The organism is Bradyrhizobium sp. MI1.4, assembly GCF_055811315.1.
On the sequence record NZ_JBVVPP010000062.1, the window covers coordinates 1 to 41,582 of the forward strand.

Sequence of the window (41,582 nt, forward strand, 5' to 3'; positions counted from 1 at the left end):
CCTTAAAGCTAGACTTAAGGTCACACGCTTCGCGAATTACCAACCCTCACGCAAGACGGCCCCCATCGGAGGCGTACGGAAGAAGGCCCGCTGCAATGATTGCGGCAGACGTTCAAGCTCAGGCGATAGCCGCACGAGTGGTGCTGATTGTCGGCACCGATCGGTTCGATCGGCTCTTCGGGGCCCGTCCACAAAAAAGCAGCGATCCCGACGCGAGATCGAGGGCAGATCAGACGAGCAGCAAAATTTAAATCAGGCTGCCCTGGCGCATCAGAGGTCACCGCTTTTTGCGGCAACCGCGTGTACGGATAGTAGACCGCGGGGCACGACAACAGCGATGGAATTAGGATTCAACCTGTGTTGCGCTGGAAGCTATGAGCGAATATCGAGGAATAGAGGACTGCCGGACGATTGCGTGAACCCATAGTCGGGACCCAAACTCGGGCCGCGGTCCATTTCACGAATAATCGTGATTAGACCTTTGAAGACGACTTCGCATCTTGCGGTATCAGGAAATTTGTAGACGGCCGATAGGTCGACGACCGCCTCCTTTGCTTCGCTCGGTTTTATCCAAATCGTGTTCTTTAGTTCCTCTTCGCCTTTCTCTTTCGCGATCGAACTGCCGCGCTCCTCTGAACCTGCACGTAGGGGTCCTTGAAAAGGTAAGACTTCCTCTCGATCATCCACGAAACACCGTATGGTGAACATCCTGGAGCCAATGCTTTCTGATAATGGAGTGTTCCGAGGCAAAATTCTGACGATGTCATTCCCGACATTCGTCAGCACGAAACGAACCTTAATGGACCGCGAGGTTATCGGTCCAACTGCTTCGAGGCGATGCTGTAAATGCGCTTCCTCGGACATCCCGTCTGTCACTGCAATAAAGCAACCTACTACCAACATCGCTGCGGTAGCGATGCGTCTCCGGCCGACCAAAACCAACGGCTGAACCCGTTTATCTCGCGGCAATTTTCGCTGGAGCGATGTGATCCATCGCTCGTTACGTCTACAAGACCTACATCGGCAAGTTCGGGCTGTTCTCGGCAAAATATTCATGACTATCGGCATTCTCGACGGCCGCCTCTGGACGACTTGATGCAAGAGCTCGAGCTTGCTCCTGTCCGTACACGACGTCGTCGGTACCTGCCACTATATCAAAGTGGCTCATCTCGTGCACCAACGTCCCTGCCCGGGAGTCTGTTCCGTCTAGAGCTGCGTTCCAGAAAGCCTGGCAAACATAGATCTTATACGGCTGCGTTGGAAAGACATACGCAAACACACTACCCCTGCATTGCGAACCATTGCACGCCATTTCGACAGGCTTGGTACTGAGCGCCTCTTCAATTTTTTGAAAGTTGGTCACGATTTTCGTATACCGCTCCCCGGAGTGCGCACCGAACCAGGTTCTATAGCGTGCCGCCATGCTGCGTCGATCAGCCGCTGTTTCGTTTAAGAGTTTTGCCGCGCCGGAAGCTAGGTCCTTCGCCGCGGGGACGGCTTCCTGGATTTGAGATACTTGATTGGCCGAGCAATTATCGAAGGTGAGGCCCGACCCTGCACGCGCCACAGCTGCGACTTTAGGGACCGGCTGCCGCGCTTCAACAACCGAAATAGTCAACGAGTTTGACTGAACTGCTACCTTGCGCAGCGGAGCGGATTGCGGTGATGCTGATACACGAGGAGTCATTGGGATCGGGTTGTTCGGGAGCGAGGGGCGGTAGGTAATGCTGTAATCATTCTGCTGATAAATGGCATAGTACTCCGCAAGGTTTACCGTCTCCGTGCGAGATTCGCCCGGAGCTAACGTGATGAAGTCGTCTTCCTGCGGTTCTCCGCGCTTGATCAAAGGTCCAATGTATCCGACAAATCCACTCACCTGGCCGGCCCTGCCCGCTGCTACAGCAAAGATGTCATCACTCACTCCCAAAAAAGGAGTGCGCCACGCGAGCACTCTTACAGGTGAAGCGGATGGATTTGTGAGCACAAAGTCGACTGTAATCGACTCACTTGCTTTGAATGCGGAGGTTTTCCCTTTTGGAATCTGTAATGTAACTTCCAATTGCTGCCCTCCAATCGCTTCAAGTTGCGCGAAGCTATGTCGCGGCAGGAGAACGATAAAAGCAGCGATGAATAGTCGTTGGATGATCGACATGGACCTAGTCCTTCTGAGACTTTCTGCTTGATCGCAATCCGCGAAGATGCCTAGAGCACGTGTATCGGTGAGCGGGCAGCCGAGGCGACGTCCCACCGCCTTTCCACTGCGCCGGCAAAGGCCTTAGGCTGCAAATATAGCAAAACGCACCCTCCCGCGTGGTCGGAGGTTCTACCGCTTCAACCGCGCCAGAAACGGGGAGACAACTGGATACTGGCCAAGTCACTGCGGCAACGAGCTGGCAAGAATCCCCGGTTGCTAGTGCATTTGGCCATTGAGCCGTTGGACCACTAATCTCCCTGTGCTGGTTCAGCTACAACGATCGGCCCACCCGCAGCTGGTGATGAGAAGATCGCTGCTTTCCTCCGCGAACGGCCGCCTCAATTAGGAACGCTCTCGAACGGGACGTCTATTCGATCGTAGTCGACCGTAAAATATCCGTTCGACGCACGATTTACAGCGTGAGGAAAAATAGCCTGCACATCCTGGGCCAAGGAGCCTCTCCATCGCGTCGAATAGCCGCGATAAGAAAATTCATAGATTCCAATGCCGCTCGGAGAATGTCCGACGAGCTTGATGTTCTCTTTAAGCCGTTGGTCCGAGAACACTCCGATCGTTGCGATCAGCACGGCACCGGCAGCTAACGTATCAGCTGGGTCTCCTTTCTTTTTGGCGCTTTGAGCCGTCAATTCAGCTAGGGATTCGGGCGTAACATTCACTCCCTCTTTCGCCAGCTGAGCAATCGTTGCTGCTTGTACTGCTGCACCAACTCTCTGTTGAACCCCCGGATCGTTGAGCTTCTGAACAACTAACCGGATATCCAGTCCAATTGCTTTTGGTTCGCTGGAGGTTGGCGACTGTTGAGCAAGCATTGAGGATACGCCCGCCGATAAGAGACCAACGGTCAGCGCAGCTGTCCTAATGAAGGTATTCATTCCGAAAGCCTCCCCTTTAAATGCCGATTTAAGTAACGATTAATAGCGTAGCACTATTCTGACCAAGTGCAAGTTATCTAACAAACATCATCTGGTTGCATTGCGAAGAAACAACTAGGCCGTGCTTCTTGGAACAGTTGATTCTCGACGCGGCCGAAAATGCAAGCGCACTCGGCGTCCTTCACGGGCTAGTCTGCCACTGAAAACTTTTACATCTCGTCTGCTTCCGCCTGCATCGGTTTGATTACAACGAGCTCAGTGCTATAAAGCGCATCGTAGAGTTTATTTAATTTATCTAGGCGTGTCGGAATGAAGTGCGCCCGGTCCCATTTGCTCCTGACGCGACGACAAGCGAGCACCGCCTTGGGTGCTCTCATATTAGAAGGCTTTGTCGCGCGCTCCGTGGCGCAGACTCTCCAGCCATATCGCTTAGAGGAGAAGAAGCGCGCCAATGCTCGTGGACGGTATGAGAATCCATCATCGAAGAGCAAAAAGAAGGACGCCGGGATCGATGCGGTCGTCAGTAAGGTTGACAGCACCCGGCTGGTCGAAACGCTGTCGACCCTCACGTCATTCACCACGCGCTGGTCTCGTTCGCCCGAGCTGGTCCAAGCCCGCGATTGGCTCAAACAACGATTTATTGAGCTTGGGGTCGATAGTAGCCGCGTGCAGTTAGTTGAGCTGCAGTTGCCGGACGGGACGGTGGCCCACAATGTGATTTGTAGGCCCGCTCGGCTCGACCAGGGGTTCGTTTTAATTGGTGCTCACTACGACACTATCTCGGAGAATCCGGGTGTTGCGGCCCCAGGCGCGGACGATGACGCAAGCGGAATTGCTGTATTGCTCGAGGCCGCTCGTATCTTTGCGCAAGTCGAGCTAAAACGGGGTGTCATGTTCGCGGCATTCGCGGGCGAAGAGCAAGGTCTCTTTGGTAGTCAGGCGGTTGCTAGTCTCGCCGCGAAAGAGAAATGGGCAGTGGATGTCATGGTTAATCTTGACATGGTCGGTCACGTTGATCGGGAAAGGCCAACCAGTATCATCGTGGAATATGATATGGGCAATTCTAATCCACGAAACGATGCTGCTTCCAAGGCTTTCGGATTGCAAATGGCACAACTCGCCACGGACTATACCAGCCTGACGGTTGAGCATACCGATATCTGGAGCAGCGATTACATGCCGTTTGAGAGTAAAGGATTTCCCTGCATTGGTCTTTTTGATGGTGCAGCCGATGCAGCATTTTATCACACGGCGCAGGACAAGATTAACCAAGTGGATCCGGCGCGTCTAATCGAGATCACCCGTCTCGTCTGTGCCTTCATTGCGAACACAGCAGAACTAAAATCTCCCTGAGGCAAGGAGACAAATGTCGATCAGGGAAGCGGAGAACATCCGAAGCTAGTGATATTAGATACCCGCGGCTGCATCGCTATTAGTTGCGATCGAAGTGCTGCAAGCTCGCGCCGGAGTCGAGACGATAGGCAAATGGATTGCAAATGTCACAAACCAAGTGGTTATTCGCTGTAGTGCTCTCGTTCGCAATGATCGATCATGGGTTTCCAGATGCTCTGCCTGGAGGCAACCCCGACATCATCATAGTCGATCCGAATAATCCGAGCATTTCTGAATATCCTCTTCGATTACAGTTATCGAAGACATTATCTTTAGGGCTGCCGAACACAGCAGGTACGGGATTTATATGGACCGCTGAAGTAGACAATCAACGTATCGCAACGCTTTCTAAGACGAGGCCCATTTCTGTTAACAAGGGGAACGAACCCGTCGTCGGATATCGCACACTCGACGTTTTCATCATTGTTCCGAGCGCCCTCGGGTCGACTGGGATCGGATTCAAGTTAGAGCGTCCGGACGGTAGGCAGATGTCCAGCTTCAATATTACAGTAATCGTAGATCCATAAAGGAGGGAACGATGCAACGACGAACGTTAATTGTCATGAGCGCATTGCTCAGCATCCAGACCACCTCGCTGTCAGCTCAATCGCTCCCTGCGAGGACGCCGGCCCCCGCCTTCGCGCCTCAAGAACCGTCGTACACCACTGGGGCATACCCACCTAACTATTCCCCAGCAGCGCTAAACGCGACGGTCATTCCCGCGGATTTTGCGGTGACGGCGAGAGTACAAGCGGCAGTCGCCGAAAAACTCCAAACGAATCCCGCGGCATCAGGCGTGGGCGCAAGTGTGACCTATCGAGAAGGTTGCAATCCGAAGGCTTCATCTTTCGACTATCGAGACACTGGTGCGATCCAGCCGCCAAAAGATCAAAATCCATGTGGCTCGTGTTTCATATTCGCTGCAGTAGCAGCATACGAAGCCAGCTGGTATCTGCAGAATAGAGAGCGCATCAGGATTTCGGAACAACATCTCTTAGATTGTGCCAAGGCTGGAGACTGCTCAGGGGGATTTCACACCGGAGTCTTCGACTTCGCTAAACAAGTAGGCTTTGTAAAGGAAGCCGATTACCGATCGTATAGTGCTAAGGCGGGAAGCTGTGATGTTCCTACTGGTTCATACAGCGCTGCCAGTTGGAGTACAGTATACGGCAAGTACGGTACTCCGAGGGGATCGGCCATAAAGGAGGCCCTTTGTGTTCACGGACCGATAGTTGCTGCGATGTTTTCGACCGATGCATTTGTCCGATATAAAAGCGGTGTCTTCAACGAATTCCCAGAATTAAGCGGGGACAGCGATGTCAATCACGATGTGCTGATAATCGGCTGGGATGACAGCAAGCAAGCGTGGCTGATTCAAAACAGTTGGGGGACAGACTGGTGGGGAGATAAAGGGTTTGGCTGGATACGTTATCAAACAAACAACATTGGATTCGGAGCTGCGTGGATCGATGCCATAAAATTGAAGAGTCCTCATTCAACCCCTAAAGAAATTGATGATGTCTCAAGCGAGGCTAAAGCCCTGAATAACAGAGCAATTGACCAGATTGCTGCTGAATTTTCGGGCGGTCCAAACTCAGTTATTAACAATCCCGGCCAGATACGCGGGGGTCCGAACTCTGTGATCAATAACCCGAGCCAGATCCTGGGAGGCCCAAACTCCGCAATAAGAAAAATACTGAAAGTTCCTTTTTGAAGATACTGATTTGTGGTTGCTGATCCATTTGGTCATCCAGACAGCGTTGAGACCGAGTAGAGTCTCGGCTGGGACCTTGCGTCGCACGATGGACTTGGCTTGCGTTACGAATGCGATGTCGACAACCGAAGGAGAGGCCGGAGGTCGGAATCTTGCAAAACGCCCGGATTTCATTTCCGCCTTTTGCGAGTTGGCGCTTGACGACGTCGACGGACCCGATGCGCCTAGCGCACCTCGCACGGCCGACTATGGAGCGCGCCGCTACTGCCGGTCAGGAGGCGCAAGAAGCGGGCCATTGGGCAATGGGATCAAACCACAAATAAAATTTGTAACGAATCCGCACCATCTATGCTGGGGGAGAGCGCCGCCGACGCACGCTAGCTGGCGCGCTCTCACCCCGAGCACAAGCCGCGTATGTCCCCCACGGCCCCGTCCTAATCAACACCTAGTTCCGTTCATATTCCTCGGTCGCAATGGTGAACTCGCTGCGACTTCCGACTGGAACCCGCTATAACGAAGCTGGCGGGCTTTCTTCCTTTCGAAACCAGTCCGTTTAATTCATCAAAACATTCCGCGGATGAAGAAAAACGACAATTGCAAAGAATGGACCGATGCAGAGGTGCAACTCTTGCTCGCGCTGTCGCGCGAAGGCGCTGGCGCGGTTCGTAGGGTGACGATTACGACGATAATCACGGTAACTTGGGGCAGCTCTTACTCGTCGAGAGTTAACAAGGCGGCGCCGGGGGCATGACCTCCCGGTGCACCTGAGGACCCGCATCTTCCGACGAGCTTTGGCTTTTCGCGATGCAGCTCGTTCCGTTATGGCGCTCAATGCCCCAGTCTACCGAGCACATGTTTGAGTGGCGCCGGGGCATTCAGAAATGCTTGGAAACCCTTTTCCCATATCGCTGCTGACCCGTCATTGGCCAATATCCAGCCGTTTCCTAGATCAGTCGCATCTTGAGAATTTGTGATGTGAATATCGAGCGCATGGAACATCTCAATCTCTTTGCGTCCCACCCCCGACGTCGTGCTCCAAAATCCATGCTGCCACCAGTCTACGAACAGGATCGGCGGCTGAGGACGTCGCGATCGGGCCTCCTTGAGCCATGTGTTGAAATGGAGATCCGCTAGGCCGGACCCGATAACGAAGATCACATCCGTGCGCATAAGATCATCTGCAAGAGCCGAATAGAAGTGCGATAGCGGCCTCTGCTGTAACCTCGAAAGCTTATCAAGCCCCGTGATCACGGCTGTCCGTGAGAACTCGGTTCCGTCCATTTGACGGACTCCGCTGCCGCTAAAGCTTGAGTGCTTCAACGCTTGCTGGCGGTCATCAAACCATGAAAGTTCGCCTAGGTCAGAGGCTGGTCCGGGAAGCGCGAACCCCATGTGTACAGAACCGTGAAGATAAAGAGCAACGTGCCGATCGCGAGAGTAGTTGAAGCTGTCAAGCTCGAAGCGCTTGGGTGCTGAGCTTGGGCTATCGTCGAAGCCTGTGTACAAGTCGGGCGCCGCCTGCAGGAGAAAATCGTCATAATTGGTCGTATAAATGCGCGTGACGTATTTCGCTCGCAAGTTGGATATGAAGTCGGTCAGCGGACGGAGGCTCAGTGGGTTGTTAGCGCAAGCGGCGGAGACTTCAGCGTAGATCGCCTCGACCATCTTATCGACGAGTGCGCGAAGCGCAGCCACAGAGATACCTGTATTGTTGGCCATAAACGGATAAAGCAGGGGACGAAACTCATCAGCAGCACCGGGCATCGGCGAATCCATGGACAAAAGCTCGTGCGCGCAGTGATAAATCTGCTCGAAATTGGGTGCTTCGTTCAGGTATCCTTGCAAACCGTTTTTGATCGTGGCGAAAGCGCCGTCCGCCGCGGTGTGCTTCGTCCATTTATCTGCCATTAGGGCGCGCTCTATGGTTTGCGTGAGCCCAGCTGTTGAGGGGGCTTCATATTCAATCGACGCGCCAGCACCTAGTAAAACTACGACTCGTTTTTCAGGAATAGTTAGGTCGGATGTGCTGGGCATAGTTCGATCTCTCCTCAATGGCTCTCGTAACAATCGTAAACAACAAAACGACCTAGTCATCGCGGTTATCGCGGTAACGCTCTCGCTACTGATCAGAACGGTAAAATGTAGGAAGGTTTTTCACTGTGTGTGTGAGTACCTGAATACGAGACCCAATTTCTTCAAACACCATATGTAAACTCGTTTAGGCCACTGCTCGCGCATCGGGCTCCCCCCGATCACGCGCTACAGATCACTTGCGCATCCACACCGACGGTTTGCTTGAGGAAGGCCAAACCCGCACCGAGAACCAGCCTTTGATCGTCAGACACGCGCGAGCGGCTGACACCTGGTTGCACGATGACGATCTCGAACGATATCGGTTTGCTCCTGGCGGATTTGGCAATATCTCCCAGAGTCGTCAGGTTACCGACGATGAAGCGACTGCGCCCCGCAGCCCCAGCCCCTTTGACTTTTTGCCGGACCAAGAGGTGCCGATAGAGACGATCGAAATTGCCGCGCCAGACGGCGCTTCTAACGGCCTGGGAAGTCACCTCCACAACGTCCTTCACCCGACTACCTTCCGTTGCTGCTCCTGAAAATTTGCAGTGAGCCAGCAGCAGCCTTATGCGGTCAGTTTCCTCCTTGAGACAGACGAGGTCGGCGGCCTCTCCCGCATCGTCATCGTTGAAAATCACGTCGAAGGCTTCGTCCTGGTAGTAAGCTGCCACGTATGATTGAACGGAATTCGGGCGCTCAACGCCCTTTTTCCATGTCGACTCCAGGGTGATGTCCACTTTAGACTTGGGCCACTGCCATGGGAGAAGGCTGCGCTCATCGAGCTTAATCGCCGTCGGATTGTTCTGTTCGTAAAGAAGGTCACCTTCCAGCTCCTTCAGGCTGACATAGCGGACGAGCAATGGGTAATCGTATAGATAAGTCGACAGCGGCATTTCTAACCGCCCCGACTTGATCCTCAAGCCGTCCGCGCCGTCGAACATGTAGCCCCGTCGGGCGTCCAACCGGAGAGCGATCTGCTCGTCCAGGTTGCCGGTCGAAGAAATCAGGCGAAAGCACAACCCGGTTGGACTGGACTTTTCCTCATCGACTGACCACTCGCAGAAGGCTGTGGCGATCTCCTGGTCTTCCTTCAAGATGAGCACGCGCTCGTCGGATGTTTTGAGCAACTCAGGAGGCCATTCTACGGAGAGTATCTGTTCATCCGGGAATCGATCCTTGACCTCAACGGGGATGAGCACGTTGTCGAGGATCCTGCTGGCATCGATGGTCTCGTCGATCAACTTCAGCCCAACCGGCTTGCACCATCGCACCAAATGGGGAATGGAGCCCTGTGCCTTCGACCAGACCCGCCCTTTCGCGGAACAACCGGGATGAACGACTCCGCCGCCCTCCCATCCTCTGCCGTCGAGATTGGATTTGGTCGCGTCACCGGTCTCCGTGGCCGTAAGGGCCTGCTTTACGTCTGCGCCGGTGTACATCGCGAAGCTCATATTACGCCGGCCGTGTTTCCGTACGCCGATGTTATTGAAAATGAGCCTGTTGATGCCACCAAGGGAACGGAAGACTGTCTCTCCCTGGATCCGACTCTGGGCGCCCACTGCCGTGGCTAGTTCATCATGCATCGACTCTTTGTCCGACGAGTTCAGATGCAGGAGTCCGTTTTCGGCGTCGTGATAGAGAACGAACAGGTGCCATTCCCGGTCCGCGATGACCTTGCCTTTCGTCCAGCGGACGGCGTCTTCTCTGCGGGAAACGAAGAACAGCAGATTGGCGCCCGGGTTGAACCAGGCATTGTGAACGACGACTTTGTCGGGCAGCCCTTTTTGAAAGCTCTTGGGACTGAAATTCGCACATTTGAAGACGATCGTGCTGAACTTGGGCCGCAGAAGATTTTTCGAGATCCTGATGTCGTCGATTCCCGAGTCGTCGATCAGCGTGTCGGAATTTCTGAGGAATTCCACCAGTTCGGCGTGCTCTTTGGCGGCTTCTGAACTCCGTTCGCTGAGAAGAAGGTTCCAATCAGCGCTTTCGCTGTAGAGCCTTTCGAGCTTTTGCGAGACCTTCGGATCGGCGATGTTCGCAACGACCGTGGCATCTCCGATCCCAACAGCTGAGGTGCGCGTGAAGCGTCCAGCGAATTGTAGCAAAATAGGCAAACTTTTGTGCAAGTCGTGTAAGGCGGCGATCTTGAGTTCGGGGAGGTCAAAGCCTTCTCCGAGCATATTGACGCAAACGATGATCCGGCTCTCGCCTGCGCGAACACTGTTCAGCGCCTTTGCGATCTCGGCCTCGGTCATTTCAGAATCAACGACGAGAGCATTGAATTCTGGCGCCAAGCGATCATAGATCGCCTTTACTGTCGTTCCACGAGCAATGCGCTTGCATCTCGCCATGAGTAAATGACGTAGACCCGCTTTTCTATCTTCGCGCAGAACACGCAAAGCCTCTCGCGCGATCACCTCGTCCGCCTCTTCCGGATCCATCTCGAAAACGGGAAGAAACGTGATCTTTTTGAAGTATTGATCGCGCTGGGCAGCGGCGAGCGGGTAGTTGAAGATGACACGTCCGTCGACGAGTTTCGTGTCCAGCCTGAACGGTGTGGCCGTGAACTGCACGATCCGGTGCGCGATGAAATGTGAGCGGAATTCGCTCCAAGTGTCGGACGGGATGTGGTGGGCTTCGTCGACGAAAAGAGAATCGAAAACGGCTGCGATTGCCCGGCGGAACGGGGCGACTTCCGGAGCGCCAAGAGACGCCATCACGGCGATCACAACGTTGCATCCGCGGAAGATCTTGAGATCTTCTTCGCAGTTCGGCTCTTTGGTGATGACGCCGACGATCGGATTGGGGATTGCAGGATCGACCAGACCCAGGTCGCGCAGAAGCCCTAAACTTCTAAATTTCTTAAGGGTCTGCCACCGCAAGGCGCGCGACGGTACAAGCACCAGGGTCGGACCGTGGCGATAATTCACCACCGTGCAAAGCATCGTCTCAGTCTTGCCCGTTCCCGTCGGCATGACGACCGTGGCCAAGTCATGCGGGAAAATGCTCCAGTGGGCGCCGATCGCGTGCAGCGCACCTATCTGCGGCGGTCGTAGCCCTTCGCTCCCAGGCAGCACAGTCCCGGTGGCGTCCGATTCCTCCATCCGGAAACGAAAATTGTCCTTCCACGCTGTCTCGATCTCGGCCGCGACGGCGTCGGCGTCAGCTGCCACTCGTGAAGCGAAGCCGTCCAACGCGGCATGCCATTGCCAGCGGTACCCCTGTTCCGCGGCCTCCAGAACGCCAGTTATGCCTTTGGGCACGGTGCGGAGCCTACGGTCAACGATCATAATGCGGTCGCCCGTCACAAGCTCCCACACGTCAAAAGATGTGCGGCCGTAAGCGAGTTCACGGACGACCCTGAGAACCTCGATCGTCTGGCTCGACCGCAGCAAGCTAACGTGTCGGCCTAGCCGAAATTTTTTTATGAATTCGATTTCGGGGAAAACGACTGACCCGAGTGAGGGCACGGCCACTCCGCCCTCTGGTTCTTTCAACTTCGCGTCCATTACAGCGCAAGCTCCGCCGGCCGTGGAAGATTGCTAGTTGTACCACATCACCTTCTGCAACCTAACCGGAATATCGGATCGAATCAGGCCCAAGTCACTATCTAGTTGCATGGGATCCGTCAGATCCCCCGGAAAGCCTTGGGGCTATCGAGTAATCCCAGCGCCCCTTCCCGCCGCTCAGCATGGGCGTCACGCTCCAGCGCCTGCCGCAAGGCCTCCCCGCGCCCGCCATTGCGGTCAGGTCGGTGGCCGGTGATCGCGGCGTAGACCAGCGACTGTTCCAGCATACCTTCAAAAGCGCAGTGCGTTGCGGCTAGGGGGCACCCGACGACCAGGCGCCTTCCAACTTTATCGTTCACCAACGCGAAGATCCAACGCTCCAAATCGAGCGACTTCTTTATCGCCGTCATGTCGCCCTTGGTATTTATTTTGGACTGCATGTCAGTCCTCAAACCCCGTCGATTCCGACTTGAACTTGAGTTGCCTGGCGTTGTCCCTTACCACGCTGACGTCGTTATCAGAGAAGCCTTCATCAGCCACCGCCTCGATTTCCAGCGTCAGCTTCACCTTGGCTCCCTGCGTTCGCTGAAGCTCCATGACCACGGCATTTAGGATCGCGTCAAAGGCCTTCACCGGACGCACCATATCGAGATCGACCGATCCGTAGAATCGACGGGTCTTAGGGGGCTGCGCTGGTGCCGATCTATCGTCGGTAAGGCTTGGCGGGGCACCCGGCACTACAGCCAATCCAGCGGGCGCAGCAGTCCCTGCAGTGGCGTTCTCAGCGAGCTGCCGCTTGGCCGCGGCATCGCTGACCAGCACCGCACTTGCGGGGAACGGCTGAGGCGGATCCTTTGCCCAGATCAGGCCACGATATTTCCCGCTCGCCTCGTCATAACTGTCAGCGTAGCCGAACTGAGGATCGAGCTTTGCGACGGCATCCCTGATAGAGGTCTCCATAACGACGCGATCCCGCAGCTTCGGCAGATAGACATAGGCCGAGAACCAGTCAGTAAGTTCCGATATAGGCAGGTGCTCCCTGTCCTCTGGCCAGATTGGCTTCAAAGCGTGCCAAAGGCGTTCCGTGCCCAGCTTATCCAGCACGATCCCGTCCGCCCTAGCCTTATCGTAGACCATTGATGGAATGGCAGGGCGGTCGCGCGATGAAATCAAGCTATGCTCTAGTTCGAATGGCTTGCCCGCGGCATCGCTCTTAACCCCGTAGAGAATGTGGCTCCACGCGCTACGAACAGCCTTCTGGGCTGAATCGCGATTTGTCCTCGCCTTGTCTTCTGCGTCCGCAATCTGCGCCGTCGTCATAGCATCGTGTAGACGCTTGTCGTCGACGATTTGCTTCCATGCCATTGCTTTGCGCATGACATCTCGGGCCGTCCCCAGACCCGCCTCGTCAGCGGCCACGAAGACGAGGGTATTACGGAAGCGCCGCTGAGTAGCACGACAGCGCGTCAAGGCATCGCTCGCTGCATCCGTTGCGGCAGATTTCACGATCCCCTTGCCGACATGCGGCGTACCGGGACCAAGTATGACAAGAGACAATGCCTGAGCCTCGTCAATCGTCACCGGGTCATCGGGTGCCGCATAGACGCGATCAAATCCGCCCTTGATCGCCGCGTCCTTGCGGAGGACATCGGCAATCGCGTCGTCAACATCGTGGTCGGCCAGTGCCTTAGCTCGATCATCCGCGAGTCGATTGAGCGTAGGTTGCGTCGAGAACCAATAGCGACCCGCTTCTTCATAGAGGTAGGTGGCACGCTCCGTCAGCTCTCGAAGAGCCTCACCAAAGATCGCAAGCTGGTCCCCCGGCTCGGCACAAGCAAGCCGGAGACCTTGACCGGTTAGCCCCGCATTTGGCTGACCGACCAGCGGCGCTGAGCACAGGAAAACTGCACGGGCAGAGCGTGTCGCGGCTCGTAACTGCGATATCCTCCGTGACGGATTCGCCTCCATCCGACTGGGCAACGAACCCTCACCGTCGACTTCCTTGTCAACTACGGAACCGAATTGGGGGTCGAGCGGATACAACACGCTCGCACGAACACGTTCGTGGGCAACAGGGACGCGAGCTGGCGTGATCAATGGATCGTGCGTTTGCGAATGCCAGAGCACGCCGACGACGTTCGCCATTAGTCGGAGCACACCTCTCGTTCTCTGGAACTTTTCGAGGCTTGCCCAGTCCTTTGACAACCGATCAAATAGCTCGGGATGGATCGGGTAAGAAAGCCGCAACAGCTCCAGGTATCTCTGCTCCTTTGCCTCAGGCGGAAACTCCGCCGCGTTCTTCTTGTACAGATCGTGGAAGGCCTTGACGGTCTCTTCCCGCGCCTTCTCTCCATCAGAGTCGAGCGCCTGAAAGAGACGGCGGCGAATGATTTCGTAAGTCTCATCCCCTGATGCTGGCAGCCAGGGGGACTGCACGCGACCAAAAACCTTCTCAAGTCTCCGCAGCGCCGCTTTTCCTCGTTCGCCTCCAGCTTCTGCATCGCTCTCTGGCAAAGAGCCGATAATCAGGATCCCGGGCACCATTTTTGACGCTTCGGTCAGCGACTGAACGAACGACAAGAACGCTTCGAACCGATCATCATCAAGCTGTCGCGCAAACATCGTGAGTTCGTCGAGAAGGATAACACTTGGTCCGGCCAGCTTGAATACCTCGACCATAACGCGCGAGCCCGGGCTGGTCCGGGCAGCCTCGGCCTCGGCAACCAGCGCGAGCCCTTTCTCTCCCGCAAGTCGCCACGCAATGTATCCCCAGACAGTGTGAACCTTGGGGCCTTTGTCGATTTTGAGGCTCACATCGGGTCCGTCAGCGGAGCCAACGAACACTGCAATTTTTGGCTTTGGCAGCTTGCGCGCACCGGTCTTCTCAACGATCTCTGCGACACCCGGCAGCCCGTTTGCGTCCCCACCTTCACTGAGATGGCGTGCCAGATGATAGATCGCAAGCATAGTGTGGGTCTTGCCCCCACCGAATGAGGTTTGAAGACCGATCACTGGATCGCCGCCTGTGTCAGTCAGACGCTGCACCGCCGAGGTAAGCACCCTCCGCAGTCCTTCAGTAAGGAACGTGATGCCGAAAAAATTGGTAGGCGTCGCGTAGGCGTCGCTTGCATGGCCTGTGTCGACCGCAAAAAGGTCGGCCGCGAACTCAGCCTCCTTGAAACGGTTCGCGATCACGTCTGGATGAGGTAAGGCGACCTCAATCCAGGGCTTGAGTGCCTTACCGGTCCGCTCATCAACTGCGGGTGACTGCGGCAAAGTCAACGTGGCTTGAACCGACTTTGGCGGAGAGGGCGTTGCGACCATCTCAGATGCAGGCGATCTAGCCAACCCCGACTGGCGTTGCGCGTCATATAGCTTCTTTAGCTCGGCAACTTCGGCGGCCGGCGCTTTCACCAGCTTGAGAAGCTGATGCATCGCATCGAGGTATCGCAACGCCTCGTCATCTTGGAGACCAATAGCAAGATGAGAAATAGCATTTCGCGCTTCGAGTGCCATTGAAGCAAAATTGCGTGCCTTGTGCTTGTCGTTGCGACCAAACGCATCGTCAAAAGTCTCGCGCCAGCGATCAATCATCGTCTTCACTAGACCGTATGCGTCGAGTGGCGCATTTGGCGTTCCCCCAGAAGCTCGGCTTGCATAGTTTAGCCAGTTGGCGCCGTGTGCCAACCTCATGCGCGCTTCTACGAATGGTGTCAGGCCTCTCTGAAGATGATAGAGTCCCCCTTGAACTCGTTGCAGCGTCTCTTTTTCAGCCGACATCAGACCCTCCCAACTGACTAAAAGAGTTCCGCTTGCGATGTCGCGACTTGATCTCTGGCCTCAACTGTCGAAGGCAGATCCTCAAGTCGCGGCCATTCTTGCGCAAGCTCGTTATAGATCAGCGCCTCTGCGGACCAGCCCTTCTGCGTGGCTATTTCAAATAGGCGATAAGCTAGTGCTCGGGCTTCCGCTGCCTTTGCCCCCATTTCGGCGACAAGACGACCAGCCGCCGCAGCACCCCCATCTTCGGCATTGAGCACACGAGCAGTGTGTTGAACGCATTTCCAAACGTTGAGCGACTTGTCTGCTCTAGGTGTCCACCCCTTCGAAAGGTCATCGCGAGACGCCAATGCGGCCTTACCTTTAAGATCTTTGAAGACGCCGGATTCGAAGAGGGCGTTTGATGCAATGTTCTTGGCATTGGCCAGGGTGATCAACTCACCTGAAGCGCGTGCATCGAAGCCATAAGTTGCGAACCAAGCAAGCGCGACCTGAGTTTCCGGATCGAAGTTACTTTCAAGTTCATTCTCGATTTCCTCCCAGACCCGGTTGATGAGCGAGAGCGCTATCTTGACCGGCATGGCGCTATCGTCGTCTTCCAGCACCTTAGCGTAACGAGAAAATATACCCATTCCGGGACCAATGACCGACTGCTGCATATCCACTGGGCCAACACCCGCCTTGCGAATATCGTCGATGGCATCTGGCAGCTCGCGCCGTAATGCTCTGACAAATTCCCCGCGGGTGACTACGTCGGCCCTCGAGTCGCGCTCACGACAGACAAGAACGATCGAAGAAGCCAACGCATTAGCACCTTGAGCTATAGAACGACTTGGGTTCTCTGTCCGAATGGGCCATGTTCCGTCGATTCCGAAACCTGCATCCACAATCGCCTGAAGAAATCCCGCCCAACCCGCCGAAGTAACACCTATCTGACTCTGTTCTTGCTGCTTGAATGCGTAATAAATTGCCATTGGATAGGCACTCTTGGCTGTTCTCATTTGCAATAGAGTGCTGCGCATCCCCTCCATGAAAAAAGATTCAGCTTCGTTGGCTCCGCCATGCCTGTATGGAGTTGCCACCAACTCAGAATCTTTGGGGGTGCTAAGACGACGAAATAGATCCGGGTAGAGGCCGCCGATCGTGGGCTTTAGCCAGCAATAGAAGAAGTCGGATAAGTCGGCATACCCTACGTTGTCGTAATAGGGTGGGTCCGTCGATATTAGGGCCCCAGTTTGGTAGACTATTTTCCGTGCGTCTTGATTGGATATCTCAGCTTTGGCGCTCTGTCTAAGTTCAATGATGCAGTCGGCGACCGCCTTTGTGCATGTAGCTATGGACGCGCTCGACTTACCGAACGGATTGCCTTCAGCGAAATCCCAGCTCATTGCCAAAGCTTGCTGGGGCATGGTCTTTCCCATCGCATTGTCTTTTGCGAGCCATCCGCAGAGAGACGATCCATAAAACGCCATTCGGTCGATTACCATCGCAAGATAGGTTGCCACCGCATCAGCGTAAGCGACCGTGCCGCAACCACCCTTTTCGAGCGAAGTGCTGTCTCCCGACGATCCAGAATCACCTGCATCCAGAATTACTTGCTTTCGCGCCTCCTGCACGAGGTCAGATAGGGTTGTTAATCCTAGGAGCTGTCGCGGTGTAAAGATCGAGGCGAATGTGGACATGCCATAGTTTGGGGTCTTAAAATCGCGGGGATTATCCGGCAACTGACCTTCCGGCTCCCATTGTGGCCTTGCCTGCAACGCCAATTTCTCCTGTTCGGTAGACGGCGACAGGTACACTCGACCGCTGGGCCCATCTGCGACAATTGCCATGAGCCGAACTCCTAAACCGGCTGTTTGGCCTTCATTGCGAACGTACGTGAAGGGCATCGATGCACCCGAGAGGAGACAGATCCCGCCGGTGCTTCGTCCTATTGTACCGACGCGAAGCCGCGCCTCATCCGCCTTCGAAATTGCCCCCGCCTTAACCTCAAACTTGTATCCATCAAGTGATTTGGAATCGATTGTCGGTTCGACCCAAACCTTTCTTCCATCCTTGTTAGAGAGAATAAAAGAAGAGACGAGTGGAACCATCGCACCCTTTGCCGAGGGATCAGGTGATCGGACCGTGCGGGCCCACAGCCAGGCCACGACTGTACCTTTTTGACCGTTAGGCAACGCTACTTCGGGATACAATGAACCGATGCGTCGGTGAGCCTCATCGCAGAGCCATTGGCCATAGTATCGGACATCTTCAGCGAGGCCTTCAGCGCCACGACTATTCCACTCCCCCCCTTGCTTCAGTTTCATTTGCGATACGGGATTCACTGGGGCGTTTCCATGGAAGCGCGGCGGTATCTCGACAAGAGATTTTCCGATCAGAACCGCGATAGGATTCAGATCAGACCCGTACGTACGCAACCCAAGCCGTTGAGCTTCAAGGGGGATCGACCCGCCGCCAGAAAAGGGATCGAAAACAGGGGGACCTTTAGCTAACAGATATTCCGAGATAGCTCTCGCGCTGCCCTTCGTCGGCGGCTCTTCGTTCAGGCCCCACGCGATTGAACGTGCGATCTCCCATCGTGCTTCGGTAAGGATCGCCTCATCGTTCGAGGCTTCCCAAAGCACCAAGCGCTCCATGAGCTTGTGCAACCGTTTGCGCTCGTCGTCCTGTTCTTTCTCGGTTTTGAATCGATCAGGCCATCCAGACGGATCATCGACCAGTTGGGCAAATAGAACGGCCCTACACGCTGCCACTGGACGTTGAGCCCAATACTTGTGTATGGCAGTTGGGTAGCCCTTAGGCGCCTTTTGCTTGCGGCGAGAGGATTCGGCATTGATCGCTTCAAGCGGAATCGAGACTTCGATCAATTTCTTGCGGGGAAACGGTGGAGCGATGTCAGCCATTAGTTTCTTTCGATATTTCGTAGCAGAAGGCACCGGTTCTGATGAGACGAATCACATCACCTTCTCCGACACCAGCGGCAGCGAAAAATTCGCCGACCGCGCTGCGCTCGCAGGTTTCGCTTTGTGCGATCGATATCAGTTTCAATTGTCTGACCGGGCCTGAAAGTAACGCAGAGGGTCCGCGCGGCTGATTCGAACTTGTTGTTGCCACCGATGGCTTCCTGAGGAAAGAAATCGAGTGGCATATAGATGTGATTATTGCGGATATTTCCGCCAGTGACGGTCACCCTTCTGACCTCGTCAGACAAGTCACTTCTCCAAGTGTCGCCTCTCTTGAAAACGCGACGAGGGAAAGTTTCATTCGATGAGATCGTGTTCGACCCTATTGAGCCGGAGCGCGAAGAGGAAAGCTGCACGCTTTCCCGTGTGGCTTTTACCAGGCCAGGTTCTGATTTTTGTTGAATCTGAGCCGTTATCTTGGTGGCCACATCCTCATCAAGGCTAACCCAAATTACCGCTCCGGAAGGATACTTGTAAGGAACTGGAGAGGCCAGGCGACGTCCCCTGGTCACTATCCATGGGGTCCGCCAACCATCGGAAAACGCCTGCGGCTGCACGCTTGGGGGAACGCGGTGCATTGCCTCGGTTTCAGCGCATCCCTCAAGCGATTCGATAGTTGGAAGCGTATCGGCGATCTCGGCTGTTCCTACAACCGTGCCGCTTCCCTTGCTGATTAGGGCGACTGGACCTCGATAGCGGCAGGCAGCCTTCCGCATTTCCCAAGTCTTCTCGCCGGCAAGAATGAGGCTGACATACGGCTCCCGAATTACGAGCGCTTTCATATCTTGCGTTGCATCCTCTCTGATAAGAAGCTTCATGCCGGCGGCGTGCCCGACGCCATCAACGTTGCAATGTCGAAAACAACCGCCGTTTCTGCAAAGCCTAGTTCTCTGCCAAAAAAACGCCTGACATAGACCGGCTCTCTCGCAAAGCCTCCATCGACCTGAACAATCGCCAGGATGAAAGCCTCAACTGCGTTCAACGATGCGAGAATTTCATTCTTCGTCAGGATCACGTCCCGTCCGTCGGACTGCCTTCCCTTCACTTCAATGAAACGTAGATGACCTGCCTTCAAGTCGCGGCTCTCGATATCCCAGCCCTTCTTTTCGGCGGACACGTCGCGCGGGTCGTGGCCAAGAGCACGCTCCGCCGCAAACACAGCTTCCATGGCGAGCCGTTCGATTTCGGCACGGGCCACCGGATCTTCGGAAAAGCCAGCCGGCGTCTCGGCTGGCGCACTTGCGAGCTTCGCCTTCAGTAAACCACCAGGAATTACAAGAGCTGCCCCTTTCAACACCGGCGGCAACGCAGAAATCTGTCGTTCGCGATTCAGTTCTGTTTGGCGACGGTGCAGCCGCTCCACTAGTCGCGCCGCCGTCGCCTCGGCGTTCTGCGCATTTATACGCTGCTCCTTTCCCGCACGCTCCTCCTCCCGCAATCGTGCGGAACGGGCATCCCAATAATTGATTTCTCGATTTAGGCGAGCACGAACCTCACGCTCGACCTTGTCGATCTCGACGATGCGACGCGAACGGATCTCATTTAGATGCTCTGGTACCAGCACCCGCACCGCATAGCCTAGCGCCTTTGCCTCAACATTTCCCGACAACCAAGCGGCAGAAATAGAATCTGCGACCAACAATCGTTCTTCTGGTGTGATCGGCCGACAGTCAAGATAGGGTGCGGGCCCTCCATCTGTTGCGGCCCCGTCTTCCTTCAGGAGGAGAAATTGAAGCCGTTGTGAGATCGTTCGTGGTTCACCCGATCGGCCAGTTCGTGCATCACGAACGGCGTGCTCAAGATACACAAGCAAGCGCGGGGATTGCGCTTCGTCAGCCTCGTCAACCAGCACAGCGCCTTGGGACAGCAGAGGTTGGAAACGTTCGAGAACCACGTCAACCAGCGATTCCAGAAGCGGGTGACCGGGCGTAACTAGTTCGGCTTGCGGTTTGCCAACAATGAGCGCTTTCTCAAACGTGATCCGCGCGTATCGATCAAGCACCGGATCCGATCGGCCGATCAGCCTGTCGCGCTCCTTCAGGATAGATGGCACCCGAAGGATTTCGAAACGGCCTTTCTCGCGCTCTGCAATTCGCCCGCCGAGCAATGTGAAGGCTTCGCGAAAGAAAGCACCAATGAAGTGCGGCTGAAGACGGCGTGCCTGGGCACGTTCCATCTGCTCCCGGACTTCGGCGACGGAACTGGCGCTCATGCCCTCCGAGGTGAGCTTGCGTTCGGTGACAAGCTTTTGGATCGCATCAACGTCGACCGCGCCGTCGACCTTGCGGAGCAGCTCGGCCTTCTTCTCGGGCCGGTCACCGTAGCGGATTGCGTCAACGAGGAGATCACGCAGGGCGTGGCCCTCAAACAACTCGCCAAGCACGTCGTAAACTTTGCCGCCAAGGGCGGTACGAGCTTCCTCTAGCTTTTCGAGCAGTCGCCGATAGACTTCGCCCTCGCGGGTATTGGCTGCACATAGATTCCAGAGATGGCAGACTTCCGTCTGACCGATGCGATGAATCCGGCCAAATCGTTGTTCAAGCCGGTTTGGGTTCCAAGGCAGATCGTAGTTGATCATGAGGTGAGCGCCGCGTTGAAGGTTCACACCTTCGCCAGCGGCATCATTTGCAATCATGACGCGAACCACAGGATCGGAGTTGAATGCTGCAATGGCAGCACGACGTGCTTCGCGAGCAACGCCACCGTGGATCACAACGACCGCGGCCGGATCTCCGACCCTAGCGACGATCTTCTGTTGCAAATATTCCAGGGTGTCCTTTGGCTCGGTAAAGATCAGAACCTTTCGCCGAAGGCCCGTAGACTGATCCAGCATCATCGGTTCATCGAGGATCGATTCCAGTTCACGCCACTTGGCGTCCTGGCCGGAAAGCTTGAGGCGCAAGGCGCGACCCTCTAGGTCCTTCAAGGTGAGAATTTCGGCTTCCAGCTCTGCAAGGGTCGCTGCTGCGGTTGCCTGATCCGCAATCTGATCTTCCGCCTCTTCAACCTCGACGCCTGGAATTTCGTCTACATCATCGGGATCGTAAGTTGGCAATTCAGGAGTGCGTCGCAGGGAGGCGGAACTCGACTGCCTCATCAACGTCTCTTCACGCGATCTCTCCTCCAGACGCTTACGTCGCCGCTCAAGCGAACGATGAATGGCTGCGGGAGATGATGCCAATCGCCGCTGCAAGATCTGCAACGCGAAGCCTACGCTAGACCTGCGCTTATCGTCACCGGTTCGATCTGCACGGTTCATCTCTTCGCGCACGTACGTCGTGACCGCCTGGTAGAGATCGGCCTCCACCGGCGACAATGCATAGCTGGCGGTATAGGCCCTGCGTTCCGGAAACAGCGGTGTGCCGTCGAACCTGTATAGCTCTTCTTTGGTGAGCCGCCGCATCATGTCGGACACGTCGGCCTTGTGAACGCCTTCGCGAAATCGCCCCTCGAAGCGGTCTACGTCGAGCAAGCCCATGAACAGCTGGAAGTCGGCTTCCTTGCCGTTATGGGGCGTGGCCGACATGAGAAGGAAGTTGCGGGTCCGCGTGCCCAGCAGCTTCCCCAGTTTGTAGCGCTGGGTTTCCTTCACTTCGCCACCGAAATAGGAAGCAGCCATGCGATGAGCTTCATCGCAGATAATGAGATCCCAATCCGGTGCTGCAGCCAGCTTGGCCTTCAGCTCGTCAGACCGAGCGGCCATATCCAGCCTCATGATCAACCGGTTCTTTTCCACAAACGGATTGCCGGTGATCGAGGCTTCGATCTGGTCCCTCGTCAGCAGATCGAAGCCCAGGCCGAATTTCTCGGCCATTTCTTCCTGCCATTGTTCGACGAGGCTCCCCGGCGCGACTATCAAGCACCGATCAAGATCCCCACGGATCATCAACTCCTTAATAAGCAGGCCGGCCATGATCGTCTTTCCGGCCCCCGGATCGTCGGCGAGCAAAAACCGAAGGGGTTGCCGCGGTAGCATTTCGCCGTAAACGGCCGTGATCTGGTGAGGGAGAGCTTCAATTTGCGAGGCGCTGACCGCCAAGTAGGGATCGAAGAGATGCGCCAATCGGATTCGGTAGGCCTCTGAGGCGAGGCGCAGCAGGCTCCCATCCGCATCAAAGGCGTACGCTCGGCCTTTCTTGGCTAGTTCAAGGGTTGCCTCTTCGCCGCGATACAAAAGTCGTTCGCCGACGCGACCCGCAGCCCGAAAAGTTATGTTCTTGGCGTCTGGACCAAAATCCGAGACCTGGACGATCTCCGCGGGGCCGGCAGCATCCAATCCCAAGATGATGCTGCCGGGCTTTATGAGGTCGAAATCAGAAGGGTTCATCCCTCAGGCAATACCCTACAGGTAGGCGAGGTCAATAACCGAAGGTTGCAATATACGCGCGTTCGCTGACCATATAAGCTTTTGAGCCCCACGGCTGCGCTCCCTATTGCAGGTGGCTGCCCTCTCGGTCGCTCAGCCACCGACGCCTACGAACAAGAACCTTGGCCGGTGATGAAGGGATGATTTAACATCGAACCGTCGGCCTTAAACGACCCGCAGCCATTTGACCCGCTCAAGAGGACCGCTCGCGGCAAAAGCGTTCCTCATTGCAGCGAGCGCTTCCGCTTGATGGTGAGTGTCTCGAATCAGGAGAGCAATCATTCGCTCGAACTATTGAGTACGGATGAGACTCATGGTTTTGGAACAAATATCGAGACAACGATCCTTGATCGGACCGAAAGGCTCCAGGCTTGCAGCCAAGTCCCGGCGTCGCAAACTAAGCGGAACTCTATGTCGGAGAAGTCGCCCGATTTCAGCCGGCCGACGGTACCGTAGTGCTGTCCTATAGCTGTTTGGGTCCCCTTCCCGTGACTGGCAGCAAGCGCTTAAAAGTCGTCAGAATGGCAGCTTGAAACACGCCCGGGCCTGGGGAACATCCATCGCGGATGGAATGCGCAAAACTGTCAGCCACGGCCCGATCAATGTTTACCCCGCCGTATACCCTACTGATTTTAGCGATAGAGGCGATATTGGTAGAACTGCCTTAAATCCTTGATTTCGCTGGCAGGAGTGGCAGGGCTCGAACCTGCGACCCCCGGTTTTGGAGACCGGTGCTCTACCAATTGAGCTACACTCCTACGGACCCTGCGTTGCCGCCCGGATCAGGCCGCTTTGAAGCACAGGGGGCGGCCGGATTGCAAGACCGGATTGCAAGGGTGAAGCGCGCTGGCTTCGCTTGTTTGTGCCGCGCCTTCTGGGCCACAGTCCGCTCCGAACAATAATAAGCACCGGGAGTGCCCATGACTGCCCAAGCGTCTACTGCCCAAGCGTCCGCGACAGCCGCCCCTTGGCCCTCGATCGCACCGAAGACTCCGCCTCTGCCGGAATCCCGCCCCGAGACGCTCGGGCTGTCGCGCCCTCGCCTCCAGGCCATGTCGGACGCCTTCAAGCGCGAGATCGACAAGGGAACCATTCCGGGCGTCACCGTGCTGGCGGCACGGCACGGCCAGGTCGGCTGGTTCGAGGCGCTCGGCAGGCAGAGCCCGACGGGCGCGGCGCCGATGGCGCAAGATTCGATCTTTCGCATCTTCTCGATGACCAAGCCGATCGTGTCGGTCGGCATCATGACGCTGGTCGAAGATGGGCACCTGATTCTTGCCGACCCCATCGCGAAATTCATCCCGGAGTTCGCCGACCAGAAGGTCGGCGTGGTCAGCGGCGGCAAGCTGGAACTGGTTCCGCCGAAGCGCCCTATGACGGTGCAGGACCTGCTCCGCCACACCTCCGGCCTGACCTACGAGCACCAGGGCGACGGCCCCGTGCACAAGATCTATCAGGACTCGCGGGTGCGTAGCCGCAAGATCACCAATGCCGAGCACGCCGCCCTGGTGGCGAGCTTCCCGCTGGTCTGCCATCCCGGCGACGAGTTCAACTACAGTCGCTCGACCGACATCCTCGGGCGCATTATCGAGGTCGTCAGCGGCAAGTCGCTCGGCACGTACCTCACCGAGCGCATTCTCGCGCCGTTGCAGATGGCCGAGACCGGTTTCTCGACAGCGGAGGCCAATGCCAACAGGCTCGCCGAACCGTTCGCGGCCGATCCCTGGACCGGCGACAAGGTCGCGCTGTTCAACATGCTCGAGCAGCCAATCATGGAGTCCGGCGGCGGCGGCCTCGTCTCCACCACCATGGACTATGCTCGCTTCGCGCTGATGCTGCGCAATGGCGGCACGCTCGACGGCAACAGGATCATCGGCCGCAAGACGCTGGAGCTGATGGCCTCCGATCATCTCGGCCCGAATGTGCAGACCAATGGCACGCTGCTGTCGCCTGGCCATGGTTTCGGCCTCGGCTTCGCGGTGCGGCGCGAAGCCGGCATCGCGCCCTTCCCCGGCAGCGTTGGCCAGTTTTTCTGGAGCGGCATTGCGGGGACGTTCTTCTGGATCGATCCGAAGGAGGATCTGTTCGTCGTATTCATGAGCCAGGGCCCGGGACAGCGCGATTTTACGCGGACGCTGGTGCGGGATCTGGTGTACGCGGCGGTGGATTGAAGCGGCGCCGCTATGCGCGGCGCTGCATCACATTTTCGCTGTCATGCCCCGGCTTGACGGGGGCATCCAGGGGGGATTCAAACGGTCGTCGCAACACCAGTTACTTTCACTCATAACAGAAGATCGTCAAGCGCCTCTGCCGGCGTTTTCCAGCCTAGTGTCTTCCGCGGTCGGGCATTGAGGGCCGCTGCCACAGCGGATATCTCCTCGGCGCTGTGGATGCTCAGGTCCGTGCCTTTCGGGAAGTACTGCCGCAGCAGCCCGTTGGTGTTCTCGTTAGTGCCGCGCTGCCATGGGCTTTGCGGGTCGCAGAAGTAGACCTGGATACCCGCATCGATCTTGAGACGATCGTGCTTAGCCATTTCGGCTCCCTGATCCCAGGTTAGCGAACGGCGCAGCTCTTCGGGCAAAGTGATGATGGTGCGCGTGATCGCGTCGCGCACGGCTTCGGCCCCATGTCCCGCAAGGGCTGGCCCGTTCTTCGCGCGCGGAGCTTCGCCATGCCCCGCCAACCGTGGAAGGTGCAAGAGCATCGTAAAGCGCGTCGTGCGCTCGACCAGCGTGCCGATGGCCGAGCTGCCAAGACCGAGGATAAGGTCCCCCTCCCAATGTCCCGGCACTGCTCGATCGGCAGCTTCAGCAGGGCGCTCACTGATCATGATCTCCGGCGAGACAAAGCCCTTGCCTCGCCTGCGTACGCGCGCTCTGGGCATCCGTAACACACGCCCTGTTCGCAAGCAGGCCGTCAGCTCGCGGCGTAGCGCGCCACGGCCCTGAACGAAGAGGGCTTGATAGATAGCTTCGTGGCTGATGCGCATCGTCTTGTCGTCCGGGAAGTCGATCGGCAAGCGTCGGGCAATCTGCTCAGGGCTCCAGGCTTTGGCCCATCGCCGATCCTTGCGCTGGCCATGCCGCCGCCCCTTCCACGGAACGGCGGGACCAGGAACGGGAGCGCCGGTCGGGGCTACGACGCCGCCAGCAAGTCTTTCCTCCACATAAGTGCGCAAGGTTGCATTGAGCGCAAGCTTGGTCGGCTTAGGCCGGCGGGCGGATCGATCCGCATGCCATTGGGCAGTTATTGCCCGATACCCCAACCCGCCGCCGCGAGTGGCCGCGTTGCGCCGCAGTTCACGGGAGACTGTGGAAGCAGCCCGCCCCAGGCGACGTCCAATCTCCTGTATGGAATCGCCCTGCACCTTGAGAAGTGCGATCTCCTCGCGCTCATTCAACGAGAGATACCGCCCGGAGAGAGCCTTTGCCGAAGATCTGAACATCGCTGGTGGCATGCCGCCCGCCTTTCGGAATAATCTGCTTCCGACAGGTTGTGACAATCCGGCTTCGAGTGCAGCATCTTCGCTGCTTAACCCAGCGGCAATCGCCCGCCAAAATTTATTCTGTTCATCGCGCCCGGCAATAGAGGGCCGTCCCGGCGACCGCAATGGGGCTCGTCCTGACCGCGCCGATCTGCGCCTTACAACGTTCATCGCAACCTCCAAACTCCTGGTGTTGCGACGGCGTTTGAACCGGCCCAGTACTCCGGGGCGGATGTGGTGAGAGCGAGCTCTCCAACGAAGGCCGCGGAGTACTGGATCGCCCGCCTTCGCGGGCGATGACACCTATTGGGGCCTCAACTGATCGTCGCGCCGCCGTCGATCACCATGGTCTGGCCTGTCATGAAGTCGCCGGCCTTCGAGCCCAGGAACACCGCGGCGCCCGCGATCTCGTCGGGGATCCCGATGCGCAGCAGCGGCGAACGCGCAGTCGAGGCTTTCAAATGCTCCGGATTGTCCCACAACGCTTTCGCGAAATCGGTCTTGATCAGGCCAGGCGCGATGCAGTTCACGCGGATGTTGTGCGGGCCGTATTCGCAGGCCAAATTGCGCGCGAGCTGCATGTCAGCGGCCTTCGAGATCGCGTAGGCACCGAGGATGGTCGAGCCTTTCAGGCCGCCAATCGAGGAGACGATGATGATCGAGCCATCCTTGCGCTCGATCATCTGCGGCACCACCATCGAGATCAGCCAGTTGTTGGCCACGATGTTGTTGTCCAGGATCTTTCTGAACTGATCGTCGGAGATGCCGGCGAGCGGACCGTAATACGGGTTCGACGCGGCGTTGCAGACCAGCACGTCGATCTTGCCGAAGGCGCGGTTGCTCTCGTCGATGAGGTTCTGCAGATTTTCCTTCGACGAGATGTTGGCGGCGATCGCCACCGCCGTGCCCTTGCCGAACTTGTCGTTCATGCTCTTGGCGACCTGGTCGCAAACGTCGGCCTTGCGCGAGGAGATCACCACCTTGGCGCCGTGCTCGGCCATGCGCTCGGCGATCGCAAGCCCGATGCCGCGCGTCGAACCGGTGATGACGGCGACTTTCCCCTTCATGTCGAACAAGGTCATGTTTCTCTCCCAGAGTACGTTTTGATTGCTTGAAGCTTACGCCGCGTCCGCGCCACCGGGCAATTGCTCAGGCGAGCTTCTTGACTTCCGGTCCCGCGGGTTGATGCATTGCCGCATGCGCATCGTCCGCGATCCACGGCTGCTGGTTCACCATCGGCAGCCGCCAGACATTGCGCTCGGGGCTTGCGAAATAGTCGAGCCGCGTCACCGAGCAATTGTCGATATCGAACGCGAGCCCTCGCTCCGGCTGATTGTCGAGCGCCAGCCCCAGCGCCGCCTTGATGGTGCCGCCATGTGCGACCGCGATCACGTCCTGCCCGGCGGCCTCATTGTTGATCCGCTCGATGGTGCGGCGGGTGCGGTTGTAGAGGTCCATGAAGCTTTCGCCGCCGGGTGCAGGCTCGTTGATGTCGGCAAACCAGCTCGAGCCGACGGGACGGCTGGCGATGAACTCGGCGCGGTTCATGCCCTGCCAGCGACCGAGATTCTGTTCGGCGAGGTCCGCCTCCCATTTCATCGATGCAGGCCTCGGGAATCCGGCCGCCCAGATCGCTTCGGCGGTCTGATGGGTGCGCATCAGATTGCTCGAATACCAGACCGCCTTGCGTGGCAGCACCTTGGCAACAGCATTGAAGACGTAGGTATCGCTGGTGTCGCAGGCGAGATCGGACTGACCGTAGATGTTGCCACCGTCATTGCGCACGGGCGCGTGACGGACCCACCACCAGCGTGTCGTGACCACTTTGGGCTTGTCTGCACCTGCCATCGAAACCCTTCCATCCCGTCTGATGTCGCTGTACGTCAGTAGCGAACGTGTCTCAAGACACTTTACCGTTTGAAATCTTGTTTGAAATTCCGTCGCGCGGCAAGCGTCGCGCGCGAACCAAAGGGAGAAACCGCATGGGCCGTCTGCAAGGCAAATCCGTCATCATCACCGGTGCCGGCAGCGGCATCGGCCGCGCGGCCGCGCTGCTGTTCACCAGGGAAGGCGCCAAGCTGATCGCGGTCGATCGCAGCGAGGCGGTGAAGGAGACGGTCGACGAGGTGAAGAAGGCCGGCGGTGTCGCGGAAGCCATGATGGCGGATGCGGGCTCCGAAAAGGACGTCATGGCCGTGATCGACAAGGCGGTGAAGACGCACGGCCGGCTCGACGTGATCTGGGCCAATGCCGGCGTCTCCGGCGGACTCGTTCCGCTCGGCGAGCAGACCGTCGAGCAATGGCAGGAAGTCTTGCGCATCAACCTGATCGGGCCGTTTCTCGCGGTGAAGCATGCGATGCCGCACATGGTGAAGCAGCAGTCCGGCGCGATCGTGCTCACCGCGTCCGTCGCGGGCCTCAAGGCCGGCGCCAGCGGACATCCCTATGCCGCGAGCAAGGCCGGCGTCATCTCCCTGGTGCAGACCACCGCCTATTCGCTCACCGGTACCGGTGTGCGCATCAACGCGGTGTGCCCGGGCCTGATCGAGACCGGCATGACCAAGCCGATCTTCGACCGCGCCAAGGAGCGCGGCACCGCCGACAAGATCGGCCAGCTCAATCCGCTCAAGCGCCCCGGCCAGCCGCACGAGCTCGCCGCGATGGGACTGTTCTTGGCCAGCGACGAGGCGTCGTACGTCAATGGCCAGGCCTTCCCGGTGGACGGCGGACTGACGGCGTCGATGCCGTATACGGGGAAGCCGGTTTAGTTCACGCACTCTCGCGTCCCGGACGCGCTGCAGCTTTCTCACGCTGCTGCGCTGCGTCCGGGGCACGAGACAGAAGTTTTGGCGCGCAACTGCTTCAGCATCGTCATTGCGAGCACAGCGAAGCAATCCAGAGTCTTTCCGCGGCGTCAGCCTGGATTGCTTCGCTGTGCTCGCAATGACGGAGTCTGTGGGTGGCAGGGTCGCGCTTCCATTCGCATTCCCGTTCGCAGACACACCTTCGCCCTCTCGCGGCTTGTTCGCCCGAGCTTTGCTTGGTCGCTCACCCTCGAATGAAAGAGGGCGCAGGGAAGACCGGGCGCCGGCTGGCACCCGCGGTCCACTGTGCGAAGTTGCAGTAAAAAATCTGCACAGCGGCATACAGGTGAAGCCAAAACGTCCGGCCTTCCCTGCGCAGCGGTTTTACGGCTTATGCCGTGCTCTCCCCGGGGAGCGATGCACTATTGCCCCCGTCGCCTCAAGGATGGCTGATGCGCGAACCCGGTCGGGCCGCCACATCACCACAAGACTTGACGCACAGACTCCGGGCGTCAGGACGACACGGTTTTGCCGTACGCTGTCAGCACCGGTCGTGTGCGCGACGCCTTCGCTCACGGTTGCCCGCCCTGCGAAACCGATCGCGCCGATGTGACTAACGTCCACCGCCGTCCGGCCCGCGTTCGTGACGATCGCGATACGCCCCTCTTCCTTGGTCCGGGTTGCGGCGACACATACGTGATTTCCGAATTTCGGTAAAGTGGAATATTCGGCAATTGGGGTGTTTTGCCCGAGAGGCAACACAAGGTCTTGTAGCCCGGATGAGCGAAGCGACATCCGGGATTCCTACCACGAGCTGTCCCGGGTATCGCTTCGCTCACCCGGGCTACCGGTCTGTGTTGATTTGCTCTACCAGAGGCGACGTTGGTATGGTTCGTGCAAGCACTTCGGCTTCCATCCCCCTGACAAGAACGTGACAATGCCAAGCTCAAGACCCGACCGTATTCGCAGGCTGCTCGCCGACCTCGTCGGCTTCGACACGATCAGCGATCGCTCCAACCTGCCCCTGATCGCGCATATCGAGAGCTATCTCGCCGGGTTCGGCGTCAGCTTTGAGCGCATCGTCGACGAGACCGGACAGAAAGCCTCGCTATGGGTCACCATTGGACCCGAGGACCGCCCCGGCCTGGTGCTGTCGGGACATACCGACGTGGTGCCCGTGGTGGGCCAGGACTGGAGCCACGATCCCTTCAAGCTGATCGAACGCGACGGCAGGCTCTACGGCCGCGGCACCACCGACATGAAGGGATTTGTCGCCGTGTGCCTCGCCATGGTGCCGGAGATGCTGGAGGCGAAGCTTGCAACGCCGATCCATCTCGCGATCTCCTATGACGAGGAGATCGGCTGCGTCGGCGTGCGGCCGATGCTGCGCGAGGTCGCGAAGAAACGGATCAAGCCGCTCGGCGCCTTCATCGGCGAGCCGACCGAGATGAAGGTCATCATCGGCCACAAGGGCAAGCACGGCGTGCGCGCCACGTTCCAGGGCCTCGCCCGCCACTCCTCGATCGCGCCCGAGGGCGTCAACGCGATCGAATACGCCGCCGAGCTGATCGTCGAAATCCGCCGCCGCGCGTTGCAACTCGCAAGCACGAAAGCAACGAACAGCCCCTACGATGTCCCTCACTCGACGCTGCTCACCAGCATCGTGCATGGCGGCGCCGCGCTCAACATCGTGCCCGATACCTGCACGGTGGATTTCGAATGCCGCGGCATCGGCATAACCGAATCCAGGGAGGTGACGGATGCGATCGTCGCCTGGGCCAAGACCGAGATCGAGCCGGCGATGAAGGCGCGACACCCGGAGTGCGGCATCGACTTCGAAGAGATCCTCGATTATCCCGCCCTCGACACCGCCGCCGACGCCACCATCGTCACGCTGGCCAAGAGCCTCGCGGGGCGCAACGACCACGCCAAGGTCGCCTTCGGTACCGAGGCGAGCCTGTTTGCCAGCATGGCCGATATCCCGTCAGTGGTGATCGGGCCCGGGTCGATCGCGCAGGCGCATACGCCGGACGAGTTCGTGGAGATGGCGGAGCTGGAGAAATGCGCAGGCTTCGTGGAGAAGCTGATCGCGCATTGCGTGAAGGGGTAAGGTGTTTCCGCGTCATTGCGAGGAGCTCTTGCGACGAAGCAATCCAGACTGCCACCGTGCGAAGATTCTGGATTGCTTCGCTTCGCTCGCAATGACGAGCGTCTGGAGACACCCGTAGTCCGCATGAGCATAGTGGCGACATGCGGGGCCGCTGTCCCGGATATCGCTGCGCTCATCCGGGCTACGAATGAGCGGTGCGCCTCATCGCTCCTGCAAAGCCAGCCGCACGCCGACGGCGCAGTAGATCGTCCCGACCACCTTGCCCTGCCATTTCACGACGGCTGGATGGCGGCGTAGCAAATTGCCGAGACGGCCGGCGCCGACCGCGAACACCACCGTGCTAAGGAGGCCGAGCAACACGAACACAGCGCCGAGCAGCGCGAGCTGCAGCGTCGTCGAGCCATGCTCGGGCGGGACGAACTGCGGCAGGAACGCAAGGAAGAACAGCGCGGTCTTCGGATTGAGCACCTCGGTCAGCACGGCCTGCCGGAATGCCCGCGCTGCGCTGATCGCGGGCGCACCGCCATTCACCTCGATCGGCGTCTTGTCGAGCATGGCGCGAATGCCGAGATAGATCAGAAAGCCTGCGCCCGCGTATTTGACGACGCTGAACAGGAGCGCCGAAGTCGCGATGATCGCAGAGAGGCCGACGATTGCCATGGTGGTGTGGACCACGTCACCAGCCGCAATTCCCGCGCCCGTCGCGATGCCGACCCTAGTTCCCGAGCTCGCGGCGCGCGCCATGGTGAGGAGTGTCGCCGGTCCGGGAATGAAGACGAAGCCGAGGACGATGAGGATGTAGGTGATGAGGGTGGTGTGATCGATCATGCGGGCATCTCTCTCGTCATTCTGTCCCGTGTCCAGACACGAGAGGAACGCAAGCAAAGGCGCGGCCGTCAGCCGCCTTCGGATTCCTTAAACCGCGCCCGCCTTCTGCGCGTACTCCCAAGACGCCTTCGACAGCGGAACGGTGCGCTTGGCTGACTCCAGCGCCTTGGCATTCGCCGCGGTGCCGTCGCGGACCCGGCCGGCGATGCCTTGCGTGATGCCGGCGAGACGGAACAGGTTGTAGGCGAAATACCAGTTGAGGTCAGGCACCGTCATCTTGGTGACGTTGCAATAGATCTGCGCGGCCTCCTCCACGCTCGGGATGTTGAGCGCCTTGAGGTCGGCGCCGTCCAGACCGGGCATGATCCACTGCATCAGCAGATAGGTGAAGTCGGCCATGGGATCGCCGAGCGTCGACAATTCCCAATCGAGCACGGCCTGCACGCGTGGTTCCGTCGCGTGGAAAATCATGTTGTCGAGGCGATAGTCGCCGTGGACGATCGAGACGCGCGCCTGCTCCGGCACGGTCTTCGGCAACCATTCGGCGACCTTCTCGAACTCCGGAATGGTCTGGGTCTCGGACGCGCGGTACTGCTTGGTCCAGCGGTCGATCTGCCGGGCAAAGTAGTTGCCGGGTTTGCCGAAGTCGCCAAGACCGATCGCGACGGGATCGAACATGTGGAGTTTTGCCAGCGTCTCGATCTTGCTGGTGAAGATCTTTCGACGATCATCCCGCGTCTGGCTCGGCAGCGTCGGATCCCAGAACACCCGGCCGTCTTCCATCGACATGATGTAGAAGGCCGAACCGATGATGCTGTCATCCTGGCACAGCGCATAGGCCTTCGCGACCGGAAAGCCCTGCTTTCCCAGCGCCGCGATCACGCGATATTCGCGATCGACCGCGTGCGCCGACGGCAACAATTTGCCGAATGGTTTTCGGCGCATCACATAGGAGCGGTTCGGCGTGTCGAGCCGATAGGTCGGGTTGGACTGGCCGCCCTTGAACTGGAGCACGACCAGCGGTCCCTCATAACCCTCGACGTTCTCGCGCAGCCAGGCTTCGAGCCGCATCTCGTCGATGCGATGACGCTCCTCGACCGGTTTGGTGCCCGAGAACTCTTCGTCTTTCCTGACGCCGTCAGCCACGATGACGCTCCCTCTTCAGTCCGAACATGATCCTAATCGGTAACCCCCAGCGCACTTGCGTCAAGCGGTCATCCGATCACGGATCATGCCCTGTCGTTTCTTCAAATCGGGAGCGCCAGCGTGCTCTCCCGCTTAATGACTGGAAGAGTTTGCATACTTCCGAACCTCGAGCCTGGCAATGGCGCGATTGTGCACCTCGTCCGGGCCGTCGGCGAGACGGAGCGTGCGGATGTGGGCATAGTCCTTGGCAAGGCCGGCTTCGTCCGAGACGCCTGCACCGCCGAAGGCCTGGATCGCCTCGTCGATGATCTTCAGCGCCATATTGGGGGCTGCGACCTTGATCATGGCGATCTCGGCCTGCGCGGTCTTGTTGCCGACCTTGTCCATCATGTCGGCGGCCTTGAGGCACAACAGCCGCGTCATCTCGATGTTGGTGCGGGCCTCGCCGATGCGCTGCTCCCACACCGAATGCTCGACGATCCGCTTGCCGAAGGCAGTGCGCGAGGTAAGCCGCTTCACCATCTTCTCAAGCGCCTCCTCGGCCTTGCCGATAGTGCGCATGCAGTGATGGATACGGCCGGGACCGAGCCGGCCCTGCGCGATCTCGAAGCCGCGGCCCTCGCCGAGCAGGATGTTCTCCTTGGGCACGCGGACGTTCTCGAGCAGCACCTGAGCGTGGCCATGCGGCGCGTCGTCGAAGCCGAACACGGGCAGCATCTTCTCGACCTTGATGCCGGGAGTGTCGAGCGGAACCAGGATCTGCGACTGCTGCTGGTGCTTGGCCGCCTTAAAATCGGTCTTGCCCATCAGGATCGCGATCTTGCAGCGGGGATCGCCGACGCCGGACGACCACCATTTGCGGCCGTTGATGACGTAGTGGTCGCCGTCCTTCACGATGCTGGTCTCGATGTTGGTGGCATCGGACGAGGCCACGGCCGGCTCCGTCATGAGGAAGGCGGAGCGGATTTCGCCGTCCATCAGCGGACGCAGCCATTTGCGCTTCTGCTCCTTGGAGCCGTAGCGCATGAACACTTCCATGTTGCCGGTGTCGGGCGCGGAACAATTGAAGACTTCCGAAGCCCAGGAGATGTGGCCCATCTGCTCGGAGAGCAGCGCGTATTCGAGATTGGTCAGTCCCGCGCCGCGGAATTCGTCGTCCTCATGCTCGTTGGGCGGCATGAACATGTTCCAGAGGCCTTCGGCTTTCGCCTTCTTCTTGAGATCCTCGAGCACCGGGATCACCTTCCAGCGTTCGCCGCTGCGATCCTGCTCATCATAGACCGGCACCGCCGGGCGCACGTGCTTGGCCATGAAGGACTGCACGCGGTCGAGCCATTCCTTCTGCTTCGGCGACAGATCGAAATCCATGGGACGCTCCTCGTCTTTGCCAACTCGTTTGGCGAACTTGTTTTGCGCCGGACTGTCCACCCGCATTGTGCGACCCGCAAGTGCGAATGCGCGGCTTGCGGATGCTCCGGAACCCATTCGCGCGTTTGCGAACGAGTCCCGATTGCGGATTGACTTTCCCGGCCTTCAAACGATAGTTTCATACAACTGTTTGAATTGCAACTCCCTCCCCGAGGGGCTCCCATGGCCAGCGATCATACCCGGACTGCCATTCTCGCCGCCGCCGAACGGCTCTATGCCGATCGCGGGTTCGGCGACGTGACGTTGCGCGACATCGTCGCTGAGGCCAATGTCAACCTCGCGGCGGTGAACTATCATTTCGGCTCGAAGGACGAGTTGATCGCGGAGCTGTTCGTGACACGCTCGATCGCCACCAATCGCGAGCGTCTGCGCGAATTGAAGGCGGCGGAAGAACAAGGCGGCGGCCGCGCGGCGATCGAGGTAATCCTGCACGCCCTGGTCGGCCCGACGCTGCGCGGCTGCCTTGGTCCCGAGAACCAGCGCTCGAGCGCGGCGCGCTTCATGATCCGCGCCTCGATCGAATCCGTGCCGCCGATCCGCCGCATCAAGAACCGCGAGATCGACCATTTGCGGAAATTCGCCGGCGCGATGCGAAGGTCCCTGCCCGACCGCAGCGACGTCGATATCTACTGGGGCCTGAACTTCGCGCTCGCCATGGCGCACCACACCATCCGCGAGAGCGAGCGGTTGACGAAGCTCTCGGAAGGCAAATGCGACCTCGACGACGTCGAGGACGTGGTCGCGCGCGTCGTCAGCGTGGCGACGATGGCGCTGACGGCGGGACGGACGGAGGCGAAGGCGCCATCAAAGGTGGCGGCGCGCTAACCTCACATCATCGCGATGCAGTCGATCTCGACGTCGAAGGGGCCGAACCATTCCGGCGTGCAGACGAAGATCCGCGCCGGCGGATCGTGCGGGAAATAGCGCGCATAGACGGCGTTGAACGCGGCGAAGTGTTTTGTCGAGGTGCAGTAGACGTTGCACTTCATGACGTTGTCGAGGCTCGCGCCCGCCGTCTGAAGACACAGCTTCATCTGCTCCATGATCAGTTCGCTCTGCCGTTCGATCGGCACGTCCGCGATCTCGCCCGTCTCGGGGTCGAATGGCGGCAGGCCGGCGACGAAGATCATGTTGCCGGCGCGCGTGACCGGCGAGACCGGCGCCTGCCGGCGATCGAGGAAAGTCGAGACCGGTTCGACGCGGAGCGCTTCGCGTTTCATTTCGAGATTCATGGGCGGCCACCTTCGGTTCAAGCGAGATGACGGCTTGCTACGTCATGTTGCAGCCGCCATGCTTCGCTTCTGATCGAAGTTTGCCCGCCGAGCCGCCTAGGCGTGCTGCGGCATCTCCTCGGCCTCTTCCTTGGCGAGCAGCAGCAGCATCTCGATGCCCATGTCGCCTTCCTGCGGCGAGCGGATGAACTTTATTTCGTCGGCGCTTTGCCGCAACGCGGCAACGATCGCGACGGCCTGATTGGCCGTTGCCGCCTCGGTCGCCAGAATTGCCTTCTGGTTCTTGGCCTGAAACCCGATCGTGTAGGACATTCGTTCCCTCCCGGACTGAGTGGACCGATCGAATCTGAGTCGCGCGCGGAGCGGAAGCCTGTGTGAGTACGGACCGGAATTATCTGGGGATTGCCCGCAAGGTTCGCGCAAGGCCGCAGGAGCGTCATGCTGACGTCCCTTCTTATCCAGTGGCGATCAGGCCAAACCGCGCGCGCCGCTTCGCCGAAGCTAGATAATCCCCTGCTGCTTCAGCGTCTCGATCTTGCCGGCATCGTAGCCGAGCTTGCCGGCGAGCACCTCCTGGGTGTGCTCACCGAGCAGCGGCGGGGCGCGGTAGTCCTTGATCGGGGTTTCCGAGAGCGTCAGCGCGTTGCGGATCAGCGAGAGATCGGGCTGGAAGGGATGATCGACCTTCACCCGCATGCCGCGCGACTGGACGTGCGGATCGGAAAACACCTGCTCGAAATTGTTGATCGGGCCGGACGGCACGCCGGCCTCCTCCAATCTGTCCAGCCAATAGGCCACCGGCTGCTTCAGGAACAGGCCGGCGAAGATCGCCATGATCTCCTTGCCGTGCACGACGCGGTCGTTGTTCCTGACGAAACGCTTGTCGCTCGCGAGTTCGGGCGCGCCGAGCACGGCGCAGGTGCGCTGGAACTGGCCGTCATTGCCGACCACCAGCATCAATTCGCCGTCGGTGCAGCGGAACACGCCGGCCGGCATGCCGCCATTGCCCCAGGTGCCGCGGCGCGGCGGCGTCTTGCCGTTGACGAGGTAGATCTGCAGCCAGTGCGACAACGACGCGATGACGGTGTCGAACAGGCAGACGTCGATATGCTGCCCCACGCCATCATTGGCGTCGCGATGATAGAGCGCCGAGAGAATCCCGATCGAGGTGTTCATGCCGGTCATGTAGTCGACGATCGACGGGCCGACCTTCATCGGGCCCTCGCCGGGCTCGCCGTCGATGTGGCCGGTGACGCTCATCAGGCCGCCCATCGCCTGCAGGATGGCGTCGTAGCCGGCGCGCGGCGCATAGGGGCCGGTCTGGCCGAAGCCGGTCACCGAGCAATAGATAATGCCGGGATTGATCGCCTTGATGGTCTCGTAGTCGAGGCCGTAGCGCTTGAGATCGCCGACCTTGTAGTTCTCCATGAAGACGTCGACGTCCTTGGCAAGCTCGCGGATGATCGCCTGCCCTTCGGGCTTGGCGATGTTGACCGTGACCGACTTCTTGTTGCGGTTGGCGCAGAGGTAGAATGAATTGTTGTTGTTGGCCTTGCCCTCGGGGTCAGTCAGGTAAGGCGGGCCAAAGGCGCGCGCGTCGTCACCAGTGCCCGGCCGCTCGATCTTGATAACCTCGGCGCCCAAATCGCCCAGCATCTGGGCCGACAGAGGCCCGGCAAGCACGCGGGTGAGGTCAAGGATCTTGATGCCTGAGAGCGGCAGGGCCGACATGTCGAATTCCTCCGGGAACTGGATCTTGGCGCGGCGGCGAGATCGCGGGCCGCGCTTCCTGCGGATACACTATTTTGGCGATCCGAGCACTGCACTGTGGGCATACGGCTATCCCCCCGCCCGCCCAGCGCAGGTCACCGCGCGGTGAATTTCCGCAGCGCGAATATTCTCAGGTTGCAGCCGCTGCAGCCACCTGCGGCCGCCGGCGGCCGAGCAGGACCAGGATCAGCACCGTGGCGCAGGAGCAGACGAAGGTGAGACCGAGCGCGCCGCGGCTGCCGAACTGGGTGAGCAGGCCGACAAGGAGCGGGGGCGAGACCGCGGAGGCGAGATTGAGCGGCAGCGCGATCATCGACATCGCCCTGGCGAACTCGGTCTGATCGTAGAACACGAGCGGGATCGTCGCCCGCGCCACCGCCATCGCGCCGCTGCCGGCGCCATAGAGCAGGATGAAGGCCGCAACCGCCCAGGTCGCGCCCTCGCTCGTCATCAGCAGCAGCATGGCGATCGGCAGCGCCGTGCCGGCGACGAGCCCGGTCGTGATTCCATCCCACCGCCCTCCGCCGAGAAAATCGAGTCCGCGGGCGCTGACCTGGATCACGCCCAGCATCGAGCCAAACGCAAGCGCCTGCGCCGGGGGAAGCCCCTCCGCCCGGAGCAACTCGATCATGATGGCGCCGATGCCAAAATTGACGAAGGCATTCAGCGTGATCGCGGCAACGACGAGGCTGAAGGTGCTCCTGGGAATCGCAGGCGGCGGCGAAGATTTCACCGGCTCGCCGCCACGATCACCGACGATTTTCCGGCGCGGTGCAAAGAATGCATAGAGCGGAAGGTTGATGACGACCATCATCGCTGCATAGACGAGGCACGTCCCGCGCCAGCCGAGCTGACCGCTGAGGAACGACGTCGTCGGCCAGAAGATGCTGCTCGACAGGCCCGTCACCAGCATCAGCGCGCCGATGGCGTTCTTGGCCTGCCGCCCGGCGACCTCGTTCAGCATGATATAGGCGCCGGTCGAAAGCGTGGCGCTGCCGGCGATGCCGAGGACGATCCAGGCCGCGAAATACAGCATCGGCTCGCGCGCGAGGGACAGCAGAATGAAGCCCGGCACGGTGAGGACCGTGCCTGAGATCATGACCTTTCGTGCGCCGTGCCGCGCAAACGATTTGGCCAGCCAGGGCGCGCACAGCCCCATCGACACATAGAGGACGGACGTCCCGGCGAACACCGCTGGCAGGCTCATGCCGAGATCGGCCGCGAGATCGCGTCCGACGATGGCGGGAAGACCTATCGTACCCCACCCGACAAGCTGGGAGACCGCAAGCACCAGCAGGACCCCGATGAGCCTGCTGTCAGATTTCAAGAACCGCATTCCAATCGTCGCCTGCCCGGCAGGCGCCGATCACGCCTGTGACACCTGTCTTACCCCCGGACTTAGCGCAGGGAAACGCCGGCCGTCGAATGGCAGCAGGCGGCCGGGAGCATGTCAGGTGGCGGCAGGAGCGCCCTGCCCCGCGAGCCCGAGCAGGGATCGCGCCTCCGCCGCAGTCGCCACGCGCCGGCCGTGACGCGCGACAGCCTCACCGGCGATGGCCACGAGTTCGGCGTTGCTGGCCGCGAGGCGCGCCTTGTCGATCCTGATATTGTCCTCGAGCCCGGTGCGGACCGCATCGGCGCCCCGCACGAGCGCCCAGCCAATGACCTCGGCCTGGTGGCGTCCGATCCCCGCTGCCGTCCATGTCGCCTTCGGGATCAGCCGCCTGAGCTCTCCCAGCAAGATGTCGAGGACATGCTCGTCCGCGGGCATGGCGTTCTTGACGCCCATGACGAACTGCACGTGCGGACGCTGGTCGATCAGCCCCGCCTCGATCAGGCGGCGGGCGCCATGCAGATGCGACAAATCGAAGATCTCGATTTCCGGCCGGATGCCATTCGCCTTCATCCCGGTGGCGAGGGTCTCCACCAGCGCGGCGCTGTTCTCGTAGACGATGGTCGGAAAGTTCACCGATCCCGTGGACAGCGAGGCCATGTCCGGCTTCAGATAGAGCGACGATCCGCGCGCCGAGGGATCGCGGCCCCGCCCGCCGGTCGAGAACTGAACGATCATGTCCGGACAGTGCTTCTTGATGCCCGCCTGCACCAGAGCGAAACGCTCGGGATCGGAGGACGGCGTCTCGTCATCATTGCGGACATGGATATGGGCAAGCGTGGCGCCGGCCTCGAAGGCCTGGTGCGTCGAGTCGATCTGTTCGGACGGCGAGATCGGCACCGCGGGATTGTCCTTCTTGCGCGGAACGGAGCCGGTGATTGCGACGGCAATGACGACGGGGTTCATTCTGCAACCTCATGATGATCGCGCTCGCGCGCGGAATCGAGCAGGCAGTTAGGTAACGCCTCGAACCCTGCCGCTGCAACGTCCTCGATCGCAGCGGCATGGCTTCCTTGTGTAACCGTCAGATCGGAATTGCGGCCGCACCGCTCGCCGCCTCCGCACGCTGCCGCTCATAGTCGGCCCGCAGCATTGGAACGGCATTGGGATTGCCGAGATCGTCGATCCTGATCCGATAGGTTTCCCGCGCGGTCAGGGCCGCCAGCGCGGCGATCACCGTGATAGCGAAGGCAATCGCCCCCACCGTCAACGGGATGTTGGTCGAGCCGGGAGGCGCGACGGTCGCAAACAGGGCGGGCAGCAATGCGGTGATGGTGGTTCCGATGTTCTGCGATATCGCCATCGCCGAGACGCGGGTGCGGGTCGGAAACAGCTCCGGGTAAAAGCTCGGGAAGATCGCGTTGTAGCCCTGATAGACTACGCCCCACATCAAGAGCGACACCAATATTGCCAGCGGCACATTCCTGATGCTGATGGCATAGAGATAGCAAAAGGCGAGCAAGCCGGAGAGAAGCGCGCCGACGATGATCGGAGGCTTGCGGCCGACCTTGTCGGAGAGATTGCCGACGAAGGGAATGACGAACACCGCCAGCATGTTTCCGAGCACGGGGATCCAGAGATAGACGTCCTTGGCAAAACCGATCCCGTAGGCCGGCTGCACCGCATAGGCCGCGCCGAAGATCGTCGCGACGACAGGAATGACATTCATCAGCGCCATGCAGATGACCCTGAGCATGTCGCGCCAGCTCAGCTTGATGGCCTGGACGATGGGCGCGCGCGGCGTTTCTCCCCGTTCGCCCTCGCGGGCAAAAGCAGGGGTCTCGTCGACTTCGCGACGGATGATGTAGCCCGCGACGATGACGAAGAAGCTGAGCAGGAAGGGAATCCGCCAGCCCCAGCTGTTGAAGGCCTCGGTCGGCATATAGGCCGCCAACGGCAGGAAGATTGCTGCGGCGAGGATCTGTCCGGCCTGCACCCCCTGAAGGGCGAAGCTGGCATAGAAGCCCCGCCGACCGAACGGCGCGTGCTCCAGGATCATCGAGCTTGCGCCTGAGATTTCGCCGGCAACGGCAAATCCCTGCACGAGGCGCAGAATGACGAGCAGAATTGGCGCCAGGATGCCAACCTGCTGGTAGGTCGGCAGGATACCCACGGCCATCGTCGAGATGCCCATCAGGAACATGCAGATGATGAGAACCGTCTTGCGGCCATGGGTGTCGCCCCAGTGCCCGAGGACGAACGCGCCAATCGGCCGGGCCACATACCCGACGCCATAGGTCGCCAACGAGGCGACGATCGCGACGGTGGGATTCTCCGACGGGAAGAAGATTTGCGGGAAGATCAGCGACGCGGCGGTCGCGTAGATGAAGAAGTCATAATATTCGAGAGCCGACCCGATCCAGCCACTGGCAGCGGCTTTCCTGGACTGACTCATCTGATGGATCGCGGTCATCTCAAGATTCCTTGTATGGAGCTTTTTTTGTCAAGGAGTTCCCCAGGGCTGCAAACCTTTTGTCCTTCGTCAGTTTCTTTGTTC

Annotated in this window: 28 protein-coding genes and 1 tRNA gene; 6 read left to right on the forward strand and 23 right to left on the reverse strand. The window is 59.0% G+C overall.

Annotation, left to right across the window (positions count from 1 at the left end; all coding sequences use genetic code 11):
- Positions 1-372: 372 nt before the first annotated feature.
- From AC0L23_RS35240 to AC0L23_RS35250, 3 genes are all read right to left on the reverse strand, one after another.
- On the reverse strand, positions 373-864 hold the full coding sequence (locus tag AC0L23_RS35240) for a hypothetical protein (protein ID WP_473358070.1): 492 nt from the start codon (positions 862-864) through the stop codon (positions 373-375).
- A 151-nt stretch (positions 865-1,015) separates the two neighbouring features.
- Positions 1,016-2,152: a M35 family metallo-endopeptidase gene (locus tag AC0L23_RS35245; protein WP_473358071.1), complete on the reverse strand. Its 1,137-nt coding sequence runs from the start codon at positions 2,150-2,152 to the stop codon at positions 1,016-1,018.
- Between the two features lie 380 nt (positions 2,153-2,532).
- Entirely contained in the window at positions 2,533-3,087 is a 555-nt protein-coding gene (locus tag AC0L23_RS35250; RefSeq protein WP_473358072.1) for a tail fiber domain-containing protein, read from the reverse strand.
- A 363-nt stretch (positions 3,088-3,450) separates the two neighbouring features.
- On the opposite strand from AC0L23_RS35250, the gene AC0L23_RS35255 reads away from it, so the two are divergent.
- A complete protein-coding gene (locus AC0L23_RS35255; RefSeq protein ID WP_473358073.1) occupies positions 3,451-4,440 on the forward strand; it encodes a M28 family metallopeptidase in 990 nt (329 codons plus the stop codon).
- Positions 4,441-5,017: 577 nt separating this feature from the next.
- Positions 5,018-6,193 carry a C1 family peptidase gene (locus AC0L23_RS35260; RefSeq protein ID WP_473358074.1) on the forward strand — a complete coding sequence of 392 codons (1,176 nt, stop codon included), beginning with the start codon at positions 5,018-5,020 and terminating at the stop codon, positions 6,191-6,193.
- An 828-nt stretch (positions 6,194-7,021) separates the two neighbouring features.
- Here AC0L23_RS35260 and AC0L23_RS35265 read toward each other — a convergent pair.
- The 8 genes from AC0L23_RS35265 to AC0L23_RS35300 all read right to left on the reverse strand — a co-directional run bounded on the left by AC0L23_RS35265 (position 7,022) and on the right by AC0L23_RS35300 (position 23,648).
- Positions 7,022-8,227 carry an SIR2 family protein gene (locus AC0L23_RS35265; protein ID WP_473358075.1) on the reverse strand — a complete coding sequence of 402 codons (1,206 nt, stop codon included), beginning with the start codon at positions 8,225-8,227 and terminating at the stop codon, positions 7,022-7,024.
- 218 nt (positions 8,228-8,445) lie between these two features.
- Positions 8,446-11,778: a DEAD/DEAH box helicase gene (locus AC0L23_RS35270; protein WP_473358076.1), complete on the reverse strand. Its 3,333-nt coding sequence runs from the start codon at positions 11,776-11,778 to the stop codon at positions 8,446-8,448.
- 119 nt (positions 11,779-11,897) lie between these two features.
- Positions 11,898-12,218, reverse strand: coding sequence for a hypothetical protein (locus AC0L23_RS35275; protein ID WP_473358077.1), 321 nt, complete (start codon positions 12,216-12,218; stop codon positions 11,898-11,900).
- Position 12,219: 1 nt separating this feature from the next.
- Positions 12,220-15,558, reverse strand: a complete 3,339-nt coding sequence (locus AC0L23_RS35280) for a DUF499 domain-containing protein (RefSeq protein WP_473358078.1) — start codon at positions 15,556-15,558, stop codon at positions 12,220-12,222.
- 17 nt (positions 15,559-15,575) lie between these two features.
- On the reverse strand, positions 15,576-18,464 hold the full coding sequence (locus AC0L23_RS35285) for a DUF1156 domain-containing protein (protein ID WP_473358079.1): 2,889 nt from the start codon (positions 18,462-18,464) through the stop codon (positions 15,576-15,578).
- A 56-nt stretch (positions 18,465-18,520) separates the two neighbouring features.
- Positions 18,521-19,342 carry an ASCH domain-containing protein gene (locus tag AC0L23_RS35290; RefSeq protein WP_473358080.1) on the reverse strand — a complete coding sequence of 274 codons (822 nt, stop codon included), beginning with the start codon at positions 19,340-19,342 and terminating at the stop codon, positions 18,521-18,523.
- Positions 19,339-22,851 (reverse strand): protein NO VEIN domain-containing protein, encoded by a 3,513-nt coding sequence (locus tag AC0L23_RS35295; protein WP_473358081.1) that lies wholly within the window; start codon positions 22,849-22,851, stop codon positions 19,339-19,341. Before AC0L23_RS35295 ends, AC0L23_RS35290 begins: the two co-directional genes overlap by 4 nt.
- A gap of 721 nt (positions 22,852-23,572) precedes the next feature.
- Positions 23,573-23,648, reverse strand: a tRNA-Trp gene (locus tag AC0L23_RS35300).
- A 162-nt stretch (positions 23,649-23,810) separates the two neighbouring features.
- Here AC0L23_RS35300 and AC0L23_RS35305 point away from each other — a divergent pair.
- Positions 23,811-25,061, forward strand: coding sequence for a serine hydrolase domain-containing protein (locus AC0L23_RS35305; RefSeq protein ID WP_377787413.1), 1,251 nt, complete (start codon positions 23,811-23,813; stop codon positions 25,059-25,061).
- Positions 25,062-25,171: 110 nt separating this feature from the next.
- On the opposite strand, the gene AC0L23_RS35310 is transcribed toward AC0L23_RS35305, so the two are convergent.
- From AC0L23_RS35310 to AC0L23_RS35320, 3 genes are all read right to left on the reverse strand, one after another.
- Complete coding sequence (locus AC0L23_RS35310; RefSeq protein WP_377787416.1) at positions 25,172-26,545, reverse strand: IS30 family transposase; 1,374 nt, start codon at positions 26,543-26,545, stop codon at positions 25,172-25,174.
- Between the two features lie 143 nt (positions 26,546-26,688).
- The gene (locus tag AC0L23_RS35315; protein ID WP_377787419.1) at positions 26,689-27,456 is read right to left on the reverse strand and encodes an SDR family NAD(P)-dependent oxidoreductase; all 768 of its coding nucleotides are present in this window, start codon (positions 27,454-27,456) and stop codon (positions 26,689-26,691) included.
- Between the two features lie 67 nt (positions 27,457-27,523).
- A complete protein-coding gene (locus AC0L23_RS35320; protein ID WP_018456439.1) occupies positions 27,524-28,222 on the reverse strand; it encodes a histidine phosphatase family protein in 699 nt (232 codons plus the stop codon).
- Positions 28,223-28,356: 134 nt separating this feature from the next.
- Between AC0L23_RS35320 and AC0L23_RS35325 the strand changes: the two genes are divergently transcribed.
- Entirely contained in the window at positions 28,357-29,142 is a 786-nt protein-coding gene (locus AC0L23_RS35325) for an SDR family NAD(P)-dependent oxidoreductase (RefSeq protein ID WP_018456438.1), read from the forward strand.
- A 973-nt stretch (positions 29,143-30,115) separates the two neighbouring features.
- Complete coding sequence (argE, locus tag AC0L23_RS35330) at positions 30,116-31,288, forward strand: acetylornithine deacetylase (RefSeq protein WP_377787428.1); 1,173 nt, start codon at positions 30,116-30,118, stop codon at positions 31,286-31,288.
- 201 nt (positions 31,289-31,489) lie between these two features.
- Here argE and AC0L23_RS35335 read toward each other — a convergent pair whose 3' ends face one another.
- The 3 genes from AC0L23_RS35335 to AC0L23_RS35345 all read right to left on the reverse strand — a co-directional run bounded on the left by AC0L23_RS35335 (position 31,490) and on the right by AC0L23_RS35345 (position 34,630).
- The gene (locus AC0L23_RS35335; protein ID WP_377787431.1) at positions 31,490-32,116 is read right to left on the reverse strand and encodes a LysE family translocator; all 627 of its coding nucleotides are present in this window, start codon (positions 32,114-32,116) and stop codon (positions 31,490-31,492) included.
- Positions 32,117-32,203: 87 nt separating this feature from the next.
- Positions 32,204-33,262, reverse strand: coding sequence for a phosphotransferase family protein (locus AC0L23_RS35340; RefSeq protein ID WP_377787434.1), 1,059 nt, complete (start codon positions 33,260-33,262; stop codon positions 32,204-32,206).
- A 132-nt stretch (positions 33,263-33,394) separates the two neighbouring features.
- Positions 33,395-34,630 carry an acyl-CoA dehydrogenase family protein gene (locus AC0L23_RS35345; protein ID WP_018460217.1) on the reverse strand — a complete coding sequence of 412 codons (1,236 nt, stop codon included), beginning with the start codon at positions 34,628-34,630 and terminating at the stop codon, positions 33,395-33,397.
- 222 nt (positions 34,631-34,852) lie between these two features.
- On the opposite strand from AC0L23_RS35345, the gene AC0L23_RS35350 reads away from it, so the two are divergent.
- Positions 34,853-35,515 carry a TetR/AcrR family transcriptional regulator gene (locus AC0L23_RS35350; protein ID WP_473358082.1) on the forward strand — a complete coding sequence of 221 codons (663 nt, stop codon included), beginning with the start codon at positions 34,853-34,855 and terminating at the stop codon, positions 35,513-35,515.
- Between the two features lie 2 nt (positions 35,516-35,517).
- On the opposite strand, the gene AC0L23_RS35355 is transcribed toward AC0L23_RS35350, so the two are convergent.
- From AC0L23_RS35355 to AC0L23_RS35380, 6 genes are all read right to left on the reverse strand, one after another.
- Positions 35,518-35,910: a RidA family protein gene (locus tag AC0L23_RS35355; protein WP_473358084.1), complete on the reverse strand. Its 393-nt coding sequence runs from the start codon at positions 35,908-35,910 to the stop codon at positions 35,518-35,520.
- A gap of 108 nt (positions 35,911-36,018) precedes the next feature.
- On the reverse strand, positions 36,019-36,234 hold the full coding sequence (locus tag AC0L23_RS35360; RefSeq protein ID WP_007602925.1) for a hypothetical protein: 216 nt from the start codon (positions 36,232-36,234) through the stop codon (positions 36,019-36,021).
- A 189-nt stretch (positions 36,235-36,423) separates the two neighbouring features.
- Positions 36,424-37,653: a CaiB/BaiF CoA transferase family protein gene (locus AC0L23_RS35365; protein ID WP_085351265.1), complete on the reverse strand. Its 1,230-nt coding sequence runs from the start codon at positions 37,651-37,653 to the stop codon at positions 36,424-36,426.
- Positions 37,654-37,822: 169 nt separating this feature from the next.
- Positions 37,823-39,028 carry an MFS transporter gene (locus AC0L23_RS35370; protein ID WP_377787441.1) on the reverse strand — a complete coding sequence of 402 codons (1,206 nt, stop codon included), beginning with the start codon at positions 39,026-39,028 and terminating at the stop codon, positions 37,823-37,825.
- Between the two features lie 114 nt (positions 39,029-39,142).
- Complete coding sequence (locus tag AC0L23_RS35375) at positions 39,143-39,991, reverse strand: 3-oxoadipate:acetyl-CoA acetyltransferase (protein WP_473358083.1); 849 nt, start codon at positions 39,989-39,991, stop codon at positions 39,143-39,145.
- Between the two features lie 118 nt (positions 39,992-40,109).
- Positions 40,110-41,498 carry an MFS transporter gene (locus tag AC0L23_RS35380; RefSeq protein ID WP_377787447.1) on the reverse strand — a complete coding sequence of 463 codons (1,389 nt, stop codon included), beginning with the start codon at positions 41,496-41,498 and terminating at the stop codon, positions 40,110-40,112.
- Positions 41,499-41,582 lie beyond the last annotated feature (84 nt).

Bases quoted from the DNA above. Each gene is read 5' to 3' on its own strand.
- AC0L23_RS35355 (WP_473358084.1), bottom strand. From the start codon at position 35,910: ATGAAACGCGAAGCGCTCCGCGTCGAACCGGTCTCGACTTTCCTCGAT.
- AC0L23_RS35310 (WP_377787416.1), bottom strand. From the start codon at position 26,545: ATGAACGTTGTAAGGCGCAGATCGGCGCGGTCAGGACGAGCCCCATTG.
- argE (WP_377787428.1), top strand. From the start codon at position 30,116: ATGCCAAGCTCAAGACCCGACCGTATTCGCAGGCTGCTCGCCGACCTC.
- AC0L23_RS35295 (WP_473358081.1), bottom strand. From the start codon at position 22,851: ATGAACCCTTCTGATTTCGACCTCATAAAGCCCGGCAGCATCATCTTG.
- AC0L23_RS35320 (WP_018456439.1), bottom strand. From the start codon at position 28,222: ATGGCAGGTGCAGACAAGCCCAAAGTGGTCACGACACGCTGGTGGTGG.
- AC0L23_RS35260 (WP_473358074.1), top strand. From the start codon at position 5,018: ATGCAACGACGAACGTTAATTGTCATGAGCGCATTGCTCAGCATCCAG.
- AC0L23_RS35360 (WP_007602925.1), bottom strand. From the start codon at position 36,234: ATGTCCTACACGATCGGGTTTCAGGCCAAGAACCAGAAGGCAATTCTG.
- AC0L23_RS35335 (WP_377787431.1), bottom strand. From the start codon at position 32,116: ATGATCGATCACACCACCCTCATCACCTACATCCTCATCGTCCTCGGC.
- AC0L23_RS35315 (WP_377787419.1), bottom strand. From the start codon at position 27,456: ATGACCTTGTTCGACATGAAGGGGAAAGTCGCCGTCATCACCGGTTCG.
- AC0L23_RS35250 (WP_473358072.1), bottom strand. From the start codon at position 3,087: ATGAATACCTTCATTAGGACAGCTGCGCTGACCGTTGGTCTCTTATCG.
- AC0L23_RS35245 (WP_473358071.1), bottom strand. From the start codon at position 2,152: ATGTCGATCATCCAACGACTATTCATCGCTGCTTTTATCGTTCTCCTG.
- AC0L23_RS35240 (WP_473358070.1), bottom strand. From the start codon at position 864: ATGTCCGAGGAAGCGCATTTACAGCATCGCCTCGAAGCAGTTGGACCG.
- AC0L23_RS35345 (WP_018460217.1), bottom strand. From the start codon at position 34,630: ATGGATTTCGATCTGTCGCCGAAGCAGAAGGAATGGCTCGACCGCGTG.
- AC0L23_RS35285 (WP_473358079.1), bottom strand. From the start codon at position 18,464: ATGGCTGACATCGCTCCACCGTTTCCCCGCAAGAAATTGATCGAAGTC.
- AC0L23_RS35380 (WP_377787447.1), bottom strand. From the start codon at position 41,498: ATGACCGCGATCCATCAGATGAGTCAGTCCAGGAAAGCCGCTGCCAGT.
- AC0L23_RS35265 (WP_473358075.1), bottom strand. From the start codon at position 8,227: ATGCCCAGCACATCCGACCTAACTATTCCTGAAAAACGAGTCGTAGTT.
- AC0L23_RS35325 (WP_018456438.1), top strand. From the start codon at position 28,357: ATGGGCCGTCTGCAAGGCAAATCCGTCATCATCACCGGTGCCGGCAGC.
- AC0L23_RS35370 (WP_377787441.1), bottom strand. From the start codon at position 39,028: ATGCGGTTCTTGAAATCTGACAGCAGGCTCATCGGGGTCCTGCTGGTG.
- AC0L23_RS35350 (WP_473358082.1), top strand. From the start codon at position 34,853: ATGGCCAGCGATCATACCCGGACTGCCATTCTCGCCGCCGCCGAACGG.
- AC0L23_RS35270 (WP_473358076.1), bottom strand. From the start codon at position 11,778: ATGGACGCGAAGTTGAAAGAACCAGAGGGCGGAGTGGCCGTGCCCTCA.
- AC0L23_RS35280 (WP_473358078.1), bottom strand. From the start codon at position 15,558: ATGTCGGCTGAAAAAGAGACGCTGCAACGAGTTCAAGGGGGACTCTAT.
- AC0L23_RS35305 (WP_377787413.1), top strand. From the start codon at position 23,811: ATGACTGCCCAAGCGTCTACTGCCCAAGCGTCCGCGACAGCCGCCCCT.
- AC0L23_RS35375 (WP_473358083.1), bottom strand. From the start codon at position 39,991: ATGAACCCCGTCGTCATTGCCGTCGCAATCACCGGCTCCGTTCCGCGC.
- AC0L23_RS35275 (WP_473358077.1), bottom strand. From the start codon at position 12,218: ATGCAGTCCAAAATAAATACCAAGGGCGACATGACGGCGATAAAGAAG.
- AC0L23_RS35290 (WP_473358080.1), bottom strand. From the start codon at position 19,342: ATGAAGCTTCTTATCAGAGAGGATGCAACGCAAGATATGAAAGCGCTC.
- AC0L23_RS35365 (WP_085351265.1), bottom strand. From the start codon at position 37,653: ATGTCGGCCCTGCCGCTCTCAGGCATCAAGATCCTTGACCTCACCCGC.